54 protein-coding genes (1 of these 54 running past the window's edge) are annotated in these 57,671 nt (G+C 43.0%); 35 read left to right on the top strand and 19 right to left on the bottom strand.

Translation table 11 applies throughout. The annotated features are described in order from the left end of the window. The 4 genes from asnB to DES35_RS05385 all read left to right on the top strand — a co-directional run. Nucleotides 1-1,522, top strand: the 3' portion of a protein-coding gene (asnB, locus tag DES35_RS05395) for an asparagine synthase (glutamine-hydrolyzing) (RefSeq protein ID WP_114366063.1). It extends 311 nt beyond the left edge of the window; 1,522 of the gene's 1,833 nt are visible here — the last part of the coding sequence; its start codon lies beyond the left edge, outside the window; the stop codon is at nt 1,520-1,522. A 13-nt stretch (nt 1,523-1,535) separates the two neighbouring features. Next, a complete protein-coding gene (gene rlmN, locus DES35_RS05390) occupies nt 1,536-2,618 on the top strand; it encodes a 23S rRNA (adenine(2503)-C(2))-methyltransferase RlmN (protein ID WP_037360401.1) in 1,083 nt (360 codons plus the stop codon). Nucleotides 2,619-2,736: 118 nt separating this feature from the next. Continuing rightward, complete coding sequence (locus DES35_RS11535; protein WP_160172005.1) at nt 2,737-2,913, top strand: hypothetical protein; 177 nt, start codon at nt 2,737-2,739, stop codon at nt 2,911-2,913. Between the two features lie 126 nt (nt 2,914-3,039). Further along, nucleotides 3,040-3,780, top strand: coding sequence for a hypothetical protein (locus DES35_RS05385; protein WP_037360302.1), 741 nt, complete (start codon nt 3,040-3,042; stop codon nt 3,778-3,780). Nucleotides 3,781-3,823: 43 nt separating this feature from the next. Here the strand turns inward: DES35_RS05385 and DES35_RS05380 are convergent, their stop codons facing one another. The 3 genes from DES35_RS05380 to rpmH all read right to left on the bottom strand — a co-directional run bounded on the left by DES35_RS05380 (nt 3,824) and on the right by rpmH (nt 7,172). Next, nucleotides 3,824-4,045 (bottom strand): hypothetical protein, encoded by a 222-nt coding sequence (locus tag DES35_RS05380; protein ID WP_114366062.1) that lies wholly within the window; start codon nt 4,043-4,045, stop codon nt 3,824-3,826. A gap of 16 nt (nt 4,046-4,061) precedes the next feature. Further along, the gene (carB, locus tag DES35_RS05375) at nt 4,062-6,911 is read right to left on the bottom strand and encodes a carbamoyl-phosphate synthase large subunit (protein WP_037360297.1); all 2,850 of its coding nucleotides are present in this window, start codon (nt 6,909-6,911) and stop codon (nt 4,062-4,064) included. 102 nt (nt 6,912-7,013) lie between these two features. After that, nucleotides 7,014-7,172: a 50S ribosomal protein L34 gene (gene rpmH, locus DES35_RS05370; RefSeq protein ID WP_084180220.1), complete on the bottom strand. Its 159-nt coding sequence runs from the start codon at nt 7,170-7,172 to the stop codon at nt 7,014-7,016. A 276-nt stretch (nt 7,173-7,448) separates the two neighbouring features. On the opposite strand from rpmH, the gene DES35_RS05365 reads away from it, so the two are divergent. From DES35_RS05365 to trxB, 5 genes are all read left to right on the top strand, one after another. Then, nucleotides 7,449-8,189, top strand: coding sequence for an outer membrane lipoprotein-sorting protein (locus DES35_RS05365; RefSeq protein WP_037360293.1), 741 nt, complete (start codon nt 7,449-7,451; stop codon nt 8,187-8,189). Beyond that, complete coding sequence (locus DES35_RS05360; protein ID WP_114366061.1) at nt 8,190-9,443, top strand: ABC transporter permease; 1,254 nt, start codon at nt 8,190-8,192, stop codon at nt 9,441-9,443. After that, complete coding sequence (locus DES35_RS05355) at nt 9,436-10,692, top strand: ABC transporter permease (protein WP_114366060.1); 1,257 nt, start codon at nt 9,436-9,438, stop codon at nt 10,690-10,692. The genes DES35_RS05360 and DES35_RS05355 overlap by 8 nt, the downstream gene beginning before the upstream one ends. Nucleotides 10,693-10,880: 188 nt before the next feature. After that, nucleotides 10,881-11,060 (top strand): hypothetical protein, encoded by a 180-nt coding sequence (locus tag DES35_RS05350; protein WP_114366059.1) that lies wholly within the window; start codon nt 10,881-10,883, stop codon nt 11,058-11,060. 175 nt (nt 11,061-11,235) lie between these two features. Next, a complete protein-coding gene (gene trxB, locus DES35_RS05345) occupies nt 11,236-12,177 on the top strand; it encodes a thioredoxin-disulfide reductase (protein ID WP_114366058.1) in 942 nt (313 codons plus the stop codon). A gap of 58 nt (nt 12,178-12,235) precedes the next feature. Here the strand turns inward: trxB and DES35_RS05340 are convergent, their stop codons facing one another. The 4 genes from DES35_RS05340 to DES35_RS05325 all read right to left on the bottom strand — a co-directional run bounded on the left by DES35_RS05340 (nt 12,236) and on the right by DES35_RS05325 (nt 15,339). After that, nucleotides 12,236-12,706, bottom strand: coding sequence for a regulatory protein RecX (locus DES35_RS05340; RefSeq protein ID WP_114366057.1), 471 nt, complete (start codon nt 12,704-12,706; stop codon nt 12,236-12,238). A gap of 75 nt (nt 12,707-12,781) precedes the next feature. Beyond that, the gene (locus DES35_RS05335; RefSeq protein ID WP_114366056.1) at nt 12,782-14,335 is read right to left on the bottom strand and encodes an Rne/Rng family ribonuclease; all 1,554 of its coding nucleotides are present in this window, start codon (nt 14,333-14,335) and stop codon (nt 12,782-12,784) included. Between the two features lie 216 nt (nt 14,336-14,551). Further along, the gene (locus DES35_RS05330; protein WP_125039395.1) at nt 14,552-15,034 is read right to left on the bottom strand and encodes a tetratricopeptide repeat protein; all 483 of its coding nucleotides are present in this window, start codon (nt 15,032-15,034) and stop codon (nt 14,552-14,554) included. Between the two features lie 14 nt (nt 15,035-15,048). Further along, nucleotides 15,049-15,339, bottom strand: a complete 291-nt coding sequence (locus DES35_RS05325) for an HU family DNA-binding protein (RefSeq protein ID WP_037360277.1) — start codon at nt 15,337-15,339, stop codon at nt 15,049-15,051. A gap of 113 nt (nt 15,340-15,452) precedes the next feature. Between DES35_RS05325 and mutY the strand changes: the two genes are divergently transcribed. From mutY to DES35_RS05300, 5 genes are read left to right on the top strand one after another with little or no spacing between them, the layout of a single operon-like run. After that, nucleotides 15,453-16,505 carry an A/G-specific adenine glycosylase gene (mutY, locus tag DES35_RS05320; RefSeq protein WP_037360272.1) on the top strand — a complete coding sequence of 351 codons (1,053 nt, stop codon included), beginning with the start codon at nt 15,453-15,455 and terminating at the stop codon, nt 16,503-16,505. A gap of 29 nt (nt 16,506-16,534) precedes the next feature. Then, nucleotides 16,535-16,990 carry a single-stranded DNA-binding protein gene (locus DES35_RS05315; protein WP_037360269.1) on the top strand — a complete coding sequence of 152 codons (456 nt, stop codon included), beginning with the start codon at nt 16,535-16,537 and terminating at the stop codon, nt 16,988-16,990. A 38-nt stretch (nt 16,991-17,028) separates the two neighbouring features. Continuing rightward, complete coding sequence (gene gldE, locus DES35_RS05310) at nt 17,029-18,351, top strand: gliding motility-associated protein GldE (protein ID WP_125039394.1); 1,323 nt, start codon at nt 17,029-17,031, stop codon at nt 18,349-18,351. After that, nucleotides 18,341-18,913, top strand: coding sequence for a gliding motility lipoprotein GldD (gene gldD / locus DES35_RS05305; RefSeq protein ID WP_037360263.1), 573 nt, complete (start codon nt 18,341-18,343; stop codon nt 18,911-18,913). The genes gldE and gldD overlap by 11 nt, the downstream gene beginning before the upstream one ends. Then, on the top strand, nt 18,913-19,128 hold the full coding sequence (locus tag DES35_RS05300) for a putative signal transducing protein (protein ID WP_170125711.1): 216 nt from the start codon (nt 18,913-18,915) through the stop codon (nt 19,126-19,128). The genes gldD and DES35_RS05300 overlap by 1 nt, the downstream gene beginning before the upstream one ends. A gap of 18 nt (nt 19,129-19,146) precedes the next feature. Here the strand turns inward: DES35_RS05300 and DES35_RS05295 are convergent, their stop codons facing one another. The 4 genes from DES35_RS05295 to DES35_RS05280 are packed head-to-tail and all read right to left on the bottom strand — an operon-like array spanning nt 19,147 to nt 22,382. Then, on the bottom strand, nt 19,147-20,208 hold the full coding sequence (locus tag DES35_RS05295; RefSeq protein ID WP_114366053.1) for an aldo/keto reductase: 1,062 nt from the start codon (nt 20,206-20,208) through the stop codon (nt 19,147-19,149). Between the two features lie 14 nt (nt 20,209-20,222). Next, a complete protein-coding gene (hflX, locus tag DES35_RS05290; protein ID WP_114366052.1) occupies nt 20,223-21,428 on the bottom strand; it encodes a GTPase HflX in 1,206 nt (401 codons plus the stop codon). After that, nucleotides 21,425-21,865, bottom strand: coding sequence for a hypothetical protein (locus tag DES35_RS05285; protein WP_114366051.1), 441 nt, complete (start codon nt 21,863-21,865; stop codon nt 21,425-21,427). The genes hflX and DES35_RS05285 overlap by 4 nt, the downstream gene beginning before the upstream one ends. Nucleotides 21,866-21,899: 34 nt before the next feature. Next, nucleotides 21,900-22,382, bottom strand: coding sequence for a hypothetical protein (locus DES35_RS05280; protein ID WP_037360250.1), 483 nt, complete (start codon nt 22,380-22,382; stop codon nt 21,900-21,902). 271 nt (nt 22,383-22,653) lie between these two features. On the opposite strand from DES35_RS05280, the gene tyrS reads away from it, so the two are divergent. Beyond that, nucleotides 22,654-23,940: a tyrosine--tRNA ligase gene (gene tyrS / locus DES35_RS05275; RefSeq protein WP_037360248.1), complete on the top strand. Its 1,287-nt coding sequence runs from the start codon at nt 22,654-22,656 to the stop codon at nt 23,938-23,940. Between the two features lie 21 nt (nt 23,941-23,961). Further along, the gene (gene hemH / locus DES35_RS05270) at nt 23,962-24,999 is read left to right on the top strand and encodes a ferrochelatase (protein WP_114366050.1); all 1,038 of its coding nucleotides are present in this window, start codon (nt 23,962-23,964) and stop codon (nt 24,997-24,999) included. Here the strand turns inward: hemH and DES35_RS05265 are convergent. Together DES35_RS05265 and DES35_RS05260 are read right to left on the bottom strand one after the other, a co-directional pair. Continuing rightward, the gene (locus tag DES35_RS05265; RefSeq protein ID WP_037360243.1) at nt 24,979-25,347 is read right to left on the bottom strand and encodes an RNA-binding S4 domain-containing protein; all 369 of its coding nucleotides are present in this window, start codon (nt 25,345-25,347) and stop codon (nt 24,979-24,981) included. The genes hemH and DES35_RS05265 overlap by 21 nt on opposite strands. Nucleotides 25,348-25,392: 45 nt before the next feature. Then, entirely contained in the window at nt 25,393-26,178 is a 786-nt protein-coding gene (locus tag DES35_RS05260; RefSeq protein ID WP_114366049.1) for a hypothetical protein, read from the bottom strand. A 111-nt stretch (nt 26,179-26,289) separates the two neighbouring features. Here DES35_RS05260 and DES35_RS05255 point away from each other — a divergent pair, with 111 nt between their 5' ends. Together DES35_RS05255 and DES35_RS05250 are read left to right on the top strand one after the other, a co-directional pair. Then, nucleotides 26,290-27,432 carry a DegT/DnrJ/EryC1/StrS family aminotransferase gene (locus DES35_RS05255; protein WP_037360393.1) on the top strand — a complete coding sequence of 381 codons (1,143 nt, stop codon included), beginning with the start codon at nt 26,290-26,292 and terminating at the stop codon, nt 27,430-27,432. Beyond that, nucleotides 27,429-28,748, top strand: a complete 1,320-nt coding sequence (locus DES35_RS05250) for a UDP-glucose dehydrogenase family protein (protein WP_114366048.1) — start codon at nt 27,429-27,431, stop codon at nt 28,746-28,748. Before DES35_RS05255 ends, DES35_RS05250 begins: the two co-directional genes overlap by 4 nt. 10 nt (nt 28,749-28,758) lie before the next feature. Here DES35_RS05250 and queG read toward each other — a convergent pair whose 3' ends face one another. After that, on the bottom strand, nt 28,759-29,724 hold the full coding sequence (gene queG / locus DES35_RS05245; protein WP_037360237.1) for a tRNA epoxyqueuosine(34) reductase QueG: 966 nt from the start codon (nt 29,722-29,724) through the stop codon (nt 28,759-28,761). A gap of 59 nt (nt 29,725-29,783) precedes the next feature. On the opposite strand from queG, the gene DES35_RS05240 reads away from it, so the two are divergent. The 12 genes from DES35_RS05240 (at nt 29,784) to feoB (ending at nt 41,454) form a co-directional block, all read left to right on the top strand. Then, complete coding sequence (locus tag DES35_RS05240; protein ID WP_037360234.1) at nt 29,784-30,110, top strand: hypothetical protein; 327 nt, start codon at nt 29,784-29,786, stop codon at nt 30,108-30,110. Nucleotides 30,111-30,377: 267 nt separating this feature from the next. Next, a complete protein-coding gene (locus DES35_RS05235; RefSeq protein WP_114366047.1) occupies nt 30,378-32,072 on the top strand; it encodes a DEAD/DEAH box helicase in 1,695 nt (564 codons plus the stop codon). A gap of 107 nt (nt 32,073-32,179) precedes the next feature. After that, nucleotides 32,180-32,938, top strand: a complete 759-nt coding sequence (locus DES35_RS05230) for a geranylgeranylglyceryl/heptaprenylglyceryl phosphate synthase (protein WP_084180218.1) — start codon at nt 32,180-32,182, stop codon at nt 32,936-32,938. Between the two features lie 64 nt (nt 32,939-33,002). After that, nucleotides 33,003-33,452: a hypothetical protein gene (locus DES35_RS05225; RefSeq protein ID WP_037360232.1), complete on the top strand. Its 450-nt coding sequence runs from the start codon at nt 33,003-33,005 to the stop codon at nt 33,450-33,452. Then, on the top strand, nt 33,449-34,018 hold the full coding sequence (locus tag DES35_RS05220) for a YceI family protein (protein WP_114366046.1): 570 nt from the start codon (nt 33,449-33,451) through the stop codon (nt 34,016-34,018). The genes DES35_RS05225 and DES35_RS05220 overlap by 4 nt, the downstream gene beginning before the upstream one ends. Next, nucleotides 34,015-34,911, top strand: coding sequence for a DUF5777 family beta-barrel protein (locus DES35_RS05215; RefSeq protein WP_037360229.1), 897 nt, complete (start codon nt 34,015-34,017; stop codon nt 34,909-34,911). Before DES35_RS05220 ends, DES35_RS05215 begins: the two co-directional genes overlap by 4 nt. 5 nt (nt 34,912-34,916) lie before the next feature. Then, entirely contained in the window at nt 34,917-35,591 is a 675-nt protein-coding gene (locus tag DES35_RS05210; RefSeq protein WP_114366045.1) for a c-type cytochrome domain-containing protein, read from the top strand. Between the two features lie 79 nt (nt 35,592-35,670). After that, entirely contained in the window at nt 35,671-36,564 is an 894-nt protein-coding gene (gene menA / locus DES35_RS05205) for a 1,4-dihydroxy-2-naphthoate octaprenyltransferase (protein WP_114366044.1), read from the top strand. A 9-nt stretch (nt 36,565-36,573) separates the two neighbouring features. Further along, nucleotides 36,574-37,626 carry an o-succinylbenzoate synthase gene (menC, locus tag DES35_RS05200; protein ID WP_114366043.1) on the top strand — a complete coding sequence of 351 codons (1,053 nt, stop codon included), beginning with the start codon at nt 36,574-36,576 and terminating at the stop codon, nt 37,624-37,626. Then, complete coding sequence (locus DES35_RS05195; RefSeq protein ID WP_114366042.1) at nt 37,593-38,927, top strand: sialidase family protein; 1,335 nt, start codon at nt 37,593-37,595, stop codon at nt 38,925-38,927. Before menC ends, DES35_RS05195 begins: the two co-directional genes overlap by 34 nt. 153 nt (nt 38,928-39,080) lie before the next feature. Beyond that, nucleotides 39,081-39,311 carry a FeoA family protein gene (locus DES35_RS05190; RefSeq protein ID WP_037360224.1) on the top strand — a complete coding sequence of 77 codons (231 nt, stop codon included), beginning with the start codon at nt 39,081-39,083 and terminating at the stop codon, nt 39,309-39,311. Nucleotides 39,312-39,342: 31 nt separating this feature from the next. After that, nucleotides 39,343-41,454: a ferrous iron transport protein B gene (gene feoB, locus DES35_RS05185; RefSeq protein ID WP_114366041.1), complete on the top strand. Its 2,112-nt coding sequence runs from the start codon at nt 39,343-39,345 to the stop codon at nt 41,452-41,454. A 125-nt stretch (nt 41,455-41,579) separates the two neighbouring features. On the opposite strand, the gene DES35_RS05175 is transcribed toward feoB, so the two are convergent. The 5 genes from DES35_RS05175 to DES35_RS05150 all read right to left on the bottom strand — a co-directional run bounded on the left by DES35_RS05175 (nt 41,580) and on the right by DES35_RS05150 (nt 46,263). After that, entirely contained in the window at nt 41,580-42,638 is a 1,059-nt protein-coding gene (locus tag DES35_RS05175) for a glycosyltransferase family 2 protein (protein ID WP_114366039.1), read from the bottom strand. Next, complete coding sequence (locus DES35_RS05170) at nt 42,639-43,421, bottom strand: TSUP family transporter (protein WP_114366038.1); 783 nt, start codon at nt 43,419-43,421, stop codon at nt 42,639-42,641. A 1-nt stretch (nt 43,422) separates the two neighbouring features. Further along, nucleotides 43,423-44,769 carry a vWA domain-containing protein gene (locus tag DES35_RS05165; RefSeq protein WP_170125709.1) on the bottom strand — a complete coding sequence of 449 codons (1,347 nt, stop codon included), beginning with the start codon at nt 44,767-44,769 and terminating at the stop codon, nt 43,423-43,425. A gap of 531 nt (nt 44,770-45,300) precedes the next feature. Continuing rightward, nucleotides 45,301-45,729, bottom strand: a complete 429-nt coding sequence (locus DES35_RS05155; protein WP_125039392.1) for a hypothetical protein — start codon at nt 45,727-45,729, stop codon at nt 45,301-45,303. 42 nt (nt 45,730-45,771) lie between these two features. Next, nucleotides 45,772-46,263, bottom strand: a complete 492-nt coding sequence (locus DES35_RS05150; protein ID WP_114366034.1) for a PD-(D/E)XK nuclease family transposase — start codon at nt 46,261-46,263, stop codon at nt 45,772-45,774. A 465-nt stretch (nt 46,264-46,728) separates the two neighbouring features. Here DES35_RS05150 and DES35_RS05145 point away from each other — a divergent pair, with 465 nt between their 5' ends. From DES35_RS05145 to DES35_RS05125, 5 genes are all read left to right on the top strand, one after another. After that, entirely contained in the window at nt 46,729-47,940 is a 1,212-nt protein-coding gene (locus tag DES35_RS05145; protein WP_114366033.1) for a hypothetical protein, read from the top strand. A gap of 67 nt (nt 47,941-48,007) precedes the next feature. Then, on the top strand, nt 48,008-48,355 hold the full coding sequence (locus DES35_RS05140) for a hypothetical protein (RefSeq protein ID WP_114366032.1): 348 nt from the start codon (nt 48,008-48,010) through the stop codon (nt 48,353-48,355). A 10-nt stretch (nt 48,356-48,365) separates the two neighbouring features. Further along, nucleotides 48,366-48,620 carry a hypothetical protein gene (locus DES35_RS05135; RefSeq protein WP_125039391.1) on the top strand — a complete coding sequence of 85 codons (255 nt, stop codon included), beginning with the start codon at nt 48,366-48,368 and terminating at the stop codon, nt 48,618-48,620. Nucleotides 48,621-48,674: 54 nt separating this feature from the next. After that, complete coding sequence (locus DES35_RS05130; RefSeq protein WP_114366030.1) at nt 48,675-49,661, top strand: hypothetical protein; 987 nt, start codon at nt 48,675-48,677, stop codon at nt 49,659-49,661. Between the two features lie 12 nt (nt 49,662-49,673). Next, on the top strand, nt 49,674-57,671 hold a 7,998-nt coding region (locus tag DES35_RS05125), incomplete at its 3' end, for a toxin TcdB middle/N-terminal domain-containing protein (RefSeq protein WP_147269340.1).

Genomic DNA, 57,671 nt, shown 5'->3' with positions numbered 1-57,671 from the left:
CCTGCTTTCCTATGCCCATTGGGGTGAGCGTTGTGTTGAAAAGTTCAGGGGAATGTGGGCGTTTGCTATCTGGGACGACCGTCGGAAAATGCTTTTCTGCAGCCGCGATCGTTTTGGGATCAAACCTTTTCATTTTATCGCAAATAAAGATTGCCTCTATTTTGCCAGCGAAATTAAAGCCTTGAAAATCAGCAGAATTTTTTCTGATGAAATCAATCAGCATCAGCTCATGCGCGATGTACAGCTTGGTTGGTCCGTGTATTCGGATGAGACCCATTATAAAGTCGTAAAACAATTAAAACCAGGACATAATCTTGTTTACAGCCAACAAGAAGGGATTAACATTTATTCTTATTACACGCTTCAGAAAAAGGAATTTGCAGTGACTGAGGCAACAGAACTCTTTCGTCAATACTTCTTTGAGAGCATCAGACTGCACATGAGGGCCGATGTTGAGATTGGCAGCACCTTCAGCGGAGGTCTCGACAGTTCTGCAGTAGTTTGTGCTGTACACTATTTGTACCAACCAAAGGGATTTAAAACCTTTACAGTTTGGTACGAAGAGGCTGATGAAAGAGTGCATGCTTCAAAAGTATGGCAAGCGTATCCCTCCATCATTCCGTACACTCTAAAACCTGATGGAGAAGAAATTGTCCATGCCTTTGTTCAAGCCAGTCATCAGTACGACGCACCGGTTTCCGGAAGCTCCTATCTGTCACAATACTTTGTCATGAGGCTTGCACATCAGAAAGGAATTAAGGTTTTGCTCGACGGGCAGGGGAGTGATGAGTATTTGATGGGTTATCCGCACTCACTTTACCGCTTCTTTGCCACAGCCATCAAAGCAGGACGGTTGCACTTGTTTTTGGCCGAGCTCAATAATTTCAGAAAAACACAAGGCTGGGGTGGGAAAAAAATTCTGGATCTCCTTGTCAAAACTCTGCTGAGTACTTTCTTGAGCGAGCAAGTACTATATTCTCTAGAATACAAACATTTCTATCCCAACGCTTTCGGTAAGCATCTGAAAACAAATTTCAACATGAGTTCATCAGATGCTGAGCCTTTGCGAAATTTCAGCTGGCATCTGTTGTATAGCACCATACTTCAAACACTTCTGTTTCACGAAGACCGCAATTCAATGGCTTTCAGCATCGAAGCCCGAGTGCCATTTCTGGACCACAAACTTGTAGAACTGGTGTATTCATTACCTGCAGATTTTAAAATCAGAGATGGATACACCAAATACATCTTGCGAAAGGCATTGGCTGATATCATGCCACCCGAAATCACCTGGCGGGCCGACAAAATGGGATTTGTAACTCCTGGTGAGATCAAGTGGCTCAGAAATCAGCTTATCTGGTTGCTGAATGAACCGATGAACATTCCACAGATTGACCAAAAAATTTGGCGTAAGGAAAAGAAAAAATTCCTGCAAGGTCACAACCATCATGCCCGCTGGATATGGCGGGTTGCCTCAGCCAATTATTGGTACACATACTGCCGTAAGCCAGCCGTTGTTTAATTGTCGTAACTTTGTGGCAGTGAAACCGGATCTCAGATCGCTCAGCTCCGATAAGCTGTACCAGTATATTGCCTCTCTGGGCGAAAAACCTTTTCGCGCGCGCCAGATTGAGTCCTGGCTGTGGCAGAAAAACTGCACGGACTTCAGCCAAATGAGCGACCTGCCAAAATCACTTCGCGAACGCATTTCTCAGGACTTTGCCATACATCCGGTTCAAGTAGACCAGATTCAGCGCAGTGTCGATGGCACGATTAAAAATGCGGTTCGTCTACCGGACGGGATGGTGGTGGAGAGTGTTCTTATTCCTACTGATACCCGAATTACTGCGTGTATTTCAAGTCAGGTTGGATGCAGCCTTGATTGCAGATTTTGCGCTACTGCCCGGTTGAAGCGCATGAGAAACCTTGACCCACAGGAAATCTACGACCAGGTCCTGACAATTCGTCAACAGGCCGAATATTACTTAGAAAGGCCACTGACCAACATTGTATTCATGGGAATGGGGGAACCACTCCTCAACTATAGCAATGTACTACGTGCTATCGATCGCATTACTTCGCCATCTGGCCTAGGCATGTCGCCAAAGCGCATTACACTCAGTACCGTGGGGATCGTTAAAATGATTAAGACACTTGCAGATGACAATCCCGGTGTAAAACTCGCTGTTTCCCTGCATTCGGCCATAGAGGAGGTACGAAGCCGCATCATGCCCATCAACCGAACCAATGACTTAACCTCTCTCACCGATGCTCTTCAGTATTGGTACTTCAAAACCAGGAGTAAGGTCACTTTCGAATATGTTGTTTGGAAAAACATCAACGACCGTGACGAGGATATTAATGCCCTGGTAAAGCTCTGCAAAAAAATACCCTCTAAAGTCAATCTGATTGAATACAACGCTATAGGCGATCCAAATTTTGAGCAAGCCGAACCCGAACGAATCAATGCTTATCTGACAGCCCTTGCACATCACGGCATCGTAGCAAAAATTCGCAGAAGCCGTGGTAAAGACATTGACGCTGCATGCGGACAGTTGGCCAATAAAAACGACGTAGCGCCTGAAATCCCTAAAAAAAGAATTCCTGAAACACTGTGAGCAGGGCAAATTGTAAAGAAAAGCTCTATATTCAAAAACCTGGCTAACCAAAAAGGATTCTATATTGATTTTTCAATTTCCTAATTACCTTTGTCTAAGTATTAAAGTAAAGAAAATCATGAAAAAAATTGCGCTCTTCTTCGCCATTGCAGCTCTTCCTCTACTTACATGGGCTACTGAACCCGAAAAGAAAAAAGAAAAAGAGGGATGCAGTACCGAAAAAGTTGAAAAAAAAGGTTGCAGCTCTGAAAAAGGTGAAGCTAAAGCCTGTTGCAAAAGCAAAAAACCAGCTTGAATTTTATTCAGTTTTTTCCATCTAAAAACCGGCCACATGGCCGGTTTTTGTGCTGTTTAAGAGCTGACAAACTCTCTTTTTGCATGTTTATTGCGTTGAGGCAGTCGTCCAATACGACTCAGGACCATGAAAAAATTTTTATATCTGCTGCTCATTCCGTTTGCTTCGTGTAAGATGCAACTGGATTTACCCCAGGATTTCGAACAAAAAGCTCCGTATCAGGAGGCATCAAACAGGCAATCGTGGCCATTTAAGCGGACGGTCAGAGCAGGAGATTTTATGGCGACCAATCACAAACGAGGTTTCACCGACACCTATCAATTTACATTTATCAAACGATACGCCGGGGCAAAAGAACGTTTCAGATTTGTTCTTCGTGAACAGCAGGCACCAAGAGACACTTTGGCTATGGTATTTTCCTTTGCTCGTATTAAGCAGGAAAATTTACCAATGGTATTTGATATTGTTATAAAGTATGAAAATATATTTACCACTAAGGTAATCTATTACAATGATGATGGTCGAAAGGAAGAATGGGATTTAGTGCTTAATGAACCTTACATGTACATCAATCCAAAAAATGATAAAGCCATTGGTCAGATAGCAGGTCCGGGATTGAGATATTATTCGGTCGAAGGTATTCATCACGTCCGAAGACCTTCGGGTCGTCGCTATTGGATGACCAGGCCGGCAGGATTTGCTATTTTAAAAGAAGGGCAAATCGTGGCAGCAACCTATGTAATCAACAAAGGGGGTCTTTATCTCGCGTCGGACCTGGATAAGAAAGAAAAAGAATTGCTGGCGGCTTTTTGCTTTGCACTGATGCTCAGGCGTGATCTCAGAGATTCCAACCCTGCCTTGGATTGATAAAATCCTAATGGTTATCTTATTTTGCAGGTGAGTACTGTTGTCACTCTTTTACTTCTTCATAATCAATATACTCGCCTGAAGTATTGGAAGTCCGGATACGGTCGTTTGGATTGTAAATCACTTTTATATCGTTTTTAGTAGCATTTTTAGTCTTATTGGGCTCTTTACCATAAAAACCCTGGAAAAATGGTGCTACAAAATATTTGTAGACAACAATTAAAAGGTAAGTGACTACCAGTAAGATGAGAAAAAACCTCAGCATGACCAATATAATTTTATTATCTGCTCAAATATAAGTTTCGTTCAGAATAAACTTTTTTAAACATTGGGTCGCGAAGGTTTTTGATGAAATGGATGGCCTCCCCGGTAGAACGCATTTGCGGTCCAAGTTCTTTGTTTACATTCGGGAATTTATTAAATGAAAACACCGGGATTTTTATCGCATAGCCATCCAGCTGTGGTTTGTATGTAAAGTCAGATACTTTGTTTACCCCAAGCATAAACTTTGTTGCATAATTCACATAGGGTTCTCCATACGCTTTAGCAATAAAAGGAACTGTTCGGCTGGCCCTGGGATTTGCCTCGATTACGTAAACCGTGTCATTCTTTATAGCAAACTGCACATTGATGAGTCCTTTTACTTTCAGAGCTTTTGCTATGGTAATGGTATGTTCGCGGATCTGTTCGATAATCAATGGCCCGAGATTAAAAGGTGGCAGCACAGCATGACTGTCGCCGGAATGTATTCCGCATGGTTCAATATGCTCCATTATACCGATGATATAGACATCTTCTCCATCAGCAATGGCATCGGCTTCGGCTTCTATGGCACCGTCCAGGTAGTGATCGAGCAACACTCTGTTTCCGGGAAAATCTTTAAAGAGCTCTACCACGTGGTGTTCCAGCTCTTCTAAGTTGATTACTATTTTCATCCCTTGCCCGCCAAGTACATAGCTCGGACGCACCAGCATCGGGAAGCCGAGCTCTTCAGCAACTTCATAAATCTGATCCGGATCGGTGACTACATCAAATTTGGGATAAGGGATTCCGAATTCGCGAAGCAGGTTAGAAAATTTGCCCCGGTCTTCAGCCAGGTCGAGCGATTCAAAACTGGTGCCTATGATTGGAACTCCGTACCGGTGTAACTTCTCAGCGAGTTTCAGGGCTGTTTGTCCCCCAAGCTGAACGATCACTCCTTCGGGTTTTTCGTGGAGGATGATTTCGTAAATATGCTCCCAAAATACCGGTTCGAAGTAGAGCTTGTCCGATATATTAAAATCAGTAGAGACCGTCTCCGGATTGCAGTTGATCATAATGGTTTCATAGCCGCATTCACGGGCAGCCAATACCCCGTGTACGCAGCAATAGTCAAATTCAATTCCTTGGCCTATGCGGTTTGGACCACTTCCAAGTACCACTACTTTGGGCCTGGCGGATACCTTGCTATCGTTTATTGCCTGAAGTGTCCCCTCGGCTGTGAGTACAGGCATTTCAAATGTTGAGTAGTAATAGGGCGTTTTGGCAGTAAATTCTGCCGCGCAGGTATCGACCAGCTTGTACACCCGTTTAAAGTTGTACTCCATTCGTTTGTTAAAAACTTCACTTTCCAACCTTCGAAGCATATGAGCAATCTGCCTGTCGGCAAAACCTTTTTGCTTTGCCTCAAAGAGCAGTTCGGGAGGAAGGGTTTCTAATGTGTATTCTTCTATTTTTCGCTGAGTTTGTACCAGATCTTCAATCTCGCGAAGAAACCATTTATCGATTTTGGTGACCTCATGAATTTTGCGCAGAGGAATCCCCAGCTGCAGGGCATCGTATATCACAAATATTCTGTCCCATGATGGGTGGGCGAGTTTTTCAAGTACCACATCTTGATTGGTGAGCCCTTTTCCGTCAGCACCAAGTCCATTTCGTTTTATTTCGAGGGATTGGGCGGCTTTATGAATAGCTTCCTGAAAGCTTCGTCCTATGCCCATTACTTCTCCAACGGACTTCATTTGCAATCCAAGGCGACGGTCTGCACCTTCAAATTTGTCGAAATTCCATCTGGGAATTTTTACTATTACATAATCCAGTGTAGGTTCAAAGTAGGCCGAGGTTTCACCGGTTATTGGGTTGGCCAGTTCCGTCAGATGATACCCAAGAGCAAGTTTAGCAGCTATCTTGGCAATGGGATAACCGGTAGCCTTACTGGCCAGTGCCGATGAGCGCGACACTCTGGGATTGATTTCTATGGCCACAATGTCTTCTTTTTCGTCGGGGCTCACAGCAAATTGTACATTACAACCTCCGGCAAACTTTCCCAGGCTCCTCATCATGCGAATTGCCATGTTGCGCATTCGCTGATAGGTACGGTCGCTCAAAGTCATGGCTGGGGCCACAGTGATGGAATCACCTGTATGTATCCCCATGGGATCAAAGTTTTCAATCGAACAGATGATTACGACATTGTCATCGTTGTCTCGCAGCAGCTCTAGTTCGAATTCTTTCCATCCCATCAGCGCCTTGTCGATCAATACTTCGTGAATAGGGCTTTCTTCCAAACCTCTTTTTAGCAGATTGTCAAAGTCTTCTTTGTGGTATACAATAGAGGCCCCCGAGCCACCAAGTGTAAAAGAAGGTCTGATGCAAAGCGGAAATCCAAATTCCTGCGCTATCTCTTTGCCTTTTAAGTAGGAAGTTGCGATTTTCGATGGAGCGTAGGGAATTTCCAAATTATCCAGAAATTGCCGAAACTTTTCACGGTCTTCAGTGATATGTATCGCATCGATGTCTACACCTATGATGCGTACTCCATACTCGCTCCAAAGACCTTGTTTGTCCGCTTCTATGCAGAGGTTGAGTGCCGTTTGGCCTCCCATAGTGGGCAATACAGCATCGATATGCCTCTCTTTGAGAATTTGTTCCAGGCTTTCCACCGTAAGTGGAAGCAGATATACATGGTCAGCTGTCACTGGATCCGTCATGATGGTAGCCGGATTGCTGTTGATCAAGGTGACCTCCACACCCTCTTCACGCAGCGACCTGGCCGCCTGAGAGCCGCTGTAGTCAAATTCGCAGGCCTGACCAATGACTATTGGCCCTGATCCTATGATCAACACAGATTTGATACTGGGGTCTTTTGGCATTTTTGCTCTGGGATATCTTGGAAAAATGATGTGCTAATAGGAAAAAAAAAAGGTGTTACCCGACGGCAACACCTCTGCAACGTTTAATGGTCAGTTTATGCATTAACCTTTGTAGTAAGGTTCGTCGGATACAGTTAATTTCTTGCGGCCGCGGGCTCTCCTGGCTGCCAAAACTCTGCGTCCGTTAGCAGTGCTCATGCGCTTGCGAAAGCCATGCTTATTTACCCTTTTGCGATTGGATGGTTGAAAAGTTCTTTTCATCTCTGTAGCTGTTTAGTATTCTTTGTCTAACTCTGCCTTCGATTCACCTCCCGGATATCGGCCTGCAAAGGTAACTAATCCTCAACAATCAGCAACTTGTCAACGAAAATTAATTTTTACTTTAGTTTCAATCGACTGCAGAACTAGCTGTGGACGTTTACACCATACGGCTCTTTTTCCAAATAATCTCACAAACCCTTAATAAACAAAAAGGCTCCGTCTGAAATTTTACATATCATATTTGTTGCTACATTTTAAAATCTCAACTACCCGGTAATGAAATTTTTTTCACTCTCACTATTGATTTTCGCCTTATCTGCGACCTATGCGCAAAATGCCGAGCAGATTATCCGAAAAATGGAGGAGAAAATGCGTGGCGAAAGTGCCGAGCTCGAGATGCGGATGCAGATCATTCGACCTCGTTACACTCGTATCATGCAGATGAAAACATGGGCCAAAGGACAAGACTACAGCCTGGTAATCATCACCGACCCGGCGCGCGACAGAGGCACAGCCTTTCTGAAGCGAAAAAAAGAAATCTGGAACTATGTGCCCAATGTAGACCGTACCATCAAACTACCTCCCAACATGATGTCGCAAAGCTGGATGGGAAGCGATTTTACCAACGATGACCTGGTACGCGAAAGCTCAGTAATCGACGATTTTGACCAGCAGCTTATGGGCACCGATATCATCGATGGCACCGAATGCTTTGTACTCGAGCTCATTCCCAAACCGGGCTCATCCGTCGTCTTTAGCAAGGTTAAAGTGTGGATCGGCAAAGAAGACTATCTGCACCGCCGAAGCGAAAACTACGGCGATAAGGGAGAACTGGTCTCTGTGATTCAAAACAGCAACATTCGTAACCTCGGAGGCAGAATGATCCCCACCAGAATCGAAATCATCCCTCAAGGAAAATCCGGTCACAAAACCGTAATCGAATACCTCAATGGCCAATTTAACCGCCCCATCCGCGACGACTTCTTCAGCCTTCAAAACCTTAAAAACTTCCGGTAAATGCACATCATGCCGCGAGGCAAAATCCCTCTCCATCTGCTTTTGCACCTGGCCGTCAGAAATCTGCTTCGCTCCAAAAAACGCTCCCTTATCACCATCTCAAGTGTTTTCTTCGCCGTACTTCTGGCCCTCATCGCCGAAAGCATCAACGAGGGATCCCACGAATCCCTCATCGATACAACCGTAAAACTATCGACCGGATACATTCAAATTGCAGACACGGCCTACCTGCGCACCCCCTCACTCGACCTGGCCATACCCTGGAACCGGGAAATTCACCAGCAACTTCTGCAGTTGCCCTTCCCTGCACACTATGTTCCGAGAATTCAGAACTTTATGCTCGCTGCAGGCGAGCGCAAAACCTCAGGTTCCCTCGTTCAAGGCATAGACCCCGATGCAGAAGACCGCTTCAATGGCCTGCGCTCCAAAATCATTCGAGGGGCCCTGTTCGATACCAAAGGAGGAGCAGTCCTTGGCCGCGAGCTGGCCGACTACCTGCAGCTTGATGTAGGCGACACCATCGTCCTTATCGGACAAGGCTTTCAAGGCTCATTGGCAAGCGGCAAATATCACATCGCAGGCATCGTGAAACTCAACATCAAAGAGCTAAACAAAATTACCGTATTCCTGCCACTAAACCAGGCACGCGAGTTGCTCGACATGCCATCCCTTGTCACCCATGTACTCGTCGAGCCCCTGAAAAGTGCCCATACCCAAAAATTAGCTCACGCCATACAAGCCAAATTTTCCACCGAAGGCATCACCGCACTCACCTGGCAACAGTTACTCCCCGAACTGCTCCAGGCACTGGCATTCGACACCATATCAAACCGAGTGCTTCTCGGCATTCTGTACGTCGTGGTAGGCTTTGGGATCTTCGGTACAGTACTCACCATGACCCTCGAGCGCACCCGCGAATTCGGCATCCTCATCAGCATCGGCATGAAGCGTCGGGCACTTGCCTACGTCCTGGCCATTGAAACCTTTTTTCTCGGCTTATCCGGCGTATTGGCGGGCATTATCGTTGGGTTACCCGTTTTGCTTTACATGAAGCACCACCCCATACCCCTCGGTGGTGATTTGGAAGCCATAGCCGACGATTTCGGCATCGAACCCATGCTCTATTTTTCTACACACCCTTCCATCTTTGCAGGTCAGGGACTGGTCATTCTGCTCATTTGCTCTTTTATCGCTCTGTATCCCTATCGATATGTCAAGAAACTAAATTTTCTAAAAGCAGCCAAAGGTGAATAAACCAATCCGTAGAAAAATCACACTTTCCGACCTTGCACTCCTGACCTCAGTAGCCTACCGCAACATCTGGCGAAACAAAAGCCGCTCACTTACCCTCATGCTGTCTGTGGCCCTGGGCCTGGCCGGAGGTATGATAGCCATCAGCATGGGACAAGGCATGATTGCCCAGCGATTCAAAATCGTGATAGAAAAAAATTTCAGCCACCTTCAGATACACCATCCCCGCTGGGCAGAGCAGTTGGAGACCCGATACACCATTTCTGACATAAGCACTGTCGATTCCATCCTGCGCTCCCAGCCCGACTATGTGAGCCATTGCCTCCGTACCATCGCCACAGGTATCATCCAGTCCCCTACCTACTCAGGAGCCGTACAAATCAGAGGCATCGACCCCGCCGACGAAAGCCGGGTCACCGGCTTTGACCAGCTCGTCGTCGAAGGCAATTACTTGTCCCCTGACCATCCAATGCAAGTGCTCATCGGACTCCGGTTGGCCGAGCGCCTTGGAGTAGGCCTTGGCTCCAGGATAGTACTCACCTTTACCGACCTCGACTACAACGTCATATCCTCTTCATTCCGCGTAGGAGGTATTTATCGATCCATCAGCACCCAATACGACGAACGCAACGTCTTCATCCAGCGTTCAGACCTCAATCAGTTGCTCGGCCTGCAAGACCAGTCCCACGAAATTGCTGTCATCTTCACCGATGAGCAAAGCGCCGTATCCCTGGAGCCAATACTCTCACAGGCACTCCCCAACCTCCTGGTTCAGAGCTGGCGCCGGCTTTCTCCGGAGCTCGTTTACCTGCAGGATGTCGGCAGTCAGGTCTTGTATATATTCATCATCATCATCATGCTCGGTCTGAGCTTTGGCATACTCAACACCATGCTGATGATTGTCCATGAGCGCACCCACGAACTCGGAATGCTCAAAGCCATAGGACTCAACAAAACCCGCACCTTCCTGATGCTCCAGATAGAAACCCTCGCCATGACCCTACTCGGAACCTTCACAGGCCTTTTACTCGGCCGCCTGATTCTTTGGCCTCTGATGGGAGGCATCGATCTGAATTTTTTATCCGATGCCCTGGCAGCCTTTGGCATACCCACAATAGTTTATCCGGTCATAGGTCCGGATTTTTACCGAAACGTACTCCTGTTGGTCTTTACCTTTTCCTTTCTGGCCAGTCTATATCCTAGTTGGAAGGCACTTCAAATAAATCCCTCCGATGCAGTACGAGTACAGTAGCATCCCATTTTATTTTTTGGGCGTGCCCCCGCCCGTCGGCCACCTTACAGTGGCCTTACCGTGCGGGGTCGGGCTGCTCCGGGGTACGCTTCGCTCCCGTGCTGCGCACCGCCCTGTGGGCGCCCTCCGCATCCCTCACGCACCCTGCCGGAGGCACCCTTGCCCCCGGCACATCCTAAAGCCGGAAAATGAAAAAATCAAACTCCAAAGAAATGCATCTCTCCCTAATACCCGCCCGGCTCCACAGCCATCACCACAGCACCAAGACAGCGAAAGGATATCAACATCACGCTACCAAAAAAGCCAAAAAATCTGTTGCAGTCAGTTCGCCTGCAAATTCCGTTTTTAAAGACCTGATTTCGCTATAAAAACCATCGCAAATGCCCTATTGTAAAACCAAAGCCTTACCTAGCCCTTTTGAAATCATCGTTACCAACTATCAAAACGACCAGCTGATAACCATATCCAATCAACTATAACCAAAATCACAATACCCCAATCCCGCACAACTCTACATTTGCCCCAATCATAGTACACCAAAAAATGGAACAACACAAATGTGTGATCATTGGCAGCGGACCAGCAGGTTACACTGCAGCCATCTATGCTGCCAGAGCCAATATGAATCCAGTGCTCTATACAGGTCTCGAAGTAGGAGGCCAGCTCACAACCACTACAGAGGTCGAAAATTTTCCCGGGTACCCCGACGGAATTATGGGTCCTCAAATGATGGAAGATTTCAAAAAACAGGCAGAGCGCTTTAATACAGAAGTGCGCTTTGGCATGGTCACCAAAGTGGATTTGTCTAAAGAAAAAGGCGGATGGCATACACTGACCATCGACGATGAAAAGCAAATTCAGGCCAAGACAGTTATCATTGCTACGGGAGCATCAGCCAAATATCTCGGACTCGAAAGCGAGCGCAGGCTCATGGGTCATGGCGTTTCAGCCTGTGCCGTTTGCGACGGATTCTTTTATCGCGGCAAGGAAGTCGTCCTGGTCGGCGGTGGGGATGCAGCCTGCGAAGAGGCCATTTACCTGTCAAAACTTTGCCCAAAGGTGACCATGCTGGTACGCGGAGATAAGATGCGCGCTTCTAAAATCATGCAGGACAGAGTGTTCAATACTGAAAACATTCACGTGCTCTTCAACACAGAAACTGTAGAAATACTCGGTGAACAGGCAGTCGAAGGTGTAAAAGTGTTTTCTAAAACCGAAAATACGGAGTATGTGATACCGGCTCATGGTTTTTTTGTAGCCATTGGTCACAAGCCCAACACCGACATTTTCAAAGGTCAGATTGATATGGACGAAACCGGTTACATTCGCACCATTCCCGGCACCAGCAAAACAAATTTGCCGGGAGTATTTGCCGTCGGCGATGTACAAGACAAAGTGTATAGACAGGCAGTCACCGCTGCGGGTTCAGGCTGTATGGGAGCCCTCGATGCTGAACGTTATCTGGCTGAGGTAGAAGGACATTGATTACATCTGTTTTCGCTATTCTTATATCCCGGGGCTGCTTGGGCAGCCCCATTGTTTTTCATAAATTCTCGTTGTTTTCCAGGGCACTTCGTACAAGTTCATATTCAAAGCCCTTGGATATCAGATGCCGAATGATTTTATTTTTCCCCCGTTCATCTCCGGGTTTGAGGTGTATCTGTCTTTTTTTAGCCCTGATGTGTTTGGCAAGTACAATTTGATACTCCTCATCATCTATCTCACTGAGCGCTATGCGAATAATACTCTCGCTAAAACCTTTTTGACGGAGGTTGTATGAGATCTTTTCTCTTCCCCAACCGTTTATTCTGAATTTACCACTGGCATAGTGCCTGGCAAACCGGTATTCATCCACCAGATTGCTTTCTACCAGTTCTAGAATCAACGAATCTTCTTCTAAATGTGTTAATGAAAATCGCTTAATGTAATTTTTAACTTCAACTAGTGTACGGTCGCGATAGCTGCAATATTTTGTGAGGGATTTTCTGATGGTCTTCAGCTTGTCGGTATCCATACGCTCGTCCGTTAAAATAAAAACGAATATAAGAAAAGCCGGCTAATAAGCAGATGCCGGCTTTTAGAAAGTAAACTAAACGAGTTGTTTTCCCTGACTGTCGAAGAAGTGAAATTCCAGAAATTTAAAACTGTCTCTGGGGATTACTTTTAAGGATTTTAGCGAATTTTTCTTTTTCCATTGGTGCACTAATCTTTTCCAGGGCCAGAATCCCTGATTGATGTATGCAGCCACAAAGGGATGTACGTGCAGCTCTATAGTTTTCTCCTGACCATTGCCGGCTATTCCATCAAGCATTTTTTCAATCTTATCTACGATGGCGATGGGTGCATCTATTTCGCCTGAGCTTTCTGGATTTTCTTCCTTTATGTTGATGTTGAGCTCTGGTCTTACTCTTTGTCTGGTGATTTCTACCAGGCCAAACTTACTGGGCGGAAGGATTTTGTGTTTGGCCCTGTCTTTGGCCATTTCTTCTTTGAGTTTTTCGTACAGGGCTTTCTTGTTTTCGCTCTTATGCATGTCGATGAAGTCCACCACGATGATGCCACCCATATCTCTAAGTCGGAGCTGTCTGGCCACTTCTTCGGCTGCTACCAGGTTTACTGCCAGCGCATTTGCTTCCTGATCTTCTTCGTTATTGGTACGATTGCCGCTATTTACATCTATTACATGCATAGCTTCCGTATGCTCTATGATCAGGTAGGCCCCTTTACCGGCTGGTACAGATCTGCCGAAGGATGTCTTGATTTGTCGTTCGATACCAAAATGGTCAAACATCGGGATTTTTCCTTTGTAAAGTTTGACCAGTTCTTTTTTCTCCGGCTCAATGTCGTTTAGATAGTTGATGATTTCGTTATAAAAACCTTCGTCATCAACTACGATATTTTCAAACGAGTCGTTGAGTACATCTCTGAGCAGCGACGATACGGTATTGAGCTCACGTAAGACTCTTCCGGGAGGTTTTACGTTTGGGATTCTTTTGTGGAGTTGTCGCCACCTGCTTACCAGGTTGTATAGGTCAGCTTTCAGTTCTTCTTTGGTTTTGCCTTCGGCCACAGTTCGTACTATAATGCCAAAGCCGGCAGGTCGAATGGCTGAAGCCTCTTCCACTAAACGCTGCTTCTCTGCTTTTTCTTTTATTTTTTGCGAGACAGATACCTTGTCGGTAAAGGGAACCAAAACCAAAAATCTGCCCGCAAGCGAAATTTCTGAGCTTAGTCGCGGGCCTTTGGTTGAAATGGGCTCTTTGGCTATCTGAACCAGAACCATTTGTCCGGGCTTGAGAACATCTTCAATGTTCCCATCTTTGTCTATATCCGGTTCCCGCTCGAAGTCAGCCAGATTCCATAGTTGCCTGCCTGTGAGAGTTCTTTTCAGAAATTTATTAAGCGATTGGAATTGCGGGCCAAGGTCGTGGTAGTGCAGAAAAGCATCTTTTTCATACCCTACCTCCACAAATGCAGCATTCAATCCTGGTACCAGGCGCATAACCTTTCCCAGATACAAATCGCCTACATTGAATTCGGTATCATCTCTTTCGTTGTGAAGCTCTACAAGCTTGCCATCTCGTAACAGTGCTATGGAAAGGCTGCCATCTGCACGGGAGTGGATGTATAATTCATTGGTCACTTTTGAATTTTTTTTTAGTTAGTTGACTCTCCCTATGCACAAATGCGCTGTACAAAAAACAAGTAGCCTGATTACATCAGGCACTTGTCATACATCACTATACAGATGGATTTTACTTCTTCTTCTTGTGGCGATTTTTTCTTAGTCTTTTTTTGCGCTTATGCGTCGCCATTTTGTGTCTTTTTCTTTTTTTTCCGCAAGGCATAATTATTTTTTTTAACGGGTTAATACTTTTAGTTCATCAGCAAATTGTCCGTTGGGAAATTTGCTCAGGTATTTCGCTGCGATTTGAGCCGCTGAATCAGGAAATGCAAGCTGTGAGTACGAATCCGCCAGCAGTTTGTATGCTTCTTCGGTTTCAGGTGATATCTCAAGCACTCTTTTCATCCTTTCTACAGCTCTTTCATATTGGCCTGTGCTGTAAGACAGTGCCCCAAGGGTGAAATTAGCTTTCAAATGATCAGGATTTTTTGCCAGTACCTCTCTGATAGCCATTATATACTCCATAGGGTTTCCCTGGCCTGACTGTATCCCCTGCAGTGCTTTGTCCACTATCACATCCAGTGAATCGAGCTCGCTTTCTGCAGCAGATGCGGCCTGAATGTTGTCGGCAGATTTTGGATAGCGGGGCAGCTTGTAGAGCAGGAAGGCACCGATCGCCAATGCTAAAAAAGGAATAAATATACTTCTCTTCTGCACGAACCCTGTCAAGATTAGCTAACAGGTACTTTTTCCTTCACAGCTTCCAGAAATACTTTGGCTGGTTTAAAGGCCGGAATATTGTGGGCTGGAATGGTAATCGTTTCTTGCTTGGATATATTCCTTCCGGTTTTTTGAGCTCTTTTTTTAATGATGAAACTCCCAAAGCCGCGGAGAAAAACTTCATTTCCTTGCTCCATAGCATCTTTAATCTCTTTCATGAAGAGCTCCACTACAGCCTGTACATCGTTTTTCTCAATGCCTGTTTTTTCAGCAATTCTGTTTACAAGGTCTGCTTTTGTCATATTGAGTTGATTTTATTTAGTTTGCGTTTCGAAAATTCGGGCTGCAAATATATTGCCCTAAGTCAATTAAAAAATGATTAATTAATTTTATTTCATGGAATTACGCTTTTGAAATGGCCAATCCTGAGGTTCTTTCATTTTTTGTTTCCAGAGTATCATCCTGGTTTAAACTTAACGGCCGACCTCTGCCCTGGCGATTGAATCCAACCCCTTATCACATTTGGCTGGCAGAAATCATCTTTCAACAAACCCGCATCGGACAGGGTATGGACTATTATACCAGTTTTATCGCTCGATATCCTGATATAGAATCGCTTTCAAAGGCAGAAGAAGATGAGGTGCTCAGACTATGGCAAGGATTAGGCTATTACACCAGAGCTATTAATCTTCTTAAAACAGCCCGTATAATCGCTTCTGAGGGTGGAATGTTTCCGTCAGATGTCGAAACATTAAAAAAGTTACCCGGCATTGGTCCGTATACAGCTGGTGCCATATCCTCCATTGCTTTCGGAAGGAAAGAGCCCTTGGTGGATGGCAATGTTCAGCGAGTGTTTTCAAGGTTCTTCGGGTTAAAAATTCCTGTCAACGATCCCAAATCGCAGAAAATTTTGTATCGCATGGCAGGAGAAATAATCCGTATGGCTGAGGACGCATCAGCCCACAATCAGGGACTTATGGACCTGGGATCGACCATTTGCAAGCCCCTAAAGCCTCTCTGCGAACGTTGCCCTTTACATGAAGCCTGCATTGCATGTGTGGAAGGCAATGTGGACCTGTATCCTGTAAAAATCAAAAAAAACAAAAAAATGGACCGGTTTATCATATTTGGATATTGTACTGACGAAGGTCGAATAGCCATCCAAAAAAGAGATCGTTCTGATATCTGGAAAAATCTCTACCAATTGCCTTTGCTTGCCGATTCCTTCAACAGCACCACGATAGAGCAATACGCCTTTAAGAAAAGTCTTCTGTTCAGCATTTACAATACCACGCATCAATTATCCCACCAGAAACTTCACATCGGGATATATCCCGTTGAGGAAGACTTTTTGATTTCCAACAAAGTCAATTATACTTTCATAGATTTTAGCATGGTACAAGAGATAGCATTTCCTGTGCCGCTTATGAAATTTTTGTCTTCGATACCCAAATCCAAATCTTTTTAATATATTCGCCCATATAAATTTAGTTAACTATGTCAGCATCACTGAACAAAGTTTTGATTATAGGCAACTTAGGAGCAGATCCCGAGTACAAAACTGTTGAAAGTCTCAACGCTAATGTAGCAAGGCTCAGAATAGCTACAACCGAATCTTATGTCAATAAAGATGGTCAAAGAGTAGACAACACAGAGTGGCACACGGTGAACCTTTGGAGAGGACTGGCTGATACAGCTCATAAATATTTGAAAAAAGGAGATAAAGTATACATCGAAGGCAAGCTTAGGACCCGCTCATGGGAAGACCAAGGACAAAAAAAGTCTGTCACAGAAATTGAAGCATTAAATATGATTATGCTGGGCGGTCCAAGAAGTACAAGTGGAGCCACCAATTCGCCCGGTTATTCAGAGCAGAGTATGACATCTGACAGCAATACCATGGCCAGTGGTAACTTTGTTGCCGATTCACAGGACGATGATCTTCCTTTTTAAGAAGTCAGCGACTGTATTAACATAAAATAAGTAGTAACTTGGACCCAGACCCGGATCCGCATATTTTTGAGTCGATTCATCTTTCGGGTTTTTCACCGGAGCTAATAGTACCGTCACTTTTTCTGATGATACTTCTGGCCGTATCGGCATTGTTTTCTTCTGCTGAGGTGGCGGTTTTTTCTCTAAAGCAGTCAGATTTTGAAGGGTTAAAACTTTTAGATCGGGAAGCTTCTGAAAAACTTCAGCTTATCTATCAAAACAAAAACAAAACCCTGGCCACAATCCTCATAGGAAATAATCTCGTGAATGTGAGCATCGTACTGCTGAGCTCCTACTTATCGGATCATTTGTTGGTCTTTAGCAATGCCAATGTAAAACTGATTTTTGAGCTGTCTGTTATCACTTCAATCATACTGATATTTGGTGAAATTCTGCCAAAAGTGCTTGCCACAAGGTTTAAGGTGCAACTGAGTAAAAATCTTGTGGGCCTGATAAACTTTTTTTCCCTGTTGTTTGCTCCTTTTATAGCCTTTTTGATTAAAATTTCAGAGTTTTTTGACTATTATTTTAAGCGAATTTCTGTCGAAAAAATTTCAGTTGATGACCTTACACAGGCGCTTGAGGTAGCAGGTGCCACTTCGCCTGATTCTGACTCTGCCCTTTACCATGAAATTGTGCGCTTTGGTACAACCACGGTAAAACAAGTAATGACTCCAAGGGTTGACATCTGTGGAATCAGTTGTGAGGCAACTTTTGACAGGGTCCTCGAAGAAATACGTACGACTGGATACTCCAGGCTTCCGGTATACGATGGCGATCTCGACCACATCATCGGTATATTGTATATCAAAGACATTTTGAAGCACCTGGATGTTAAAAATTTTGATTGGAAATCCAAGATCAGACCGGCCTATTTCGTACCTGAGTCCAAAAAAATCGACGATCTGCTTCAAGAGTTTCGTCAGAAAAAAATTCACATCGCCATCGTGGTAGATGAATACGGTGGCACCTCGGGCCTCGTAACTCTGGAAGATGTCATAGAAGAGGTGGTGGGTGAAATCAACGATGAGTTTGATTTGGAAACACCTGTTTTCACCAAAATAGATGAACATACATATATTTTTGAAGGAAAAACTTCCATAGGTGAGTTCTGCCAGATCATGGGTGTAGCCGACGATCACTTTGATGATGTAAAAGGTGATGCTGAAACTCTGGGGGGCTTAATTTTAGAGCTTGTAGGCAATACCCCATTGCCCAATCAACAAATAACCTATGATCCTTTTCTTTTTATGGTCGAAAGTTTTGAAAAAAGGAGAATCCGTCGGATTAAAGTAAAAATAGTTCGCACCAATGGTCAGTAAATTTGTGAAATATATCAGTTTCGTGCTATTGTCAGGTTTATGTTCATGTCATTGGGACGACAATATGCCAAAGCCGATTGGCTATTTCAAAATTTCACTTCCTGAGAAAACATATGTGCAATTTGACAAACAAGGCTGTCCATACACCTTTGAAATCAACAAAGCAGTGAACATCAGCGACAAAAACAGGAATCCTTGCTGGCACGATTTAAACTATACAGTCTTGCACTCCGTAATACAACTGACCTATAGACCCATACACAACAACCTCGATACCCTGCTGAAGGACGCAAGAGAATTTGCCTACAAACATGGAGTGAAAGCAGATGGTATTGCAGAAAAGATTTACATAGACCCAGATCGAAAGGTATATGGAATACTCTACGAAATATATGGAAATACAGCCACAAACTATCAATTTTTTGCTACAGACAGTCTAAGGCATTTTATCCGCGGCACCGCCTATGTGCACTCTCAGCCAAATCTGGACAGTACAGCCCCTGTTACTCATTTTCTTGGAGACGAAATACGACATCTTATGGAGACCTTACAATGGAAATAATGCCCGATGAGAATCAATGGGTGCTTTTAACAGAAGTAGGGCAAATGTCCGAAGCCGCCATCGTCTGTTCAAAGCTCGAGAGTGCCGGCATTAAAACCTTTGTAAAAAATCAAAACATGAATACCCTTTTGGGTCCGGGAATTTCCGGATTTTCTATAGAGATTTACGTACTTCTGTCGGACCTGGAAAAAGCCGCAGATGTGGTATTTTCGTAAGATGCATACTTTTTGGGATTATTCAGGTAAGTTGGGGTGTTCGATTTTTTCAAAAAATCCACCATACACGGATTGTTTTACACCTTCTTCTCTGAAAAATGAACCCGGAAATCCCAGCTCTATTGATGATACTTCATTCAACAGATCAATGTGCTTTTGGTCAAGCGTTAAATGCAGCGCATTTAAATTTTCTTCGAGCTGGGTTACCTTGGTAGTTCCTACGATTGGAATACATTTAAAATCCTGTTGCATGGTCCACCTCAATGCAACTTGGGAGGGCGGCACACCATAAGATTCCGCTACCTTGATAACTTCACGTATAATTGTTTGTGCCTCAGGACTTAATCTCCGGCTGTTGTCAGGCAGCCTTCCTTTCTCTCCATGAAGGTATTTTCCGGTGAGAGCTCCACCGGCTAAGGGGGCCCATGGTGTCACGGTCAGTCCAAGTTCTCTTGCCATTGGTATAAGTTCCCGTTCCGGCGTTCGCTGCAAAAGACTGTATTCGACTTGCAATGCCACAAACTGGGCCCATCCCCTGAGTTCAGCCAGCATCTGTGCTCTGCTCACTACCCAGGCTGGTGTATCGCTAATGGCAATATAGTGTACCAAACCTCTGGATACCAAATCATCTAGTCCACGCATTACTTCCTCCACCGGTGTCATATGGTCCCAGATGTGCAGATAAAAAACATCAATGTAATCGGTCTTAAGTCTCTTGAGACTTTGTTGGAGGCTGCGAAGCATGTTTTTTCGGTTGTTGCCTGTGCCGTTTACATTTCCTTTTCCTTCTTCAATGGCTGCCTTGATTCCTGTACGCGAATCAGCGAGTGTATATTTTGTGGCAATTACAAAATGATCCCTTTCAGTTTTAAGAAATTCACCAATGATTTTCTCACTCTCACCATCTGTATAGATATTGGCAGTGTCTATAAAATTTCCTCCGGCATCGGCAAAAGTCTCAAGGAGTTTGAAGGAAGTTTCTCGGTCGGCTCCCCAATTCCAGCTTTTACCCAGCCCCATGGCTCCAAAACAAAGAGAAGAGACTTTAAGACCTGATGTTCCTAAGGTAGTGTAATTCATATGGCTGTTTGTTATTAAATGTCCGTTTTAATTCCGGCATATGGATATCTGGCATCTCTTATTTTTTTTACCTCGCGGTACAATACTTCCCTTAGACTGTCAATGTTTATTTTTTTCTCAGCAGAAATAAAGACGCAGTCTCCGGCTGCTTTTGCCATCCATGTCTGTTGCCAGTCGTCTAAAGTCATTTGGTCTTTCTGAAGTGGAGACAGGTCATCCGGATCTCTTTTGGCCGGCTGGTACAGATCGATTTTATTGAAGACCATCACAATTTTCTTCTCCTGACCTTGCAGCAGCTCCTGTATGGTTTGATTTACAGCGATTATATGGTCCTCAAAAGCCGGATGTGATATGTCCACCACGTGAAGCAGCAGATCGGATTCCCTTACTTCATCAAGAGTAGATTTGAAGGATTCAACCAGTTGTGTAGGCAACTTTCGGATAAATCCGACGGTATCGCTTAGCAAAAAGGCAACATCTTGGAGCACTACTTTGCGAACAGTTGTATCCAGAGTGGCGAACAACTTGTTCTCTGCAAATACATTGGCTTTGCTTAGTAGGTTCATCAGGGTTGATTTGCCTACATTGGTATAGCCTACCAGGGCTACGCGAACCATATCACCACGGTGTTTTCGCTGAGTAGCCATCTGGCGGTCTATTTTTTTAAGCTTCTCTGTGAGCAAGGCAATTTTTTGTTGAATAATTCTGCGGTCGGTTTCTATCTGTGTTTCACCTGGACCTCGGAGTCCAATACCTCCTTTCTGTCGCTCGAGGTGCGCCCACATACGGGTGAGTCGTGGCAACAGATACTCATATTGTGCTAGTTCTACCTGTGCACGGGCATACGATGTACGAGCTCGACCTGCGAAAATGTCAAGAATCAGATTGGTGCGGTCTAGAATTTTGACCTGGAGGAATTTTTCTAAATTCCGGATTTGGGTCGCTGACAATTCATCGTCAAAGATTACCAGATTGGCCTCCAATGTGCGCACCATCTCTCCCAATTCTTCTAATTTGCCGCTGCCAATGTAAGTTGCGGGATTGGGATGTTGCAGTTTTTGAGTAAGGGTGCCTACTACCTCTGCACCGGCAGTATCAGCCAGAAACTGAAGTTCATCGAGGTACTCTCTTGTCTTTTCTTCAGGTTGGCCGGGTGTGCTGACGCCTACTAATACGGCTTTTTCCCTTTCTTGAGAAATTTTTATTTTGCTTTCAATCATATTCCAGGCCAGGCATGCCAGGGAATTCTGCTCAGAATAAGCACTGTACCAATACCAAGATATATCCCTACCAGCTTGTGCTTTTTAAACTCGATGATTTCTCTTTTGGCTTTTACGCTTCCGATAGTGATTAGAATAACGGCAACTATGTTGATGAAGATGTGCTCTAAGGCGTAAAGCCGTAATACCGAGTCTTTCATAGCAGCTCCAAAGTCGGCAAAAGCGCTCTTTGTGATTGGTGATATAAAATAGAGAATCAGGCCAATCAACAACTGTATGTGTGCTAAACTGACGACAACGCTCCTCAGAATTGTGTCGCTCTTGCTGTAGCTCTTTCTTTTTCTCCAGCTGATGAGCGAGTAGAGAACCAGAAAAATACTAAGAGACAGAAAGACATAGGGCAGAAATGAATGCAGGTGCTTTATTCCGGTATACATGAGGCTAATTGGTTTTTGCAAAAGTAATTGCGATTTACTGCATTTTGTTCTTTTGTATAATAGACCTCATGATGCGAAGAACTTCATCGAGTTTCTTGCCTGAAATGTAAGTGACATCTATGGTTCGCTCTTTGAGCTTGCCTCCTGTGGTTTCTACAACAAAAACCAATGTCTTGAACCAGAGAAAGTTCTCAACATAGACATCTTTGAGCAATCTTTTGGGGAATTCGTATCTACTGTATCCGTAGGAATTCAGCAAAGTCATGTAGTCAAACATCAGAGGTCTCTGTCGCAAGTGTATAATTTCGTACTCTGCTTCAAAATAAAAATACTTGATTCTCAATATAAAAAGAATGAGAATAAGAATAAAAGATACAATAGCCATGGTATGATTGGCAAAATAAGAACTAATTCTGCCAGGTACTTGTGAAAGCAGAAAGTCTAATGGAATCAGTGAAATTAAGAATAAAAGTACGTATCGTAGAGTAATTATCAAATTGCGGTTATCAATGCTCATTTCTGTCAAAAACGCCTGCAAATATGATTATACAGATTTTTTTTTTATTAAAAAGAATATCAAAATCAGATTTTAATTTCTGAACAGCAGATTATTCAAAGCGAAACCTTTTTCTTCAAAATCAAAAATTAAAGTGGTTTAAATGAATAAATTTTCTCTTTTTATAAAATAAATCTTAACTTTTTGTGTCGATTCTGAAAATAAACTTTTGCAAAAACGTATCTGACAGCAATCGTACTTTTGCGACTTTGGATTAAATGAATCGTTGATAATGAGCAATGTAATTGAAGAGTTACGCTGGAGAGGAATGCTCCACGACCTGACTCCCGGCATCGAAGATCACCTGACTAATGGACCAAGATCTGCGTATCTTGGATTCGACCCGACCGCCGATTCACTCCATATCGGTCATCTGGTAGGGGTGATGACCTTGCTTCACTTTCAGAGAAGTGGTCATAAGCCTTATGCGCTGGTAGGTGGTGCCACCGGGATGATTGGAGATCCGAGTTTTAAATCAACAGAAAGAAATTTACTGAATAAAGAGACTCTCCAGCACAATGTTGAATGCATAAAACGTCAGCTGACAAAATTTTTGGACTTTTCATCCGATAAAAAAAACCGAGCTGAATTGGTCAACAATTACGACTGGATGGCCGGATATTCCTTCCTCGACTTTATTAGGGATATAGGAAAACATATCACCGTCAATTACATGATGGCTAAAGATTCGGTAAAAAAAAGATTAGAAGATGGTTCGGGATTGTCATTTACGGAGTTTTCGTACCAGTTGATTCAGGGATATGATTTTTACTATTTATGGAAGCATCATCAGGTAACCATTCAGTTAGGTGGGTCAGACCAATGGGGTAATATTGTTACTGGTACAGAACTCATTCGCAGGATAGAGGGCGGAAATGCTTACGCGCTCACCGTACCATTAGTAACCAAATCCGACGGTACAAAATTTGGCAAAACGGAAACAGGTAATATATGGCTCGATGCTAAAAAGACATCACCGTATGCTTTTTATCAGTTTTGGATAAATGTATCTGACGACGATGCTGCCAGATATATAAAAATCTTTACGACACTTACAAAAGACGAAATAGAATCCCTGATTGCTGAGCATCAAAAAGCTCCCCATCATAGAGCACTCCAAAAAGCACTTGGACGTGAAGTTACTGTTTTGGTGCATGGCTTGCAGGAGTACCAAACAGCTCTCAAAGCCACTGAAATACTCTTTGGCAAATCATCTGCTGAAGAACTTGCCTCTCTGGATGAAAAAACTTTTCTTCAAATATTTGAAGGCGTACCGATGGCAGAGGTTTCAAAACTCTCATTACATGAGCCTTCGGATCCGGTTGTTTTTCTGACAGATGTGACAGGCGCTTTCCCATCGCGCGGTGAAGCTCGACGAATGCTTCAGCAAGGCGCTGTTCAAATCAACAAAATACGCTGGAACGAACACCAGCCAGTTACTAAAAATCAAATACTAAACGGCCGGTACATGCTCATTCAAAAAGGTAAGAAAAACTATTTTTTAATTAAATTGGTATAGTAATTAAAGTATAAATTTAAATTGAAAACAGCCATACTACTAGTCAACCTCGGCTCTCCAGATTCGCCAAGCACAAAGGACGTCAGACGATATTTGAATGAATTTCTGATGGATGAGCGGGTGATTGACATTCCTAAATTCTGGAGGACACTTCTGGTCAAAGGAATTATAGCTCCGCTTAGGGCGCCTAAAAGTGCGGCCAAATATGTCCGAATTTGGACAGAGGATGGTGCTCCGCTGATTGCTATTACAGAAAAGTTGTCCAAACTTCTCGAAGAATTCACGGGTATTCCCACGTATTATTGTATGAGATATGCCAATCCATCTCCTAAGGAAGTTTTGGAAGCTATCAACGACGAATTACCGGAACTGATGGACCTGGTGATGGTACCGCTATATCCGCATTATGCCATGAGCAGCTATGAAACTGCTGTTGAACATGTTAAAAAGGCTTACAACAAAGCCCGTTATACCTTCAGGCTGCACACAGTTCCTCCGTTCTACAAGCATCCATCTTATTTGAATGCTTTAGCCGAATCCATAAGACCCTTTCTCCAGTCGGATTACGATCATATCCTTTTTAGCTACCACGGTGTACCTGTAAGGCACGTTTTAAAGTCAGATATCACAGGCAGTCACTGTTGTAAAGTTGCTGATTGCTGTTCAGTCACTTCGGCGGCACATGCTTTTTGCTATCTGCATCAGGTAAAGGTTACCACCGACAAGGTCGCTCAAATATTATCCATTGCACAGGATAAATATAGTTTTTCTTTTCAATCGAGGCTTGGCTCCGACAAGTGGCTACAACCTTACACAGCCGATGCATTCAAATCCTTGCCAAAAGCCGGAGTGAAAAAACTTTTGGTAGCAAGTCCTGCTTTTGTAGCCGACTGCCTGGAGACCATTGAAGAGCTGGAAGATGAAGGAAAGGAAATCTTCCTGAAAAACGGTGGGGAAGAGTTTACATTTATCCCCTGTCTTAATACCAATCGCTTATGGGTAGAAACGTTGGCCCTATTGGTAGACGAAACCCTGGCCTCAGTCCTCACCGAGAAATGATTCGATGTCCCGTCTTTCCTTTTTTGTAGGTCTGCCAAGCCCTCTTGGCCGTACATATGATTTAGCCAATTTCAAAAGTTCAAGCTTTTCGAGCTCTTCTTTTGGAGTACAGTTTTCCAAAAATTGATCGACCAATGGTGCACCTACTCTGGATTTGGGAATCTCTTTTATTTTAAACAGATAAGTAATACCCGTCTTTTTGAAGTTGAAAAATGTATCCGGCTTTACTTCTCTTGATGGCTTCACCGGTATGCCTTCGATCAGAATTTTTCCGGCATTACAAGCTTCTGTCGCCAGCGAACGGGTTTTAAAAAGCCGGACGCACCACAAAAACTTATCTATTCTCACAATTCAATTTTTTATTACCTGCTTTATGAAGACATTCTGTACACATCAGAAATAGAAATATTTCTTTTCTTTTGTAATTTTTTCTTTGTACATGCTGAAATACCATGTAAACTTGACGGTAGTCAGTCCATTAGATAAAGGTTGAAGGTCATGCGTACCGGTCGAATAATCAAATTCCCTCACACTGCGGGTAGTTCCTATCAGGTGTTCAATACCTATCATAAAATTATAAGTCTGATAGTTGCTTGCATGTAGGTAACCGACATACATTCGGCCGTGCCAACCGGTGTTTAGTCGGTCGTAACCTCGCTGGTATTCATTTTCTATCTGATAAATGATGGACTGTTGATGTCCGCTTTCAAGTCGTATTCTGTGCTGTAGATAACCACTGCCCAATGTAATCAGCACACCACTGTTAGGGTTGTGATTCCACACTCTGAATAATTTTCCAATGAAAGTTGTTGCAATCCACCCTCTTTGAAAAGTCATCAGGTTGGCATCCATACCTAGGTGGTCTAATACAACTCCCTGCTCGTTGGACACAGCTCTGAGAATCTTATCTCGGTTTTTTACCACATCTCCAAACCAAAAATCACCCTCAATCCCAAATGTCCATCCGCTAAAACCACGGTAAAAACAACCTGTACCGGCCCTGTAGCTCACCCCAAAGCGCTCAGCCAGGTCGGCCGATGGCCAGCCTATACCAAAATTAACAGGCAAAAAGAATCCTGCGAGTGTATCTGTTTTCACCCTAAACTGTGCAGATGCTCTCAATGAACCAAATACCAATGCCATTAAGATTAAAAGCAGATTGACCAACAACTTTCTCATCAGGATTCATGAAGAATTTTACAAAAGTACTGGATTTTGTCAGAGGTATTGATGGGCTGTGAAAGTACATTTGTTCACTTTTTTTTGAATACAAAAACAAATAAGAGGCTAATGAAGGAAATCAGAATGGTGGATCTTGCCACTCAATACGAAAAAATTAAAATCGAAATAAATGAGGCAATCAATGAAGTACTAGAAAGCACCGCCTTTATCAACGGACCAGCGGTGCGAACGTTTAAAGAAAACCTTGAGAAACATCTGAAAGTACACCACGTAATCCCATGTGCTAACGGCACGGATGCGCTGCAGCTGGCTATGATGGCACTAGACCTGCAGCCTGGCGATGAAGTAATTACCGCCTCATTTACATATGTGGCAACGGCCGAAGTGATAGCACTGCTGAAGCTGACACCCGTGCTGGTGGATGTGGATGAAGAAACTTTCCTAATTGACCCGCAAAAAATCGAAAAGGCAATCACGTCCAAGACAAAAGCCATCGTGCCCGTGCACCTATTCGGCCAATGTGCAGATATGGAGCGCATAATGGCGATTGCCAACCGATACAATCTGTTTGTAATTGAAGACACGGCCCAGGCCATTAATGCAGAGTATACCTTTAGCGATGGCACTGTAAAAAAAGCCGGGACCATAGGTCATATTGGTTGTACCTCGTTTTTTCCTTCCAAAAACCTTGGGTGTTATGGGGATGGCGGAGCCATCTTTACCAATGATGATGTACTGGCTTCTAAACTTAGAATGATTGCCAATCACGGACAAAGCATTCAGTATCATCATGACATTGTAGGGGTAAACAGCAGATTGGATACGATACAGGCAGCCATTCTCAACATTAAGTTGAAATACCTCAACGATTATACAAAAGCCAGGCAAGCTGCAGCTGAGTATTACGACCATGCCTTTGAAGGTCATCCGTTGCTAAAAATTCCTAAAAGAACATTGAACTCAACCCATGTATTTCATCAATATACACTGAAGCTGAGCCCTGAAGTAGACAGAAACGGATTGAAAAATTATCTGGCAGAGCAAAAAATACCTTCCATGATATACTACCCCATACCATTGCACAAGCAGAAGGCCTACCAAAGTGATCGATACGGTCCAGGAGATTTTCCAATTTCCGAACAATTAGCTGCATCGGTCATTTCACTTCCTATGCACACTGAGCTGACCAAAGAGCAACAAGATTTTATTATCCATCATGTTTTCAACTTTTTAAAACGCTACATCTCATGAAAATCTCTGTAGTAGGTACAGGTTACGTTGGTCTTGTTACCGGCACTTGCCTTTCAGAAGTAGGTGTTGAAGTCACCTGTGTAGATATAAACACCGAAAAAATAGAAAGCCTTAAAAAAGGTATCATGCCCATCTATGAACCAGGGCTTGAGGAAATGGTGATCAGAAATTACAAACGGCAAAGACTCAACTTTACGACCGATCTTGGTGAGTCCATTCAGGGAGCTGAGCTGGTCTTTATCGCCGTGGGGACACCTCCCGGCGAGGATGGAAGTGCAGACCTGAAGTATGTGCTTGCAGTAGCTGATGAAATAGGACGCAAAATGACAGATTATCTTGTCATCGTCACGAAAAGTACCGTACCTGTTGGTACTGCCAAGAAAGTTAAGAAAACGATTGAAGATGCCTTGTCTGCCAGAGGTAAAAGCATACCGTTTGATGTAGCATCCAATCCGGAATTTCTCAAAGAAGGAGCAGCTATCGACGATTTTATGAAACCTGACCGCATAGTGGTTGGTGTGGAAAGCGAAAAAGCCCAGGAAATTCTGAGCAGGCTATACAAGCCCTTTACCCTGAATGGGCATCCTGTGATTTTTATGGACATTCCTTCCGCTGAAATGACCAAATACGCAGCCAACGCAATGCTGGCGACCCGAATCAGTTTTATGAACGAAATCGCCAATTTATGCGAATTGGCCGGAGCAGATGTAAACATGGTGCGAAAAGGAATCGGTTCTGACCCGAGAATTGGTTCAAAATTTCTTTACAGCGGCATAGGTTATGGAGGTTCATGCTTCCCAAAAGATGTAAAGGCTCTTATAAAGACCGGTAAAGAATTGGGTCATGAGTTGAAAATACTCGAAGCAGTAGAAGAAGTCAACGAGGCCCAAAAGGAAAAAATGTTTGAAAAAATACTCCGACATTTTAAAGGAGAAATACAAGAAAAGCGATTTGCCATCTGGGGGCTATCGTTTAAACCCAATACCGACGATATGCGTGAGGCCCCCTCACTTGTGATTATCGAAAAACTACTGAAACACGGTGCGCAGGTCGTGGCATACGACCCTGTGGCTATGAACGAGGCTAAAAAACATTATTTAGGAGACTCGATTGAGTATGCCAGGGATGAATACGATGCCCTTGCAGATGCCGATGCGCTGGTGCTTGTCACAGAGTGGGCAGTATTCAGAGCTCCAAGTTTCAAAGTCATAAAAAAATTGCTAAAACAGCCTGTAATTTTCGATGGCAGAAATATCTACGACCGCAAAGAACTTCGAGAAATGGGTTTTGCCTATTATGGAGTAGGCGTAGTCTAAGAGACCGAGACTAGAGAGATGGAAGTCGGCCGTCTGGCCGGCTTTTTTGTTTTCTGTCCTCATCTTCTATGAAATCTATATTTCGTCTCAATCCTTGAAATTTTGTCCTTTTAACCGCTGACTTTGCAAAAATCTGATTATATAATTCTTTTTCCATTTGATAGAGTTCATCATCTGTAACTTGTTTTAGCTGTTCTGAGGGATTGAATCTCTCTTCTGAATGAGGTGTGGAAAATCTATTCCAAGGGCACACATCCTGGCAAATGTCGCACCCAAAAATCCAACCATTCATTTTGGATTGATACTCATCGGGCAGTTCTTTTCGATATTCAATAGTCAGATAGGAAATGCACTTATTGCTGTCGACCAACTTGGGCATGAGGATGGCTTCCGTCGGACAAGCATCTATACATTTCGTGCAATTTCCGCAGTGATCGGGCACAGGGGCATCCGGTTCTAAATCAAGGTCCACAAGCATGGTTGCCAGAAAATAAAAGGAGCCTGTGCTTTTGGTGAGCAGAAGCGAATGTTTCCCCACCCATCCGATTCCCGAACGCTCTGCCCAAGCTCTCTCCATGACTGGTGCAGAGTCTACAAAAATTTTATACGCAAAACTGCCAAATTTTTCGGTTGTCTCCGATGCTATTTTGTAAAGCTTATCTTTCAGCACATTGTGATAATCTTCTCCATAGGCATACTTGGAAATTTTAAAGCGATTCAATTTCAGCTTTTCCGACGGATAATAATTATGGGCAAACATTATCACTGTTTTGCATCCGTTCAGCAGAAGGCGAGGGTCCAGTCTTTTGTCAAAGTGATTTTCCATCCATAGCATATCGCCATGATAACCGCGCATGAGCCAGGTTTCGAGTAAAGAAGCTTCCTTTTCAAGGAACTCAGCCCTCGCAAAACCGATTTTAAAAAAACCAAGTTTAAAAGCACTTTTTTGGATAAATTCTTTAATTTTATTGGACATAGATATTGGTATTCAATTTAATAGTGTAAATCTATTCTATAACAATTGTTTTCTTTGAAATGGTAAAAATACCTGGATATGGGTATTTCAGGGCCTTTTTTGAGTATTTTCATTTGTTGATATCTACAATGCTTTTGGTTATGCGAAAGAGCTCTTCAGTTATATACGTTACCATAGCATCCTGGTTGTTTCTGGTGTTAATGATAGCATGTGAATCAGGCAATAAGTTCAATGAAACCTCCGAAAAAGAAAGAAGCGAGGATTCTATTGCATTTATTATTTCAGGAGATAAGATGAGGTCCATAAAGGTAAAGACTGCTTCAAATGATTATGAATCCGAAAGTAAAATAATCCATGTTCATCAGTCACAAAAGAACAAAGAGTAATTAGGTTGTGGTTTGTTACGTGTCAGGCTTACACACGTGACACGGAAGCCCCGAAACGCGAAGTGGAGGGGCTTTTTTTTTAGGTTTTAAGTTTAATAGCTTGTTCTGAAAAAAGTTGGTTGATGTACCACTTACCTTTGCAGCTTGGTAAGCAAGTTGCCTATCCGACGCCAGAAAGTTTTTTCAGAATATTCCAATCTGGGGGTCACGGCGGGTGTTGGCGGGTGATTTGCCCGATTTTAAACAACACTAAAGTTAGAAAAAACAATGAACACATTTGAATGGATGGGCCTCAGTGAGGCTCTGCTAAAGGCTATTACCGAAATGGGTTACAAGGAACCCACACCTGTTCAACAAGAGGCTATCCCGCTGCTACTACAGGAAGATACTGATATCATATCGCTGGCTCAGACCGGAACCGGTAAAACAGCCGCATTTGGATTGCCTTTGCTATCAAAAATTAAGGAGAACTCAGGGGTGCCACAGGCATTGATCTTGTCACCCACCAGAGAGTTGTGTATTCAGATAGCCGGAGAGCTGGAAAAGTTTTCCAAATATCAAAAATCAAAAATAGTTGCCGTATATGGTGGTGCAAACATGAGTACACAGATCAAACAAATAAAAGCTGGTGCTGATGTACTTGTAGCCACACCCGGTCGTCTGATGGATTTGATGGAGAGGGGTGTTATCCAATTAAACGACATAAAGATAGTGGTCCTCGATGAGGCAGATGAAATGCTTTCGATGGGATTTAAGGAGGATATCGATGCCATCCTAAGTCAGACCCCGGAAGACAGGCATACATGGCTCTTTTCCGCAACGATGCCCGAAGATATCAAGAGGATTTCAAAATCCTACATGCGAAACCCAAAATACATTTCAGTGGCAGGTGGCGGGCAGCTAAACGAAAATATCCAACACATCTATCATCTTATCGACGGAAGAGACCGCATCAAGGTCCTGACTCGAGTTTTGGATTTTTATCCGGATATTTATGCCATTGTATTTTGCCAGACTAAAATTGAAACGCAACAGGTAGCGGACAAGCTGATTGACCATGGATATCCGGCTGGATCCCTTCACGGCGATATGAGCCAGGCGCAGCGAGAGCAGGTGATGAATGCTTTCCGGAAGAAAGCCGCTACCATCCTGGTGGCCACGGACGTGGCAGCGCGTGGAATCGATGTCGAAGACGTAACGCATGTAATCCATTACCATCTGCCTGACGACCTCGAGTCATTTACACACCGCAGCGGCCGAACTGCCCGAGCCGGTAAAAAAGGAACGTCAATAGCCCTGGTGAGCAAAAACGAGTTGCACCGCTTGCGAACGCTTGAGAAAATTATAAAAAGAAAAATACAGTATGCCAAAGTCCCCTCTGGTATGGAAGTCTGCACAAACCAAATGCAGTACCTGATCAACCGAATCACTACGGAAGAGGTGAATCCTTTGGTCATCGAAGAATTTCGTCCAATGCTCGATGAGATGTTGGAAAAATTTCACCCCCGCGAGTTAATTGAGAAAATATTTAGTATGGAATTCAACAGATTGCTGGAAATGTATCGCAATGCTCCTGATCTGAATGTTTCACCAGAAAAAGGAGGCAAGTCCGGCGAAAGCCCGTATTCCACCTCGGGGATTCGCAGATGGTATATCAATATAGGCACCAAAGACGGAATGTATTGGCAGGATGTCAAAGATTTACTGAAAGAAAAAGGTGGTCTTGGCAGAGATGAAATCTCTGGCGTTGAAACCCTCTCATCTTTTTCCACTTTTAAATGCTCAGAAGAAGCTGCCTATAAAATTCAAAAGGCCATTCAGGGTTATTCGTTGCAAGGCCGGAAGATTTTTATAAAAGAAGATTCTTATAAAAAAGATGCTTTAAGAAAAAACCCCGGCACCGGCCGGGAAGAATCCCCTGCCATCAAACGAACCAGAAAAAAAGTCTCTTTGAAATCATAGGCAAAGAAGACATTTCAGCAAGTAACATATCGTGCTCATCAAATAAAATAAGGCTTTCTGATCACTGACTTTTATATTGCACCCGTTTTCTGACAACCGAGCTAAACTTGAGACAGAGTATACTTTATACAATTACTCAGAAAAAGTCTTCAGGACAGAAAATGATGGCTGCTCTGATAGACCCTGACAAAAACGACCGTCGCTCTTTGGTCAGAATCGTACAAAATAGTCAAATGGCCGACATCGATTTCTTTTTTATCGGAGGGAGCCTGCTGATAAAAGATGAGCTCGATCAGACCATAGCTTTGATTAAAGAACACTCCGAAATCCCTTGTGTTCTTTTTCCCGGAAGTGTCATGCAGATATCGTCCAAAGCTGATGCAATCCTCTTTTTATCCCTTATTTCAGGCAGAAACCCTGAATTTCTTATCGGAAACCATGTGATTGCAGCACCTTACATCCGGCAGACTTCACTGGAGGTGATCCCTACCGGATATATGCTCATCCACTGTGGCAACACCACCACAGCACATTACATCTCAGCTACATTACCCATTCCCTCCGATAAGGACGATATAGCCGCAGTGACAGCTATGGCCGGAGAAATGCTCGGATTTAAACTTATCTACCTGGACGCAGGCTCGGGCGCTTCGCACCCTATCAGACCATCTATGATTGAAGCAGTTCGGCAATCGGTGGAAATACCTATAATTGTAGGTGGAGGTATCAGATCCGCCCTACAGGCTAAACAAACCTATGATGCGGGTGCTGATATCCTTGTGATTGGCAATGCATTGGAAAAAAATGCATCCTTAATACAACAACTCGCTGAAGTAGCTAAAAACCCAGGCGTTATTAAAGGCTAAAAATTTTCTCAGTCCAGATTTAATTTTCCTATAATTTTGATTGAGAATAATCGTTTTATACAATATGAAAAAATTAATTTGGATACTTCTTGCCTTAATTGCGCTGGCAATAGCTGCAGGCCTTTATCTCTATTTTAAACCGGTAAAGGATTTAACCAAATCAAAACCTGATTTTTGGTTTGACGATCTTCGTCAATTAAATGAAGTATTACCAAATATTGAGAACAATCCCGGGGCGTACATAGGGAAAATTTTTGAAATTTCAGGGAATGTTACAGAATATTCTGCTGAACCCCACGGAGGAGGTTACTTAGTAATCGAAAGTAAAGATTTCAACATCCTCATTAACGCTCAACTAGACCACAGAGTTGTAAAGGTCAATATACAAGAAAACAGACCATGTACCATAAAGGCTGAATTCACCGGAATGGAGGAAGATCTGATAGATCCAGACGTTACAATTATGTACTTTAAACAAGCCGTCATCCTAAATCCAAAAACCCATCAAGAATGAAAAGTCTTTTGAGCACCATCTTTCTTGCAATTTTCTGGCTGGGAACACACCAAATCGCCCAATCACAAAAGTACCTTACCCGCAATGGGTATGTGCATTTCAAAAGCAATGCAGAAGTAGACGATGATGTCGAGGCCGTGAACCGATCTGTAGCATGTGCACTGGATATTCAAACTGGTGAAATAGTCTTCAATGTGCTGATTAAAAATTTTACATTTCGGAAAGCCTTAATGCAAGAACACTTCAATGAAAATTACATGGAAAGCGACAAATATCCACGCGCCACTTATAAAGGCAGAATTGTAAATCTACCATCGATTGATGTTTCAAAAAATGGAAAACACAAGATTAAACTCGAAGGAACACTTACAATACGCGACATTCCAAAAAACAGGACAGATGAAGCAGAACTTGAAATCAAAGACGGTACCTTCATCATTACCTCCGCTTTTGGCGTTGCATGTGCTGATCACAACATAAAAATACCCAAACTCGTTGCAGATAAAATTGCTGAAGTGATCGATGTGGATTTTCGCGTGGAACTCAAAGAAACATCCAGCAAATGAGAAAATATCTTGTCTTATTTTTACTTATTTGCACGCAGTGGGGCTATTGCCAGGAAGACTTGTTCTCTCTTATCGAAGAACCTGAAATGAAAGTTGAAGAACCGGTATCGGCTACTTTCAAGGGCACAAAAATTATTAACAATCAAAGCAATGAAATTCCGGCTAAAGGAGTTTTGCAATTTGTAATTCTACATCGTTTTGGAAGTTTAAAAAACGATTTTTTGTACAATTTTTTTGGATTGGACAACGCTCAAGTCAGATTCAGTCTGGACTATTCCCCACTGTCATGGCTCAATATCGGTGTGGGGCGTGCCAGTTTGTTTAAGATGACGGACATATGGTACAAGGCACCCGTGATAAAGCAAATAAAAAACGGATGGCCGGTGGGAATTACCCTATATGGCAGCGCCAACATCAATGGGTTAAGGTGGCCTACAGACGGGCTTGAAAGACTTTTTACTGACCGGTTGATTTATGTACATCAAATATTACTCTCTCACAAGGCCAATGAAAATTTTTCCATTCTTGTAGCACCCACTCTGGTCCATTACAACCTTCGGCAGACAGCTTCTCAACCCAACTCTTTGGCGGTCCTTACTCTGGGAGGCAGGTACAAATTGAGCAAGCGAGTATCGCTGAATGCAGAATACTCCCCGATGATCAATCGAAACACCGGCTGGGATGGCAGTCAAAGTACACCTTTTACCAATGCGCTCAGTATCGGTTTTGACATTGAGACCGGTGGTCATGTGTTTCAGTTGCACATTACCAACAGCCGTGGATTGAGCGACCCTGTATTTTTGACCCAAACCAGTGGCAGTTGGATGGATGGAGAAATTTATTTTGGATTTAACATTTCGAGGGTCTTCACTGTTAAACCTCCCAAAATCTAAAGACTATGACGACAACCAAAATACATAAAGTGGCACGGGTGTCTTTGGGTGTAGTAATGCTTATCGCATGTTTGCAGTGTACCAAGCGCAATGAAGAGGATTTGAAATCCATTTGTTTTGAATCGGAAATTTTACCAATTATCCAAGCCAATTGTGCCACCATTGGATGCCACAATTCGACAACTGCGGCCGATGGGTATGATTTAAGTACCTATGAGGGGATAATGCGCGCAGTGAAACCGGGCAACGGTCGCGACTCCAAAATCGTCAAAGTCATGCTCGAAGACAAAGAAGAGAAAAGGATGCCGCCTCCACCTGCTGCTCCAATGAGTTCTCAGTTTATCGAGCTGGTGATCCAATGGATTGACAAAGGCGCTGGACATGTGGTAGGTTGCAGCTTAGAGGTCGGTTGCGACACATCCTCAGTATCCTTCTCAGCTGATATAACACCTGTTTTAAACGATTTTTGCGTGAGTTGTCACAATGCATCTGCTCCATCAGGTGGGGTGGTGCTAAGTACATACAATGGGGTGAAATCCGTGGCTGATGATGGCCGTTTGGTGGGTTCGGTTTTTCACCTGCCGGGATTCAGCCCTATGCCTCCTTCTGGTACTCGGCTTGATGAATGCAAGCTGAACAAGATCAAGGCCTGGGTCAATGCTGGAGCTCCAGCCAACTAAGACCGCATCGAGTCCAGCTGGCCATTTAAACTTGTGATTAAGAGATTTTCGCATTTATTTGGCCATCCAATCCAATCAAATGATTAAACACTGGTTAGCAGCTGTCAGGCTGCGGACTTTACCACTTTCAGTAAGCGGTATTGTATTGGGTACATCTATTGCTGCAGTTGAAACCAGTATCAATTGGTCGGTATTTGCTCTGGCCGTAACCACCGCTTTGCTATTCCAAGTTTTAAGCAACTTTTCAAATGATCTTGGAGATGCAATCAAAGGTGCGGATCAAAAAAGGCAAGGAGAAGTCCGCATGGTTTCTGCAGGGCTGATATCGGCTGAAAAAATGAAAAAAGCCATCCTTGCCGTGGCTATGCTCTCCTTGCTGACAGGCATATCTCTGCTGTATACAGCCTTGAAAGATCAATCTTCGCTGGTTTTTTTTGTGTTTCTCGGTCTAGCGATCGCAAGCATTTGGTCAGCTATACATTACACATACGGGTCTTTTCCTTATGGATACCACAGATTAGGAGAAGTTTTTGTCATTGCTTTTTTCGGAATAGTTGCTGTGGGAGGAAGTTATTATTTGCAAACTGGATACTGGAATTCATTTGTGCTGTTACCCGGCCTGGCCTCAGGTATGTTTGCATCAGCCGTGCTTAATCTGAACAACATGCGCGATATCGATACCGATTTGACCAGTGGAAAGTATACAGTAGCCAACTTTTTGGGCTTTTTACTTGCTAAAGTCTATCACACCATTCTCGTAATACTTCCAATCATTTTAACGCATTTCTTCATCCGAGGTCTCCACTACTCTAAATACGCATATTTATATCTGCTCATTGTACCTCTTGTGTTGTCACATTTAGTCAGGGTTTGGAATACTACCGAAAAACATAAGCTGGACTCTGAGCTGAAAAGTATGGCACTTTCTACGCTGCTGTATGTACTTCTTTTAAGTATTGGAATCAACATTTAACTTTTCTTAATGAAAACACTAAAGGTAATCCCACACACTTTAAAATTCAAATTTGAGGTGCGAACCAGCCGGGGCTCAATGACAGAGCACCAGGTGTGGTATCTCGTTTTGGAAGAAGAGGGATTCTATGGCATCGGCGAGGCTGCACCTTTAAAGGGACTCTCAATAGACAATATGGAGCATTGGAATGCAAAGCTCCGCTGGCTCTCCCAGCATGTCAACGACGATGAAAAAAAAATCAAAACCGCATTAAAAAATTTTCCTGCCTTGTATTTTGGGTATGAAATGGCCTTGAAAAGCCTTGACGGGGAGCATCCGATGATGCTTTTTCCATCCGTCTTTACAGCCGGTAAAGCAGCAATTCCCATAAATGGGCTTGTGTGGATGAACGATGCCAAACAAATGCAATCCCAAATCGACAAACTGATAGACGATGGCTTCACAGTACTCAAAATGAAAGTTGGCGCACTCGACTGGAAAGACGAACTGAAACTCATCAAAGAACTACGTAAAAAGTATGACAACACAGAAATTCAGCTCAGACTCGATGCAAATGGCGCCTGGTCTCCAGAAGAAGCCATCGATAAGCTCAACAAATTGAGTGAAATGGAAATTCATTCCATCGAGCAGCCCATCAGGCCCGGACAATGGGATGCCATGGCCGAACTCTGTGCTCAAAGCCCAGTGCCCGTAGCATTGGACGAAGAACTCATCGGAATACACGAGCTAAAACACAAAAAAGAACTCATCAAAACCATCACTCCGGATTATTTGATCATAAAACCCACCTTATTGGGGGGATTTAAAGCTGCTGAAGAGTGGATTAAACTGGCAAAAGAAAACGGTATCGATTGGTGGGTTACCAGCGCCCTAGAAAGTAATGTAGGGCTAAATGCCATTAGCCAATGGGTAGTGACTCAGATACCGCGCATGCCGCAGGGGCTTGGCACCGGAATGCTTTACGAAAACAACATTCCCTCTCCTCTTGAAGTCCGAAAAGGAAAATTGCTCATCAATTACGAAAAATCATGGGACCTATCGCTCTTTCAAATAGAAATTTAAAACTCAAGACTTGTCTAATACTGTATTTTTGGGTTGCACTGCTATTTAGCCAGCCCAAAAACGTATTGGTCAATACTGACTACCAAAGCTCCTTTGGCACTAGCGAACCCTCCATTGCCATCAGTCGGAAAAATCCCGAAATCATGGTCATCGGCACGGTGCTGGATGGTGTGTATCGCAGTGAAGATGGTGGTCTAACCTGGGAAGGAAAAAAACTCAAATCGCTCTATGGAGTCTGGGGCGACCCGGTACTGGTAGCCGATTACAGAGGAGATTTTCACTACTTTCATCTCTCAGACCCCACCGGCAGAAACTGGCAAAGTGACGAAATACTGGACCGCATCGTAGTGCAATCATCCAGTGACGGCGGTCTTACCTGGACGCCCGGTTCATTTGCCGGATTTAATCCCCCAAAAAAGCAGGATAAGCCCTGGGCAGTTGCACACCCCTCTTACCATACACTTCATCTCTCCTGGACTCAATTTGACAAATACGGCAGCAGTGACACTGCTGATAAGTCTTATATTCTCTATTCCAATTCGCTCGACGGAGGAAATACATGGTCAAAACCCGTCCAGATTTCGCTCTACCCTGGTGATTGCATCGACAGCAGCGCCACAGCCGAAGGTGCTGTACCAGCCGTCCTATCCGATAGTTCGGTCTTCATTGTCTGGAGCCGAAACGACAGTCTTTGGATAAATGCTTCATCCGATGGCGGAGAATCATGGCTCCCGATCGAACAATTTCTCTTCCCTCATCGAGGAGGATGGAAAATAGCTGTCCCAGGTCTTCAACGAGCCAACGGTATGCCTTTTTTAGTGGCCGACGCCTTATCAGCCCAATTTCGCGACCATTTGTATTTAACCTGGATCAACTGGAACACCAAGAAAAACCGCTATCAGGTGATGGTTTCCAGAAGTACCAACAAAGGAATTTCATGGACCAAGCCAGCTTCTGTACAGGATGGCGGTCGCCAACTTGCGCGTTTTGCGGTCACTGCCTGCGTGGATCAATCCGATGGAACGGTATACCTGCTCTATTACCAGCAAATTGATAAAAGAAAACCCGAGTACAATGTAATCCTGAAATACAGCGCTGATGGCGGAAAGTCCTGGTCCAAAGGAATCGTAATAAATGAGAAAAAAATTCTTGTGTCTGACAAAATCTTTTTTGGCGACTACATTCATATCGATGCATGGAAGGGAGTGGTCAGACCCGTTTGGACTAATTATGACGGCATTCAAACCAACGTATACACCGCCATTTTGCACAAAAATCAGATTAAAACCTACAAGCGGTAGAGTTCTGATCCATTACCTGACTGATTTCCAAAGTATTAAATGTCCTATTCATCAAGCCCAAAAAAATCTCCACAAAAAAGTTAAATCCAATTTTTGTCATATTTCGCTATTTGGACAAAATCTAAATTTGCAATTTAAAATAAGTCTAAATAAATGAAGACGGTAGCACACATGGAGGCCGGGCAGACTGCAGTAATCTGCGAAAATGGCATTGAAAGTATTCCACTTAAATTACTGGAATTAGGCTGCCTGCCGGGGATTACCATCAAACTCGTGCGAAAAGCCCCACTTAACGATCCCTTATACATAGAAATCAATGGAAATCATCTGTTGATCCGAACAGAAACCGCTCGCCTGATTCCCGTAAATTGCTTGGTCGATTGATGCAAAACAGTTACATAATCAGGCAAATTCATTGAAAAACCAGTTGAAAATAGCCCTGGCCGGAAATCCAAACACCGGAAAAACCTCTCTTTTTAATGAACTTACCGGTTTAAGACACAAGGTAGGAAATTACCCGGGCATCACCGTAGAAAAAAAAGAAGGTGTTCTGAAAATTTCAGAAGCATTCACTGCCATTATTTATGATTTACCAGGCACGTATTCGCTTCATCCTACCTCGGTAGATGAACAAATCGTTTTCGATGTCCTCCTCGACGAAAAAAACCCAGACTTCCCGGATGTAGTTCTTTACATAGCCGAACCGGAAAACCTCAAGAGAAACCTGTTCCTCTTTTCCCAAATAAAAGATCTGGGATTACCAGTTGTATTGGTAATCAACATGATAGACAAATCCCGACGCAAAGGCATTGAAATCAATCTGGATGAATTGTCTGTGCAACTGGGTGTACCCGTTCTGGCGGTAAGCACCCGACAAGGCAACGGAATCCAGGAATTGAAAAATTTTATCAGCTCCTACCAGCCAAATGCTGCTGGACCTCTGGTCGATTTGAAAACCCGATTTACTCCACGGGTTGCAGACCGTATTTCCACCGCAGCACCCTATACCTTTTACAAAAACTGGTTGCTTGTGGCCTTCAGTGGGCGTCTGTCTCATCTGCCTCCTGAAGTTTGCACTCGTATCAGAAACACCAGCAACGAAGTGTCCGACATTCAACAACTGCTGCAAAAAGAAGCCATTTATCGCTACCAAAAGATCAACCGCATATTAGAAAATGCCATCAAAGTCGATCGTCTTAAAGGCTCAGACCTTCGTGCCAAACTCGACAGAGTATTTATCCATCCGATTTTTGGGTATGTCATTTTTATTCTCGTTATGATTTTGATTTTCCAGTCCATTTTTTCCTGGGCAAGCCGCCCTATGGACTGGATTGATCAGGCCTTTGGCCACTTATCTGCATATCTGGGTGAAAACCTGCCGAAAGGCAAATTCACAGATTTGATTACTGAAGGCATAATACCCGGCATTGGTGGCATCGTGATTTTTATTCCGCAGATAGCACTGTTAATTTTTTTTATTTCCATATTGGAAGAATCCGGCTACATGAGCCGTGTGGTATTTCTTATGGACAAGATCATGCGCCGATATGGCATGAGCGGAAAAAGCGTCTTGCCTCTCCTGTCAGGGACCGCTTGCGCGATACCCGCCGTAATGGCCACCCGAACCATCGAAAATTGGCGTGAACGTTTGATTACCATTTTCGTCATTCCCTTTACAACGTGCTCAGCCAGACTCCCTGTATACGCCATATTGATCTCGCTTATCATACCCAGAAAATATTACTTCGGCTTCCTGAACCTGCAGGGTCTGGTCATGCTTGGAATGTATGCGCTGGGTTTTCTGATGGCATTTGTAGCTGCCAATCTGCTGAACAAAATTCTCAAACGCAGCTACAACAGCATTTTTGTGGTAGAACTTCCGGAATATCAACTACCGCTGCCAAAAAATGTCTTCTATTCAGTTTGGGACAAAACCAAATCCTTTGTACTGGAAGCCGGAAAAATCATTCTGTCGATTTCCATAATCCTCTGGTTTTTGGCCTCCAATGGCGGAAACGAGTTCAAAAATGCTAGAGAAACAGCATTTCAGCTAAGTTCTCAGCCCGACAACCAATACAAAACCACCAATGCTGTGGTCCTTGAAAGTGCTATTAAACTTGAACAATCTTACCTTGGCAGGATTGGTAAGTCCATAGAACCTCTTATAGCACCGCTCGGATACGATTGGAAAATCGGTATAGCCTTGCTTAGCTCCTTTGCTGCCCGAGAAGTGTTTGTAGGTACCTTAGCCACCATTTACAGTGTAGCCGATGCCGATGATGAGAATGCAAACACCATTCGAACCCGGCTGCAACAAGAAGTCCGACCTGATGGTACTCCGGTATTTAACCTGGCTACGGGGATTTCCCTCTTGCTCTTCTATGCTTTTGCGATGCAGTGCATGAGCACTTTGGCTATCGTACAGCGCGAAACCAACTCCTGGAGATGGCCCTTGATTCAACTGGTCAGTATGAGTAGCTTTGCTTACCTTGTCAGCTTAATAGCATATCAACTCCTTCATACATGATTCAGGATTGGCTTACTTACCTTGCTCTGATAATAGCACTCTACTTTCTGGTGCGCAGATTTTTCCTTCCACCAAAAAACAATAAATCCTGCAATCATTGCAAGGGACACTGAGGCATCGCCCGGCTAATCCGATAATTCTGCCTCAAAATACTTTCCAGGATACAAACGACTTCTCAATCGCTTAAGTGGCCGTTTGAGTCCAAGCCACAAGATCGGTCTTCGAACAGTGATAAACACAAAATGCCATACAATTCTCCACCAAAGATGTCTGAAATACGGCTTGAAGACTTGGTAAAGCTTGTAATGCGATTTCAGTAGCTTGACATTAAACAAAGCACTCCCATTGATGTTTCCTATCCACCAAGTAGCACACATTCGACGGGCATGTACAAAACTTTCCTCAGCCTGCGGAAATCTCGACCTTATGTAATCCTGTATTTGCAAAATTTCAAAAAAAGCATGTGTCTTGTTTCGGGCAGCCCGTCGCTGAGTTTGCGGATGATATCTGAAAAAGTTCATCGCCTTGGCAGTATAGCAAAACTTCTCTGAACAGCTCAAAAGGCGAACATAGAAAAACCAGTCCCCATTCAACTTAAAAGATTCATCCAACGGCAGCTGGCCCACCAACACCTCTCTTCTAAAGACCACTGCCGATGCATTCGGAATCGTATTGTGCAGCAACATATACTTGTAACATTCCTCACGAGCATCTGCACAGAAATCCCTCTCCCACCGATCAGTCTTAAAAACAAATGCATAGTGCTCATTGAAGCTGTGCAGAGGTTTGCCATTTTTATCGATCAGCATACTTTGGCAAAAAGCCAGACAGGCCTCTGGCTGCCCTTCCAGCAGATCTACCAGGGTGGCCAGCATCTCAGGGGCGGCCATATCGTCGCTTTCCGCTATCCATACATATTTCCCTGTTGCCAGTGCTATTCCTTTATTCCACTGGGCAAAAGGCGTCCCGCTGTTTTTTTCATTCACAAAAAGTCTTACATGGGGCTTATCAGCTGCCCACCTTTTCAAAATTTTCACACTGCCATCTGTAGAGGCATCATCCAAAAGGATGATTTCCATATGGTCATAGGTCTGAGATGCAATGCTATTAAGCCTCTCCGACAAGTATGTGGCATGATTGTAATTCGGTACTATTACCGATACCATTGGCCTGGAATAGCCCATCTAAAAAAAATTTCTGAGAAGTAAACCCAAAGCCGACACAAGAAAAATCCATAAATTCACCCGCCTAAACCCTTCATCTCTCACTTCTCTTAAATACCTGATACCGCTGAGCACTGCAAGGGCAGAACCCATACCTGCTGCAAGCGACAAATAGCTCACTGTCATTTCCCTTTCTGTCTGAAAAATTAACCCCAAATAAACCGGCAATCGTGCCATATCCGAAAACAAGGACGAAACAATCGTCACTGAACTCAGCTGGACGAAAGTAAGGCCTTCGGGCCTGTACAATTGCTTTTTTATTGATTCAAAGACACCTGAAAAACCCGAAAATACCCCAATCGCAAGACCCGCCACTACATCAGGCAGCCGATACCTCACCAAAACTCCCTGGTCATTGGCCCACTCTGCCATTATCGACACGATTAAAATACCCGTAAACACCATTTTAAATACTCCCATTTCCGACCCAAAAAGCACTAAATCGGTGTAATTTTTTAAGTCAACGAATACATTAGCCCCCAACCACGAACCCACCAACACCAGTATCCCAAACAACAAAACTTCCCTGGGCCGAGCCCGGTATCGAATTACGGAGAACTTTACCAGATAATCCAGAAAATGCACCACACTTGCCGTAAAAATAGCTAATTCCAGCGGCAAAAACCATGGAAACAAAACCAGCATCACCAGATACCCCGGTAAGCCAGACCGGTAAACCGTCAATCCCGCAGCAAACGACCCCACGCCCGCCACGATTACCAAAAGTACCTCCTGTACAGCCATGTCAGTTCAGCTTCACAACGGTTGTGGCACCGCTGATTATCTCAAAATCCCTTGTCACTGAAAAAAACAGATCCCTTGCCGCTTTCGGCCGGTACACTATCGAATATCGGCCCGGCTGCAACGGTATCAAGTGCCTTGTTGCCTGTTCGTCCAAATCTAAAACTCTCTGCCCATTCTCATCCACTACACTCGCATACCCCGACGCTACCGTCTGAAACGAAAGCATGCCGGCCACTGGCACTTCTACCGTCGTTACCTCTCCGGCTTTGATATCTATATCTGTAAAATACGGTGGATGGGTAAGCACCTCCAGCCTGTATGTACCAGCCAAAATTCTCGCTTCCGTATTAATGTCCTGCAGATTCAGGATTGCACCCTCTTCCGACCGCAGCACAACCTTCAAATCCTTGTATCCTATCACCTTAGCAGTCTTCACTTTCAGTTTGCCTCGCTGTAGCGGCAGGGCCAGTATGTTGTGCTTTGCGCTGCTGAGCTGCACGTCTCTGAGTTCCACCTGCGGAATGCTGTGCACCACCACACGGTATGTAACCAAAGGGTCCCCCGACAGCGTGTCTGGCATACCCAGGCTGTTGAGCGTATGCATCATTCGGTAGTGTATCTTGCTCGATTTCTGATCCATTACCGTAAAGGCCACATCCGATTCCCTCGGATATTGGTCTGCATCCAGCAGATTCAGCTGAAAAGTCGTACGCTCCAGCGCCTGACTGATTACCAGACCTAAAACCCTGCGAAAATCCTCTTCCCTTCCAGCATCGTAATACCTCCCGACGCATTCCATAGCCCTCCGCTGCATCTCATCCAGGCCTATGCCTATCACAAAAGGCTTTATCACAATCCCTTTGGCCTGCAACTGCTCCGATACCTGGCACGGATCACCACCACATTCCTCTATCCCGTCGGTGATCAGCACAATCAGATTCCTGCATAGCTCGCAAGGTGGAAAATCCTCAACAGACCGCTCCAAAGCGATAGCTATAGGTGTTGTTCCCATAGGTTTGAGCGACTGCACCACTCGTTTTATCCGCTGGTGATTGTCCGGCCCGAAAGGTACCACCAGCCTGGTATCGTTGCAATCCTGGGGCGGATACCCCTTACTATGTCCATAGAGCCTCAAAGCAATCTCCACCCTGGCCTCCTTCACCTGGGCCAGGCTGTCTATCAGCTCGCCAAGCAGCCGCTTTGCCACGTCCATCCGCGAGCCACTCTCCCATCGCGCCTGCATCGAATAGCTACTATCGAAAATAAATAAAATCCTGGTTACAGGCTGTGCTACAGATAAAACCACCTGCACATACGAAAGCACCAATATCCAGAAAAACCGCTTCATTACAGAAATCATCAATACCGGTCAAAAGTACTTTTCCGTCAAATATCCGATAAAACCCTTTTCCATGCCAACACTATATGGAAGCGTTCCAAAACTTAACTGATTAACCGATTTGGGCGTGCCCCCGCGCGCCGGCCTTGCGGCCTTACCGCGCGGGGTCGGGCTGCTCCGGGGTGCGCTTCGCTCCCGTGCTCCGCTGCGCTGCGCACCGCCCTGCGGGCGCCCTCCGCATCCCTCACGCAACTCCTACTCCCGCACATACCCCCTCTGACCACTTCTGAAAAAGGTGAAAGATGGACTACCAACAACTTTTGAACTGGGTATGACTTTTCCCGTAGCGACTGCCTCAGGATTGATTCCAGCAGCGCCCCCTGAAGCCTTGCAGCAATATTTTTTTTGATTTGAAGAAGATGCACAAGAAATTCGATGTAGTCGTCAGAAAAAAGCACGTTTTTGCGGTATTCCCGTCTTTTTTTGGTTTCCATAGCGTCTGCCAATAGTAATTCCAGCTGTTTTTTTACAAAAAGGCGACTACAACAAACCCTCCTTTCGCAGGATTTCCATTACTTTCTGTTCCGTAAGCCCCACGATTTCAGCAATCAAAGCCGTATCCAGTCCCTTTCTGAACGCATTGACCACAGCCTCTTCTTTTCCCCTCTCAAGTCCTTGTTTCATACCCCTCTCCAGGCCTTCTTCTATTCCTAATTTTTTATTCTTCAAAGCCACCTCCTCGATGTAGTCGTCAGAAAACAGCACGTTTTTGCGGTATTTGCGGTATGCCCGTTTTTCTTTGGTTTCCGTAGCGTCTATTCTTAGCCTTTCACTTACCAAATGTAAGCCTTTTGCCGTAACCTTTTCCGGCAATTTTTCATGCTTCATGTAGTAAATCCACTCGTCTTTCGGGCTGCGAATCCGGTCGTCAAACCAGGCCACATTGATGAGCACGATTTCCGGATACAATTCCCCGGGATAGGTACATCCATACCGCTGTTGCTGGCGGGTCTAGAGGGCAAGCACATCGCCATGATGGACTCCGACAAACTCAAAGCGGCTCCGGTAGAGGTAGTCATCCCCCTGTCCCAGGGGGAAGTAGACCACATGGATGGAGTAGATTTTGGCGATGTTTTCAAACCGTTGTCCCATGGTGAGCCGGTCGGTCATGACTCTTGCAGTGCCGTAGTAGATGCGGTGGAAGTAATCGGTTTCCATGGAAAACTGCACTTCGATGAGGATGATTTTGTCATCGGAAGTTTTGCAGAGGATGTCGGCCACGATGGTTTTTTGCCGGGGGAAGTCTTTGTTGGTTTGCGTGTCGAGGATTTCCTCTATAGAGCTGTCCATATCGAGCATGACGGAGAGGAAGCCCTCCGGGATGGCGAAGTCGCTTTTTTGGCGGAGCATGCGTTGTACGGCCCAGTTGAAGAATATCAGGGGTTGGTCGTTGGGAGGGGATGGATTTAGGCATTGAGAGAGGATTTTGGCAGGAGTAAACATAGGAAAATTTTTAACAAAGCCGGTAGGAGGAAGGCAGCAGACAGGAGATTACCGGGGAAAGACCGTCAGACAGTGTGTGGCAAGTGCGGAGTGCACATGGGGGTCGATTAGTGCAAATAATATTTGAATCTTTATAGATGTTTGAAAATTTTAATGCTATGCTTTATGAAAGTGCAAATAACCTAATAGCTTAAAGGATTTGACTTTAGATAATGCTCAAAGATGTTTTGAATTAAGAATTTTATATTGGATTTTTAATTGTTCATAATTGTAATGCAATTAAAAATTTAAAATATATTTAACCAAGCAATTTGATTCTTATAAAATTTTCGAGTCATGCATATTAGAAAGCATTTGTTCCTTACAAAGAAAACATAACGATTCACAAAAAATTATTTGATTGAGAAAAAAAAATGAATATAGATAATGGATTATTCTATTTTTTCTTAACTAAAACAAATTGACGTGGCGCTTTTAAAAAAGTTCCTTACCCAGATGTTTTTTTTGGGCCTCTGTTTAAAAATAAACTTACTCATAGGCCAGACTCCTGGCGCAGTATCATCAGCAGATCTTTGGTTTATCTGCAATGGTGAGAAAAATTATTCATATTCTATTGGGATACATTCAGCTTGTCGAGCCGTTGATTTCATTAATTTTGACAGCCTGGTGAATTGGGGACAAAGGGGTGTGTGGTTCATTGTTTACACAGATAGAGAGAGTTCTTCACAAGGGGCTTTAATCAGAATAAAAGACTATTTAGTATTTAGAGATAGTATTAAGGGATTTATGCCACACCATGATATGCCTGTCAAACCCGAGAAGCTATTGGTACTTAGCATAACCCGTAGAACGGAGCATCAAGGAAAACTAAGAGAGGAACTTGAAATACTGGATAGTAATGTGCTTATAAGTGAGATAATATACTATGACAGATTTCTTTCCCTAAACGAAATTGAATCGGTAGAGTCATATCTGGCAATGAAATATTCTATAAACATAACCAGGAGAAGGAGTGGAGAGCATAGAGATTATAAGACGCTTACTAGACTGTATAAGTTTTGGAATGGGGAGACAGACAATAGATTTGACAGTGATGTACTTTGTGTAGGTCGAGATACTCAAGTTAATATTGATCAATTAATTACGCGGAGCAATGAGCCTGGAAGATTACATTTGAGGATAGAGCCTGAGGAGCAGGCAGTTTTTGAGGGCATAGTAGTGATGAGCAGGAGAGATAAGGAAATGCGTTATAGTGGTTTGAAAGGGCGTTGCCTTGAACAGCTGAAAGAGCAGGCGGACTTAGGTGAACTGCTAAATTGGAAACTGAGAGGGTTTGGTATAGAGGCTAAAGGCCTTAATCTTTATTTGAGTTTTGACACAAATCACGAAGGAGGATATAAGTCTGGTTTTGTTGTACTAACTGATTTTTCAGATACCTTTCATGTAGAGGGTGTTCAGGGAGGCTACAGGCTACATGTTAGCAAATTAAAAAATGAGACGGATTACTTTTTTGTGCTAAGTTCAGGATTTACAAAGTACTGTTTGGAGGAAGTGACAGATGTTGCTAGTACTGCAACAGGAATTGATACCACCGAAACTTATTTGGTGGTAAGTAGGAAGAACGGAGATCCTCGAATCAGCTTTACACTTAGTCCTGAAATCCTGGTGGTAAATTAAAGATACAATAGTCTATTCTAGTCATCAAACAGGAGAGGTAGTAATTACTAGTGCTAAAGGTGAAGAATTGTATCGCATTTCAGCAGGCCCTGCCAAGGTAAAAAGGATTCACATTTCCTTGATTAACGGTGAGCTCAGTACATCAGATTATGAAAAAGAACTTCCGGTATTCATTATATATCCTAATCCGGCTGAAATCACGGAGAAGATTGCCTATACTTTACGTAGTGGACAAAGAGGCGAATACACTTTGTATATATTTGACGGGCAGCATAGGAAGATTTTTAATCAAAAAGTGGATATAATTCCCAAAGTCGAATATTTTCTTCCGTCTGTTTTTACCAGATCGGGAAACTATTATTTGCTGATAGAGAATGGACAAATTGTACGCAGATACAGTATAATTATACTTTAAAAAAGATTGTATGAAAAGAAATTTTACAGATGTTCTTACAACTTCTTTGATGATTTTAATTTTTCACTTTGGGGATGTGATGGCTGTGGCTCATGTACTGAGGACCCGTCCTTGGGAGGCGAGATTTACGCATCCTAAGTTGGTTCAATTGACCAGGGGAGAGGCGTCTGCTGTTCAAAACATCAAAGATGACGACAATCTCAAAGTGGAAAACAGGCAGTTAGCAACTCACCAATCAGAGAGAAAGAAGATGCCTTACAGTTAAGAGAATACCAGCATAAATCGTTACTCTGACTATATAAGCTTTGAAGGTCAAGAGGTGATCATCAGGTCGATTGACACATCTGGGGTTATTGGTGTAGGAAGTGTTGATCCGGTTGGTTATTCAAAAGACGATATTTTTGAACTATATCTGCCAGAGGAGCTTTTTGCTCAATATCAAGGTCCTGTAGTACTGGAATATGAAAGTTATGGCGCCAGCAGCGCGGAGTGTATTTACAAGACAATCAATCAGCACCATTACGGTAGGGAGTGCGACGATCAATGGAGCAGGCAATGGTATGAACAGCGAGAAGTGTTGGAGAGTTCAATATTTCAGTCGGGAAGAAATATAATTTATTTTTCTTGCATGGCAGGTTATAGGGAGAATTTGATGATTAGGAATGTTCGAATTAGACTTAACAGTGCCACCTTAGAAAAAGGTTCAGTTTTTAAAAGAAACGAGCTTGTGGAAGTCGACCTTGGGAAATTCATAGACGAAGCCAAAGTTATTGAACAGATAAAGGAAAAAGTAAAGGTTATTGCCCTGGGGATTCATCAGGTGCCTGTGATAAATTCGTACATTATCAATGTTACTGAGGGAGCATATGCATACCGGTTTATTGGAAATACTCAAGGGTTAAAGGTCAAAATTCCAGTAGACAGACGCAAGGTGACAGACCACGATGCAGAGTTGAGATTTTTTTACTTCGATATGGAATATCGCACTTGGAAAGCTGCTGAGATACAAGTTGATGGAAATGGAAACGAATTCATAGAGCCTAATCCTGGTGCTGAGTATTTTGCTGGGTTAATAAAAGCCCCCGAAATGCCAGAAGCTGAGGTATTTACTCCAAACATTTTCAAAGATATGAAATCTGCAGACCCATCAACCGGCATCCAGTTGATTAGCCCGCCTGAGATCAGTCAGACTGGCGAAGCGTCGGTCAACTATTCCTTTCAGATACCCTCAGGCAGAAATGGGATGCAGCCATCACTATTACTTCATTATAGTTCAGATGGAGGCTCGGGATGGGTAGGGCAATGATGGAGCATACATGTGCCTTCGGTAAGTATCGACAGCCGCTTAGGTCCTCCGGCTTTTAATAGTACCATTGAAACAGAAGACTACATTATGAATGGACAAATGCTGGTGATGGAAGGGAATCAAACGCCTTCAAGGAGGAAAATTGTCAACAACGCTCCAGTAGAAAACAGCCGTAAAGTCAATGCATTGTTTTTTGAGAGGGTTAGAAATGGATATAAGGTAATTACTCGTCATGGTTCAAATCCAGCTAACTATTTTTGGACAGAGAAGCTGGCAGACGGAACGACTTTTTACTATGGAACCACAGATGGCTATCAGCTAGATCCCCGTTATGTTATAACATCAGAAGGAAGCAGTAACATATCAAGGTGGCTGTTAAGTCAGATTAAGGACAAATGGGGTAATTACATTACATATTTATACCAAATAGAAACAATTGATTCGAACATTACGAACAATGCATTTTTAATGGATGGTGTTAGATGCTATTTGAAAGAAATAAGGTATACAGGACACGATCAAGATAGTGGAAAATATAGGGTAATGTTTGATCTGGAGACTCAGATAAGAAAAGATCCCTTGATTTCGCACAAATCTGGCTTTAAGGAAGTAGATGACCTTCTTCTAACGGAGCTTCGGGTTGAGTTTTTAAATGAAGATAATACTTGGTATCCTGTCAGGAGATGGAAATTTATTTATGACCAGAACCTGTCCAATCACCTGATAAAGACGTTATTAATATCTATAAAGGAGTACAATGGAAGTAATGAGTTATTCTATGAGCACTCCATGGAATACTATAAGGGCCAACAAATATTTTTGCCAGAGCCTAAGATTATTGCATTTCCAAAGGATATATTTAATTATAATCCAGATTCGTCAGGAAATCCTGTGCATCAGGCGTTTAAAACTCATATGTTGTATTTTAAGAAAAAATCGCCCCTTAAGTTTAGTAATACAAAAGGATGGAGTATAGGAGGTAGTGCTGGTGCAGGATTGAATAATTCCATAAATGACAAAAGTTTCACTCTTGATTTTGGAATGAGTTATGGGGAGCTCAAAAGTGTGGATAGAGCAATGCTGACGGATATGAGTGGGGATGGGATACCAGATTTTGTTATTGATAAGGGATTTGGGATATATGCATATGAGTTTGACGTTGAGAAAGAAAAGATCAATGTAAGATCCATAAAAAAAATTCATAATTTAAGCAGGTTAGGCAATGTAAAAACTACATCGTATGATTTCAATCTTGGGTTCAGAACGGCTGATAATATGATATCAATAGGGAACATTAAAATTCCACTTGAAACTTTTAAGGCGACAGGAAATTTGAATATGACAACCACACGTACTACGGAGTATTTTACAGATTATAACCTGGATGGCATTCCTGACTTTGTTGTCAGAACCGGCAAAAACTTTGGGCAGGTATATTTTGGTTATTATGACCGAAGCGGGAATTTGCATTTTGATAAAAACAGTCTTAATACTCATAACTATGTTATAAAAGGCTCACAGAATTTTCAGCTACCAGAAGAGCAGGAAATAGAAAAAGACATCGAAATTGTAAAATCATGGATAGCACCTTTCGATGGGAGGATACAAATCCAAGGCACAGCACAGATTGCTGACAATCTCACCGGTGAATGTTTAATAGCAATTCAGCACAACAATTCCTTTGTATTGATGCCTACAGTAGTGAATAGCTCAATTTCTCATCATGTTAATGAAGAGCTTTACGTCCGCAAGGGGGACTATCTTTTATTCAGGACCAATGCTGGGAGCTCAGGTCATCAGGACTTACTACTTTGGAATCCTATCATCAAATATGAAGAAGATGTACCCAGAGATGCCAACGGTTTAAACTATGCAAACTGTTCCTACAACGAAGGTTTTTTGCTTTCTGGTGGAGAAGCGCTTTTCATAGACAGTAGTACTACCCTTCGCATAATTTCAGATGAATGGATCGACAGCACTATAACTGATACTGTCTTATTGAGGATAATAATTGAAAAATATGACGAAAATTCGGTCTTTATTTCAGAGGAAAGCTATGAAAAAGTAATAATTCCAGGAGTATCTTCCGCATCAGCTACCTTTAAACATACTGCTACTGGACAGCAGGCTCCCTTTATTGGTCAATCCTTTAATTTCTCATTACCTCAAATACACCATTTGTACATGAAATTTGAAGTTAATGCATTGTCAAATGTTGATTGGCGAAAGGTAGAGTGGAGGCCTAAAGTGATATACGAGGACGTATGCATTGGAGAAATGACCTTTTTTTACCCCACGGTAGCAATCAAGACTTACAATAGAGTCGAACGCATCAGTAGGCCGTTAACACTTGACGAAACCAACATCACTCTTGGTGACCAGGTGAATTTTATGCCTATACTTACGTCAAACACAGATTATAGCATGTTACTTCCAAATCAATATCACCGGGCGTATTTTGTAGTCAAATCCAATGAATATCCTGCCTTGTATTTGATGATTGAGGCTAAAATGGGCACGCATACTTTTAAAATTGTAGATTCTAGGAAAAATTTGGTTTCTGGTGTCAATCCATTTAGTCATTACATCAATACTATTGGATTTGGAGAGGAGTTTTACATTGAGATATTTTCTGAAGATGTTTACATGGCAGAATTTATTAAAAAAAATCTTCAGACGATTCAAATAAAAAAACAGAACAGTCAATTAAAGTTCAATACTTCATATTACAGTCATTATTACAGAGAAATTCATCCAATACAGGATTACATGTTACACTGGGGTCAATTTGGCTGGAGCAATAATCAGCAGGCAATGGTTATAATCCCTGTAGAAGAAATAAAAATTGAAGATGTAACCCAAGGAGAACATTACAATAATTTTATGAATTTAGAAAATGCTAGCCACACGGATATATCAAATTATCTACAAAGTAATTTTGATGAGCTTAGCGTATTTGGTAAGCGCTTTTTTATGCTCACACCCAGAAGAGGTGAATATCATAATGGGGTACGGAAGTACATTCGAGATCGATTAGTCCATGAGAAACTGTTGGACAGATGGAGTTTTTTTAACACACATATGGCTAGTTATCGACACATGGGGCATACAGCACCTGGTATATTGATTGAAGAGGAGGAGGAAGAATACCTTGATCAGTCAGGGCAGACCAATACAACCTATGAGTTGTTTACAGCAATTGCCCCAGTCCAGGTTCAGAAGAGTAGCTCCTTAGCTTTGTCAATCTCACAATTTCTAAATTTCACTCAATCTTTTACGGTCAATGATAAAAATAAGTTTTATACACGTTCATTAAGTGCCTTTCGCGATATAAATGGCGATGGGTATCCGGATGTATTAATCAGTTCGAAGGGCAGCTCTTCAGAAGCTGTAATGACCAATACATCGGGGGGCTATGATAAAAAGGTAACGCTTCCTTTCACCTATATTGACAAAATTCAAAACAAACAATTGAGTCTAATTTTATCAGGAGGCTTTATCAATAAACCGAAAGAGTTTCAACTTGGCAACTTAAATATTCAGTACACCAATACAGAACTATTAGTAAATCGTCTTATCGAACTTAGGGATATCAATGGAGATGGAATGCCTGAGCGATATAATGCCGAACCATTAGACAATGAGGTGATGATAAATAAAGGAACCGGTTTTGGCCATACATTTACCTATCAGGGAGACAAAAAAGTAATGATGTATGATTATGGGGATGTAAAGGCAGATGATCGGTTTAGTTTTTCTGCCTCGGTTAGTCCAAAGTTAAAAAATGACATGAGCTTTTCAGCAGGATTTGGTATTAATTATCACATATCTGGAGATAAAAGTTTTTTTATGGATATCAACGGTGATGGGATGCTGGATTTAATAAGTTATGTGCCTACACCACCAAGCGGACAACTAACCTATCAAATCAGACTCAACAAGGGTATGGGGTTGTATTCGAGTCCGATATCTATTTCGAATATAAACCTGAGCTCTAAGTTAAAGAAATACAGCGTCAACGCCTCCAGCGCCCTTACAATACCCTTCAAGTTATCTTTTTTAAAAGTAACTTTAACGCCGAATTCGTCAGTGACGTATGGCGTTGATGAGATGACGCAAACCCTAATGGATTTCAATGCTGATGGTTTGCCTGATTTGGTGGAATTTGATGGTGAAAACCTTAGGATATATTTCAATCAGGTAGGGCTTTTTAATAAACTTAAACGAGTGACAAATCCTTTGGGCGGTAGCTTTGAGATATTCTATGAGCAGAAAGGAGCAAGATCTGGAGCGTATCCTGCAGAGGTAAGAACCTCTTTTTCACCAGCTGAGGAAATGGTGATCTGGGATATGCCAGAAACCAAATGGGTGATGAGCAAAATACATGTTTATGACGGCCTTTCGATACAGTTAAATAATTTACAGAATGGAGAAAATCTAAGTCGAGTGTTTTTCCACTATGATGGTGGTATAAAAAGTAGACAAGATCGGAAATTTTTGGGATTTACACGAATAGAAAAAAGATATCTGCCTAATAAGTTCGACATAGATATATTTGATAAAAACGATTTAAACAATATTGAAAAAGCGAGTAATATCTTTTCATCCAAATCATCTAATATTAATAATACTAATGACACTGCTTATGCCCTCGACACTTATTTATCAGAAGTGACCCAATTTTACTATCCCAAATCCATTGAATCTACAGAACTGTATAAAACATATTATCTTTTAGGTCAAATATTGGAAAAGCATCTTCAGTATACTCAAGTACAATTTACTATAATTAGATCTAGATCCGAAGAAATTACAAATATAGTACGTATTTTAACCCGAAAGCCAGTAGTAATTCAGTCCAATTCTTATGAATTCAGGAGAATAAAAATAGACAAAGGCGCTGCAACAGGTAAAGTGGAGAAGCTTGCAAATAATACTTGGGTAAAGGAGGATTTTACAGACCGATATGAGCAAAAATGCATATTTCCAGCCCTTGTTGAGATGAACATTTACAATTTCCCACAGGTGGAGAGTGTTGATAGCAATAGGTTTTATAGTTCGCAATATACTATTGAGTACGATGAATATTTTAATGTAGTGCGCTACACTCATGGAGGAGTACAGAGTTTGGCATCGGTAGATACTCTGCGTGATACAATTTTATATATTCGATACGACTTGGTTAAACAGACTAATTGTGAGCAAGACATATTAGGAGATACTATCACATATGTATTTCTTGACAGCTTGAGTTCGGCATCAGTGGCGGCTTATCTTGTCAAAAGTAAGGAAATGGGATATGAGCCAGATATTGTGTTTTTATCTAACAATTCTTTGAGCTGTGTTCCATATTGCAACGGCGATAGATGTTGTGAGTTTATTACTTATCACCAGAGGACGGTTTTAGATACTGCCTTTATTATTCGTTTAAAAAATACTACACAATATAATGGGCCTATTATTGCACTGATGAGCTATTTCACTCCATCAAATGCTGCTGGACAATCAAATATACTTAAGAGTCATGAGGTATTCGTCAATACAACCCAACCACAGAACCGTAAGAGATATGCCGAAGTAATATCACTTAATTCTGCCCAACTCGCACCAGAAAACATCAGAGTATATACTAACCAGGCCAATCAGAACGCTGAAATCCAAATAAGCTATGACGTATATGGAAATGTGACCAAGATCACCGGCCCGTATAATCATCAACAACAGCGGTTGGAAGTCAATTACCACTATGACTCCTATCTAAAAAAATATGTAATTGAGATTTTTAATTCCTATGGGGATACTGTTTGTATGAAGTATAATCTATCTACAGGAAATTTACTTCGGAAGACGGATGCAAACCGACATGCCATTGAATACATTTACGATCGCTTCCATCGATTAAAAGCAGTTTATGCGCCTAGAGAAATGGGACAAATAGCTCCTGAACCAACCATGCTCTTTGAATATCAGCTACCAGATATTAGTATTCCATTAAGTTCCTCTAATATAGCCCGGGTCATCACCTATCAGAACATGAAACGTCATGAGATGCCATCCGATATTCATCCTTCTAGTCGCGTATGCGAAGTTCAGATGACCCAACCTGATACGTCTTCTATAACAGGATTTAAGCGCACCATTACATTTGTTGATGGTCTGGGGAGAGTTGTTCAAACGAAAACCGAGGTAGCAGACAGTTCCGCTCCAGATGGAAAGCGCTTTTTGGTCTCTGGGATCACAAGCTATGATCATCATGGTCGAGAAGTCCTTACTCGTAGGGCAGTACCCCAAACATACGGTCCTCCTTTAGGGTTGCATCTTGTCAAAACTGAAACCATGGATTCTACGGTATACGATTACCAGAGCAGACCTGTACAGCTTTATAAGCTTTATGAAATCATACCTATTAAAAAGCTGCAACTCACAACCATTCAATACGACTGGGAACACTTAGGTGACACTTATGTTAAATACACTGAAGTGAAGCAATACATTGGTTCAACCCTATCAGACCCAATAGCTTCTCATAGCAGAACCTACTACGACAGTCGGGGTCAGAAGATCTCACAGAAAGTCTTTGATGACCAAGGAGCTATAAGTACTGAGTTCTACTACAATCCTCTTGGTGAATTGACCAGTACAATCAATCCTTTGGGGGCTGTGACTACCTATGCATACGACATGGTTGGGCGGTTGGTTGAGGAAAATCACCCTGACCGTGGAGTAACAAGACATGAATACGACGCAGCCGGTAATCTGGTGCGCATTGAAAATGCAGCGATGAACTCCGGGGAATACATCGAGTTACACTATCACTACAACAGATTACTGAGACGGATTATGCCGCAGAATCCTGAACTTTACAACCTACAGTACACCTACGGGTATGCAGGTGACCAAAGGAATGGAGCTGGGAGAATTATCGAAATCAGACAGGGCAATCATGAAAACGGAAGTCCCGTACTTACTCAGCAGTATGGCTATGACGAACTGGGCAATGTGATTATGGAGCAAAAAACCTTCGATCTGGAGCTAGAACAAGGGTTGAAGCAATATATCACCCGGTTTTGCTACGACTCCTGGGGGCGTTCCTTGTCTATGATGTATCCAGATGGGGAACTGGTAACCAATCACTTCTATCCGGTCACCGGAGAACTGCAAAAAATAATCAGCGCTACACCAGCCCCTGCATCCATGTCTAAAGATATAATCAGCGCTATATATTACAATGGATATTCAGAGATCACTAGTCTGCACTATGGGAATGGTACAAGGACTTTGTTCTCCTATCACACGCTCACCCGTCAGCTCACAGGTGTACAGCTGCTTGCTATGATTCCCACGTCAAACAGCTGGGAGCTGATGATAGATAAGCGCTATGGATACGACGCACTAGGCCGAGTTGACTCGGTAAAAAACCCAGTATCTACTCAACATATCCATCAGAGCGGCATAGGAGGAGGCTATTCCATAAATTATAAGTACGATCCTTTCAACCGTCTAAAGCACACAGTTGGGACCTATTATACCGATCATCAGATCTACAACTATGAGCTGACTATGCAATACAATGAGGCAGGTGGTATTTTAAGAAAAACTCAGAACGTTTCACCAATTTCATCTACCTTTAATTACGACCTGGAGTATACTTACAACAGCAGTCAAGTGCATCAACTGGAACAAATACGCAATGTCAATACCGCCTTAGGCCACATAAGTAAAATGACATTGAGTTACAACAGCATGGGCAGTCTTATGCACATTCATCATGAAGTAACCAATGGAGCTGAATACCACGAATACTACACGTACAACGAGTTGCAACAGATGACCGGCTATGGCAACAGTCGCAGTCACCTTTATGCGCATTATCTTTATGATCACACAGGTGAGCGCGTAGCCAAAGGTTTGCTATCAGAGGAGTTTGTGTCGGTCAACGGTCAGAGTGGATCACTGTCCATAAAGATGCATCCGATAACACTGTATGTCAACGGATACTTTGTCAGTCAG

The sequence above is a fragment of the Schleiferia thermophila genome (assembly GCF_003337435.1).
GTDB classification, from domain to species: Bacteria; Bacteroidota; Bacteroidia; order Flavobacteriales; family Schleiferiaceae; genus Schleiferia; species Schleiferia thermophila.
This window is presented reverse-complemented; position numbering and strand designations above follow the sequence as displayed.

Bases quoted from the DNA above. Each gene is read 5' to 3' on its own strand.
- DES35_RS11535 (WP_160172005.1), top strand. From the start codon at position 2,737: ATGAAAAAAATTGCGCTCTTCTTCGCCATTGCAGCTCTTCCTCTACTT.
- DES35_RS05385 (WP_037360302.1), top strand. From the start codon at position 3,040: ATGAAAAAATTTTTATATCTGCTGCTCATTCCGTTTGCTTCGTGTAAG.
- DES35_RS05380 (WP_114366062.1), bottom strand. From the start codon at position 4,045: ATGCTGAGGTTTTTTCTCATCTTACTGGTAGTCACTTACCTTTTAATT.
- carB (WP_037360297.1), bottom strand. From the start codon at position 6,911: ATGCCAAAAGACCCCAGTATCAAATCTGTGTTGATCATAGGATCAGGG.
- rpmH (WP_084180220.1), bottom strand. From the start codon at position 7,172: ATGAAAAGAACTTTTCAACCATCCAATCGCAAAAGGGTAAATAAGCAT.
- DES35_RS05365 (WP_037360293.1), top strand. From the start codon at position 7,449: ATGAAATTTTTTTCACTCTCACTATTGATTTTCGCCTTATCTGCGACC.
- DES35_RS05360 (WP_114366061.1), top strand. From the start codon at position 8,190: ATGCACATCATGCCGCGAGGCAAAATCCCTCTCCATCTGCTTTTGCAC.
- DES35_RS05350 (WP_114366059.1), top strand. From the start codon at position 10,881: ATGAAAAAATCAAACTCCAAAGAAATGCATCTCTCCCTAATACCCGCC.
- trxB (WP_114366058.1), top strand. From the start codon at position 11,236: ATGGAACAACACAAATGTGTGATCATTGGCAGCGGACCAGCAGGTTAC.
- DES35_RS05340 (WP_114366057.1), bottom strand. From the start codon at position 12,706: ATGGATACCGACAAGCTGAAGACCATCAGAAAATCCCTCACAAAATAT.
- DES35_RS05325 (WP_037360277.1), bottom strand. From the start codon at position 15,339: ATGACAAAAGCAGACCTTGTAAACAGAATTGCTGAAAAAACAGGCATT.
- mutY (WP_037360272.1), top strand. From the start codon at position 15,453: ATGGCCAATCCTGAGGTTCTTTCATTTTTTGTTTCCAGAGTATCATCC.
- DES35_RS05315 (WP_037360269.1), top strand. From the start codon at position 16,535: ATGTCAGCATCACTGAACAAAGTTTTGATTATAGGCAACTTAGGAGCA.
- gldD (WP_037360263.1), top strand. From the start codon at position 18,341: ATGGTCAGTAAATTTGTGAAATATATCAGTTTCGTGCTATTGTCAGGT.
- DES35_RS05300 (WP_170125711.1), top strand. From the start codon at position 18,913: ATGCCCGATGAGAATCAATGGGTGCTTTTAACAGAAGTAGGGCAAATG.
- DES35_RS05295 (WP_114366053.1), bottom strand. From the start codon at position 20,208: ATGAATTACACTACCTTAGGAACATCAGGTCTTAAAGTCTCTTCTCTT.
- hflX (WP_114366052.1), bottom strand. From the start codon at position 21,428: ATGATTGAAAGCAAAATAAAAATTTCTCAAGAAAGGGAAAAAGCCGTA.
- DES35_RS05285 (WP_114366051.1), bottom strand. From the start codon at position 21,865: ATGTATACCGGAATAAAGCACCTGCATTCATTTCTGCCCTATGTCTTT.
- DES35_RS05280 (WP_037360250.1), bottom strand. From the start codon at position 22,382: ATGAGCATTGATAACCGCAATTTGATAATTACTCTACGATACGTACTT.
- tyrS (WP_037360248.1), top strand. From the start codon at position 22,654: ATGAGCAATGTAATTGAAGAGTTACGCTGGAGAGGAATGCTCCACGAC.
- DES35_RS05260 (WP_114366049.1), bottom strand. From the start codon at position 26,178: ATGAGAAAGTTGTTGGTCAATCTGCTTTTAATCTTAATGGCATTGGTA.
- DES35_RS05255 (WP_037360393.1), top strand. From the start codon at position 26,290: ATGAAGGAAATCAGAATGGTGGATCTTGCCACTCAATACGAAAAAATT.
- DES35_RS05250 (WP_114366048.1), top strand. From the start codon at position 27,429: ATGAAAATCTCTGTAGTAGGTACAGGTTACGTTGGTCTTGTTACCGGC.
- queG (WP_037360237.1), bottom strand. From the start codon at position 29,724: ATGTCCAATAAAATTAAAGAATTTATCCAAAAAAGTGCTTTTAAACTT.
- DES35_RS05240 (WP_037360234.1), top strand. From the start codon at position 29,784: ATGGTAAAAATACCTGGATATGGGTATTTCAGGGCCTTTTTTGAGTAT.
- DES35_RS05235 (WP_114366047.1), top strand. From the start codon at position 30,378: ATGAACACATTTGAATGGATGGGCCTCAGTGAGGCTCTGCTAAAGGCT.
- DES35_RS05225 (WP_037360232.1), top strand. From the start codon at position 33,003: ATGAAAAAATTAATTTGGATACTTCTTGCCTTAATTGCGCTGGCAATA.
- DES35_RS05220 (WP_114366046.1), top strand. From the start codon at position 33,449: ATGAAAAGTCTTTTGAGCACCATCTTTCTTGCAATTTTCTGGCTGGGA.
- DES35_RS05215 (WP_037360229.1), top strand. From the start codon at position 34,015: ATGAGAAAATATCTTGTCTTATTTTTACTTATTTGCACGCAGTGGGGC.
- DES35_RS05210 (WP_114366045.1), top strand. From the start codon at position 34,917: ATGACGACAACCAAAATACATAAAGTGGCACGGGTGTCTTTGGGTGTA.
- menA (WP_114366044.1), top strand. From the start codon at position 35,671: ATGATTAAACACTGGTTAGCAGCTGTCAGGCTGCGGACTTTACCACTT.
- menC (WP_114366043.1), top strand. From the start codon at position 36,574: ATGAAAACACTAAAGGTAATCCCACACACTTTAAAATTCAAATTTGAG.
- DES35_RS05195 (WP_114366042.1), top strand. From the start codon at position 37,593: ATGGGACCTATCGCTCTTTCAAATAGAAATTTAAAACTCAAGACTTGT.
- DES35_RS05190 (WP_037360224.1), top strand. From the start codon at position 39,081: ATGAAGACGGTAGCACACATGGAGGCCGGGCAGACTGCAGTAATCTGC.
- DES35_RS05175 (WP_114366039.1), bottom strand. From the start codon at position 42,638: ATGGGCTATTCCAGGCCAATGGTATCGGTAATAGTACCGAATTACAAT.
- DES35_RS05170 (WP_114366038.1), bottom strand. From the start codon at position 43,421: ATGGCTGTACAGGAGGTACTTTTGGTAATCGTGGCGGGCGTGGGGTCG.
- DES35_RS05165 (WP_170125709.1), bottom strand. From the start codon at position 44,769: ATGAAGCGGTTTTTCTGGATATTGGTGCTTTCGTATGTGCAGGTGGTT.
- DES35_RS05150 (WP_114366034.1), bottom strand. From the start codon at position 46,263: ATGTTTACTCCTGCCAAAATCCTCTCTCAATGCCTAAATCCATCCCCT.
- DES35_RS05135 (WP_125039391.1), top strand. From the start codon at position 48,366: ATGAAAAGAAATTTTACAGATGTTCTTACAACTTCTTTGATGATTTTA.